Raw genomic sequence first — 57671 nt, 5'->3', positions numbered from 1 at the left:
TTTCTTCTGAGCTTCGCCATCCCACAAATGCTTAAGATCCCGATAATGCGCCGTGAATTTTGCCGCTAAAGGAGAATCAACAATAACATCGATGGTTTCCCAAGGGCTTTGCGTTTCTGTTTTCTCTTTATTCTTAGCGTTACTGCGCTTAGTAACACGATAAATAATCTCTTCTATTTCATATAGAAGCTCTTGAGTACGGCCGATACTAAAGGCGGGAATAAGCACCGTACCGCGATCTTTTAAGCAACGCTCAATAACTGACTTTAATAGCTGACGTCGGTTTTTTCGGCCTTCATGGAGTTTGTCACCATAAGTGCTTTCGATAACGACAATATCCGCTTTATACGGCGACTTAGGGGCCGGTAATAACGGAGAATAAGGCGCACCTAAATCACCCGAAAATAAAACCCGCTCACCTTGTGCGTCAAACTCAACATAGGCAGAGCCCATAATATGGCCGGCAACACGAAAGCGCCCACGTGTTTTAGGCAAGCCTTCTACATTAAACCACTCATCATAAGGGATAGGCGTTAGCAACTGCCGCAAACGCTGCAATACTTTATTGATTAAGTTTTTGTCCCGAGAGACACCAACCTTGATGGCATCCTCAATAACCAATGGCAACAAATGAGCGGTGGCTTGGGTAGCATAAATAGGCCCATTAAAACCTGCCGCCAATAAAAACGGAATGCGCCCTACATGATCAATATGACAATGCGTAACAACGAGCGCCTTAATATTATCAAGCGGAAAATCAATCTGCTTTTCGCCTAGTTCTCGGCCTGCAGATTCTGCCCCTTGAAACATACCGCAATCAACCAGCAATGCTTCGCCACTAGATAACGTCATTTGATGGCACGACCCAGTGACTCCTTGTACTGCGCCGTGATGCTGAATAGATACCATAAAACCTCCCTGTTACAACCACCAAAGGCGGTAAGCTAAAAACATGGATTAAGCTTTGTAGCCACTAGGGTTAGATGACTGCCAGCGCCAATGATCTTCTACCATCTGCTCTATCCCAAACTCAGCACGCCAATCCAGTTTATCCGCACTATAGGCAGGGTCGGCGTAACAAGTAGCGATATCACCGGCACGACGCCCCGCTATCAAATAAGGAACGCTACGGCCACTGGCTTTCTCGAATGCGCTAACAACCTGCAGCACAGAATAACCATTACCGGTTCCTAGGTTATAAACCTGGCAGCCATGTGTGAAAGAGCCTTCCGCGTCTGTTTTAGAAAGCGCAGCTAACGCCTTTAAATGCCCCGCGGCTAAATCCAAAACATGGATATAGTCACGTACACCCGTACCATCAACAGTAGGGTAATCACCACCAAATACATTGAGCTGCTCTAGCTTACCAATCGCTACTTGCGCAACATAAGGCATCAAATTATTGGGAATACCGTTTGGGTCTTCGCCAATCAAACCACTGGCATGCGCACCCACAGGGTTAAAATAACGAAGAATAGAGATCTGCCATTCAGGATCTGCCAACGCAATATCCCGAAGTACATTCTCGATCATCAACTTAGACTGCCCATAAGGGTTGGTTGCTGATAGTGGAAAATCTTCACGGATAGGAACAGAGGCAGGGTCACCATAAACCGTCGCTGAAGAGCTAAACACAATACGCTTACAGTTATGCTGAGCCATCGCTTCAAATAAATTAACAGAGCCCGCCACATTATTTTGGTAATACATAACAGGCTTAGCGACAGACTCACCAACAGCCTTTAGGCCTGCAAAATGAATGACAGCATCAATACTGTAATCAGTAAATACTTGATTCAGCACTGCTTTATCGAGAATATCTCCTTCAACAAACACCGGGCGCTTACCTGTGATTGTCTCAATGCGATTAAACACTTCAGGATCACTATTACAAAGATTATCCAGCACCACTACATCAAAGCCAGCTTCCAGTAATAAAATATCCGTATGGCTACCGATATAACCGGCTCCGCCTGTTACTAAAACAGCCATGAAAAACCCCTTATTTACTCATTACTCATTCGGTTAATATGTATTATGTAATTAGACTTTTACGCGCCCGTAACGGTCTTCAAAACGTACGATATCGTCTTCGCCTAAGTAAGCACCAGACTGCACTTCGATTAATTCCAAGTTAACTTTACCTGGGTTCTCTAACGCATGAACTGCAGTAATGGGTATGTAAACCGATTGGTTCTCGGTTACGTAGCGTTCGACATCGTCTACTGTTACTTTGGCGGTACCCGAAACAACAATCCAATGCTCGGCACGATGATGATGCATCTGCACCGACAACTTAGCGCCTGGCTTAACAGTGATACGTTTAACTTGGTAACGCTCACCTGTATCAATAGAGTCGTACTTACCCCACGGGCGATACACCTCACGGTGCTGAAAATGCTCTGAGCGGCCGCCGTCTTTAATCTCGGCTACAATCGCTTTTACATTCTGAATCTTATCTTTGTGTGCAACTAACAAAGCATCTTTGGTATCAACAATAATGAGGTCATCAATACCCAAAGTAGTGATCAAACGATCATCAGACATCACTAAAGAGCCGCGCGTATCGTGTGCAATCACATCACCCGACAGCACATTATTTTGCTCATCTTTAGGTTTTATATCCCATAGCGCAGACCAGCTACCCACATCACTCCAACCGGCATCCAATGGCACAACAGCCACAGAATCACCACCATCAACCGCACTTAATGGCTCCATTACAGCATAATCAATAGACTCATCTGGGCATGCTTTAAACGCATCAGCATCTACACGAATAAAATCAAAGTCAGCGACGGTGGTTTTCATAGCCGCTTGGCAGGCCGAAAGAATATCGGGGCGAAACTGACCTAGCTCTTCTAAATAGCGATCGGCACGGAACATAAACATGCCACTGTTCCAGTAATACTCACCTGATTCGACATATTGCACAGCGGTTTTCATATCAGGTTTTTCGACAAAACCCTCAACCTGAAAACCACCGGCTTGCGAATAGCTACCTCGCTTAATATAACCGTAGCCCGTTTCTGGTTGCGTTGGCACAATCCCAAAAGTAACAAACTTACCAGCAATAGCCAGAGGCTCGGCTAATGCAACCGCATCACGAAATGCATTCTCGTTTTCAATAACATGGTCAGCAGCCAATACTAACAATGGCTCTGCACCCTTACCTTTAGCAACAGCATCCAAGGCAGCCAAAGCAATAGCAGGAGCCGTATTACGCCCAACAGGCTCCAAAAAGACAGAACACGCCTGTGAAATCTGGCGCATTTGCTCTGCAGCCAAAAAGCGATGCTCTTCGTTGCAGATTACATTAACGGTATCGACTTTCTTTAAGCGTTTGACCGTTTCTTGCAACATGGTTAAATCAGAATTTAACGGTAAAAACTGCTTTGGATATTGAGTACGAGACAGTGGCCACAAGCGTGTACCAGAACCACCAGAGAGAATGATAGGGATCATTAGAAAATCCTAAATAAATCGAATTGAATCGTTTAAACGTTATTATGCTTAGTATCTTTCAAAAACCCTAACTTAGCCTGAACAAGTAACCAAGCAAACTGGGAATTAGTCACTAAGTAACGTTTCCACATACGCCTTGGCTCTTGAATAACGCGATACAACCATTCTAGCCCATAATTTTGCATCCATACGGGCGCCCTGCTCACCTTACCGGCAACCACATCAAAGGTACCGCCTACACCCATTACAAAATCAACCCCGAGCTCATCTTTCCAACGGTTGATAAAATTCTCTTTCTTAGGAGATGTGATCGCTACAAATAATAAACGTGCACCAGAAGCTTTAATTTGCTCAACCACCGCCTGCTCATCATCCCAAAAATAACCGTGATGTGTACCTGCAATAGTAAGTTGAGGATGCTGAGCCTGCATCACTTCGCCGGTTTTGGTGACAACATCTTCTTTTGCACCTAAATAAAACACCGGAAAATCTTCGCGCTCAGCCATAGCATTGAGTTCGGCAAAAAGATCAACGCCCGATACACGCTCGCCAACTTTGTGGCCTAAAAAACGAGCGCCCCAAACAACGCCCATACCATCAATATTAATGATATCGCATTCAGTGACAGACTTTGCGAGTTCAGCGTCTTTACGCATATTAACGAGCTTTGCAACATTAACGACTACATGCTGAGTGAACTGCTGGCTTGATATTCTGTCAGAAATCGCACTAACCGTATCCGACATGCTGCCGGAATCCATAGGGCTACCCAGAAAATTAATACGATTCATTACGCTTAGCCTGCATTTGATTAAAATATGAAAAAGAATAATAAACCCATGCTTGAGTCCATCGTGTGTAGTTAATCTTATTTACAAAGCGCTTTGTTTTTTGATACACAAATCGCTTTTTATCAGAAAGATAAAGCTCATTAATAGACCAGTTAATAACCTTTTCTGCTAGATCAAAATCTTCTTGAGTACCTCCCACTTTTAATAGCGTGATAACAGCTTGGGCAACAGAGTGCATATCAAGCGGGTAGCGGTTGTTGTTGTAATATTTAGCCGTGCCATCTTCATCAAAGAAATGGGTTTTGTAATACGTTAACCCTTTTTCGATGGATTCATCGAACTCAGTAACATCAAGTGTTTTACGAATCAGATCAAGCGCTTCGAGGTTATACCCCGTATGGAAGCCATCTATAAACTGGTGATGATGGCGCGCGCCATACACCCACGATCCATCTTCTGATTGCTCACTAGCAGATTGGCGTGCAACCTTTAAAGCCATATCACAATAAAGCGTGTTTTGAGTGTAACGGCCAACAACACTCACCCAAGCAGCAGCCCAAAGGCTAGCGTTATGAACAAAGGCCGATTCACCTGGAATATAAGCAAAGAAAGATCGACCGTCTGCTTCGGTGTAAAGCGTGTTAACGATAAAATTAGCGGAGTCTAACGCAGGTTCGCGAAACTTTTCTGCCTCACCTGAGCCTTGCTGCTCAAGGATATTCGCTAAGGCAAACAGAGCTTGAGACACATAAATAGTAGTAATAACGTTTGGCTTACCTTGTGGCACATAGAAAGCACGTGCCTTCCAATCAAAATGGTAGCCCCAACAAGCATGCTGCCACTTATCCTGATCACATTTCTGAGTCAGCAGCCAATCAGCAAGAGTGGTGGCTTCTTTCAGATAAGTCGTATCAGATGTTCGCTTATAATCTTCGATCAAACCAAGAATGAATAAGCCGATACCTTTAGGATTTCTCTTTTTAGGAACACCCAATAACGGACGAAGGTTAAGGGGCGATTGCTTAAATAATTGAATATAAGCAAGACCAAGAAAAGTATTTTTAAAAGAAGGAATAAAGTTAAACAATATACTATTTAAACCATCGAACGGATCATGACCTTTATAGCTACATGATTTTGAAAATATTAAAATTTTTGAATTAACGTCAATAAGATTCATAATATAGAACCCGTAATTAGATATATGTCCTTATCAACTGTTTTCAAAACTTTTCCCGGTATTCCTCCCACAACAGAATTACTAGGCACATCATGAATAACTACTGAATTAGCACCAATAATACAGTTATCGCCAATAGTAATATTTCCAAGTATTCTCGATCCTGCAGCAATATAAACATTGTTGCCAATTTTAGGGGCTCCATTACATAACTTTCTTCCAATAGTTATCCCTTGCCCAATTGCAACATTCTCACCTATTACTGCATTTTTATGGATAACGACACCAATTCCACCATACATAAACCTAGAACCTTTACCAATCGAACAACTAGCTGGGACAACGGAATTGAAAACAAAAAAAGTAAAATATTTTATAATCAAAGGAAGTAATGGTATATTTTTTTTATAAAAGAAATTTGCCAGACGGTAAAAAACAATTGCATTCATAAAACATCCTCATAAACAGCTATCAATTTATTTGTAACTTTATCAGAAAGAAAATTATTATTAGCAAAATCACTATTGTAATTAGAAATTTTTGTTAAGTTGTCTCGTTCGAAGAAAAACTTAATAGCTGTAACTAAAGGATCAATACTTTTAACTGGAACAGTTATTCCAACGTTATCTGTCACTAAATCCTTTAATGCACCAACAGGAGTGCTAATGATAGGTAGTCCAAAGCACATAGCCTCAAGCACCGCGTTAGGCATACCTTCTGTATATGAGGGGAGACAAAAAACATCACTACACTTCAAGAGATTAGATTTGTCATCTAACTCAACAAAACCAACAAACTCAATAAACTCATTAATATTTAATTCAGAAACTTTGTTTTTTAAAACATCTAATTCACCGCCGTTCCCAGCTATAGTTAAAGAAACAGAATAACCGCTTTCATTAAGTATCTTAACTGCGGATACAAGTTCATAAATTCCTTTTTGTTTTTCTACTCTTGAAAGAAAAAGCAGTTTCAATTTATCAATACGATCAGGAAAGCATTTACTAATATTTGGCTCGTCTTGCTTAAACAAAGATTTATCAACTACTGTAGTTTGTTTAAAAATTTTACCTTTAACGCCCCAACCAGAAATTTTTTTATAAATGTGATCAGATAGAACACAAAAACCGTTACTACTTTTATAACAAAGCCTAAAATAGAACTGAAAAACAAACCCCTCAGTAACTTTATCAGACAAAGACCACCCTCGAAAAAAAACTAAACGTTTACATGAAAACACTCTTGCTATTAATAAAAATAAGCCATCACGCAAAAAGCTCTTCCAACCTAAAGAAGTATTAACATGAACCATATCTGGCCTAAAAGCGAATAGTGTTTTTATAAAAAATAAAATATCAAAAATAGATCCACGCCCTGTAGAACTACCGATAGAGAAATATTCAACATCAAGCCTATCATTCAATTTTAACAAAGGGAAAACTATTGAATAATATAGGGCAACTCCACCTTTAGCTTCTAATGAAGGCCCAACTATTAAAACTCTTTTGTTAATCACGAAACCTTCCTGAATTCTATAGTATTTTTTAATGAAAAAAGTATATTCCTGAAAAAAACACGACCTTTTATTTCAACACTTTCTTTAACAACATAAGCAATAAAAACAACAACAAAAATAGTAATTAATATAGAAAGTTCAATCATGATATATTCACTCAAAAAACCAATAAGATAGTACCCAAATAATTGATGAATAAGATACAAACTATAAGAAATACTTCCCATAAAGAGGAAAAATTTATTATTAAGAAATTTCATACGTTCATTTAAAACCAAAAAAACAATAATATCAATCAGCAATAATACAATAGTATATTTAATGGAATCATTTACATAAACAACTAATAGGCACAACAAAATAACAAACAATGAATAACGAAAACCAACTTCATTTTTATAATAGTAGAATGCAATGCCCGAAAGAAAGAATGGTGTAAATTGGAGCATAAATAGTCTATCAAAAACCTTAAATAGAGGAAAAGAGTTATAAATTTCATATGTATTATTTATAAAAGGTATTACCAAAGAAGCTAACAACCAAACAATCAAAATAAACTTAAAGTTATTTTTAGTCAGAAAAAAATAAAAAATAGAAACCCAAAAATAAAAAGTCAACTCAACTCGTAGAGTCCAATAAACTCCATCAATATCATCTATAGAAAAGAAATATTGAAACATAGTTAAATTCATCAAAAAATCTGTAAGCTCCAAATACTTACCACTCAAAATAACAACCAATGATGAAAAACACACTGCAAACCAATATGGTGGATATAATCTTGAAAATCTTGATATATAAAAATAAAATATATCTTTTGAATGATGTAAAGATACGAGAATAACAAATCCACTTATAATAAAGAATAACTGTACACCCAATCCCCCATAAGTGAATAAAGTTGTAATCGGCTCACCGCCATCTATTATATTAAAATACTGATATGTATAGTGAAATAAAACTACAAGTAAAGCAGCTATACCTCTTAGTGAATCAAACTCTATTAATCGATTCAAAATTCACCCCTTCCTTTTTCAATGTCTGCTGATACAATTCCAACGAACAAACCAAACAAAAATGTGTTTGGTGTAAAAAACTGACCCGAATAAATATTAACGCATACCATGGCGCCAAAAGAAAAAGCTATAATTTTGGCTAAATATAAATCAACTTTCAAAGACGCAAATAATAAATAAATTATAGTAAAGTAAAAATATAGTAATAGTAGTATACCTAACAAACCATAATCATGAGTTAATTGTAACCAATCTGAATGAGCTACCAAGCCTTCTGTACCAAAATAGTAAGCCGTATAGGAGACAACCGATAAGCTTCCAAAACCAAAAACAAAGTTTACAAGTTCAGAAGTAACCCAATTTTGATATAAAATCGAATAAAAAATATCTCTCTGTGTTGGGTCTTCAAAAAATCTTTGATATAACGTTTCGCGAAACCAATATACAAAGAGAATAAGGGACAGCACCAAAAAAAACAAAGATATTATATAACTTAATTTTTCTTTTATATTATTTCTTGAAAAATAATCTACTATTAAGTATAGAGCTCCCCCAACTGAGAATGATATAATAGCTCCACGTTTTAGAATCAAAAGCAGTGAAATCAAAACTATAGTTATCATTATATTTCTAATGAAAATTGATTTAGAAGAACTAACAAACAAAAGAGGAACAAGCCATATTAAGCCATAAGCTCCTACATTTTGTGATGTACGCAAATCACCAAAAAATTTAGTATACAAACTTGAAGCGCACCCTATTATAATTGATACACAAATAAGCCTGAACATAAATTCGTTATTTAAACGCCCGAACAGTCTTAATCGATAAGAACACACAGCAGCTAGCGTCCACAACATTGCTTTACTAAGCATTACTAAAGAAGTGTTAAGCGATGGAGAATAAACTGAATAAAGTAAAACAATAAAAATAAATAAATAAACAAAGCGCCCAAAAAAGAATTTATACTTAGTTAGATTAACTCCAGTAAATACTATATAGGAAGACATTGTAGCCAACATAATGATACGTAAATTCTTATTTATTCCAACTTCATACAGGTCATAAATTCTATCTGAAGGACCTAAAAAAATTATTGACATCGAAATAATAACAATAACAAATCTACTTAATAGTTTAATATTTATTATCATAGTTCATTATCGCATTGCAAAATATTGTTTATTACAAATTTAACTCGCTCATTACATAAGTTATTTGAACAAAAAGAACCGGCTTCAAACTCCCATCCTTTAGCACCCTCAATGAAACGCCCCGCTTTATTATCAACAACGCACATTTCAGATTTATATGCCATACCAAAATAAACTTGAACTTCATTTATATAAGTTTTACCTGTGGATATAAAATAATCAATTGCTACACTATACAATTTATTATCATCACTAATTCTCTTACAATCATTTAAAAGCTCTATAGGTGGCGCTGCATATTCCCATTGAGAGGACCCACTATGCAAACCATTAACAGCCAATTTTTTATAACCGAAAAAAGAATCACCGACACGCATAATACGCCATTCATCTGCACGTTCTAGGTATTCCTGAAGAAAAATATTACCCCATTCATTATCTAGTTTATGTCGATCGTTAGTTAGAAAACCTTTTCTGAAATAGCTTCTAATAAAAGAATTAAGCAATGTACGACTTTTAAATATTCTTACTCCTCTTCCACCTGAACCCGATTCGCTTTTAAACACAATAGGCAGCTTACATGTCTTTGAAAATACCAATGCAGCTTTACACGAGTTAAACATCCAAGTTTTAGGAGTTATATAGCCATGTATATTTAACCAATCTGTCATACGATGCTTACTTTCCCAAAACCATAGACCATCTAAAGAAGGAAATACCGGCACGCACATAACATCAGAAATTAATTTAAGTCTAGTATCAAATATACTTTTATCTACAGACGTAACTACAGTAGGCCAAGCTAAAATGGCATCCGGCTGATACTTCTCAATTTCATCATTCCAAGAGTTAGATGTAATATCAACAACTTTGTAATTAACGTTAAGATCCTGACATGCTAGTACATAGTAGCGATGCATAAACCACAAATCTTTCGCTATGAGAATACGAGCACCATCATTATAGATTTCTTGCTCAGGCCCAGTTTTATGCTCATACTTATCAGTTATGCGTTTAGTTCTATAATCTATATTATTTCCAAATATATTATAGAGACCGAAAACAATATTCTTAATTTTTTTATTCATAAGATAGGACCAACTTTCTTACTATTATGATCGTTTGCAATCAGCTCACCTAGCTCACAACTAGTTATAAATTCAACATCTGGCCATTTATTAACAATACTAGATAAAAACATTTCTAACTCTTTTAGTGAGTGATCTCTGTTTTCAGGTTTAATTTTACCTACATAATTTACTCGATGAGTACTGACAATCGCAGGTTGATCATTATTAAATGCTTTATTAACTTCAAAAAATGCTTGTTCATGATTAAATTTAATTCCTTTTGCTGGTTCAAAAGTACAGTTTCTTACAAGATATAACATTCCTTTATTATTACTTTGGCCTAAATAGTGATAGAGGAATTTTTTAGATTCAATATTGTCTATTATCTGAACTTTACCACCTTGAATAAATTTAATTCCACACTCTTCCCATATACTTTCTGTTTCTGATGTCCAACCAACATTTGGAGCAACAACACTAGAAGGCCTAAAACCAAATATTCTCTCAAATATCTCAAATGCAGGCTTAATTAAAGCAGCTGATGATAAAGATTTTTTCTTTAGATAGTCTTCTTTAATATATGGTGTTCTAAAAAAACTGGTCTTATTCTTACTTGTAGATACTGGTAAGCCACACATACCGAGATGAAACGTAGTTAATGTTTCATCGCAATTATTTGATAACTTATCCATCCATTCCCAAAACCTTAAATGTTCTCTACAGTGGAGTTGAGGAAAAAAAACATTCTCGTTGAAGCCTTGTTTCCAAAGTTCTACTACATTCTCACTTCCGCTTGTATTCAAGCATGTATTGATAACACTTTCATAACCGTAGTTTTTATAACCACTGTCTTTAATTATTTGAAAATCAGGATTGGCCGTTACTATATTTGCGGTAAAACATACTGGGCGATTATTAATGTCTTTATATTTATTTAAAACATTATAAAGCGCTTCTAAATCTTCATTGGTCTCTAATGAATCTAAGTTATAACATGATGATGTCATATCATAACCAAGAATCGACAATCTATCGTAAGCCTCTTTGCTTGATGTTCGAATAGCCCCCCAATCATCACTTTCAATAACAAGCAGTTTGCGTTTAGTTTTCCAGCCAAACACTTTGTTAGTAGCTATCGATTTAATAGCTTGAATTTTACGATTCATTAATCAACAACCCATCTTTAATAGTATTACAAAGTTCAATGTTTTTATTCATCGACACCTTATATTTAACAAACTTGCTTAATATAACTATTTGCTTGATTTCCATATCAGTACTTAAACCAATTTTATTCCAATTATGTAAAGCAGGATTATTTTCTTTCATTACAAAAACACAACAATTATCAGATGTATTTAAATCTAAAATTCTAGACTGATTTAATTTTTGCGCTATCGACTTCCCTCGAAACCTTGAATCAACAAATAGATTATTAAAAATCAAACATTTTTTCGGTATTGATAATCTACCTCTAGGCCCAAAACTATAAATCCCTTCGTACTGTACAGCTGCATATCCGGCAATAGTCTCATCAATAACAAACAAATATACTTTATTATTTCGTTTAATCAAATTCAGTAATCTTTTTTTAATTAACTCATCTGTAAACGCCAAATCCATTAGCCGTTTTTTTAGATATGAAAATTCTATGAAACTTTCTATATTTTCACTACGTGAATAATTTGAGTGTTCTATGAAAAATACAACTTGTTGATCTATACGTACTATTGACTTAAAAAGCAACGCAACTACTTGATGTAAAGATGTAATAATACCAAACTGTGATACTCGTTCTGTCCATTTTTTTTCATATAGTAGTTTAAGCCTATCTAATAACATAACTTTTTAACCTTTTTAATTTTGGCCGAAGTATTATTTGATACTGCTTTAATATTAACCCAGTTACACTTTTATCGAAAAAAAAGCATTTTGAATTAATAGATGTCAACTCTTTTGTCGCCCATCTCTGTTTATAGACGTAATCTCCAGCCATAAAGTTATGAGCTGTTCTACCATTTTTCATGTGCTTTTTTAAAACCATCCATGTCATCAAATCACCAAGTGAATATTTATTAAATTCAGATTTGTGACATGACTTCCATTCAAAATATACATTTTTAAAGGTATAACCAAAACGAAAAGCTACAATTTCGTTATCTACTTTTAAATAAAAGAATGTAAAACAACCACTACCATGAATACCTTTTAAAGATTCAAGTCTGCGATTATAAGCCTCATCAGAAAGATCAACACCTCTCCTTGAAACAACAATATTTCTAAACTCAGGAACTAGTTCTATATATTTATCAATACAACTTGACTCTAAAATTTCAATTTTATGAAAACTTTCTAACTTACGTAACTTTAAGTTAATGCTAGCTTTCATTTTTTTTGATAAATTACCTAAGAGGCCCTCTTCCGTTTGATCTTTAAGCCAAACAGAATAAACAGAACAATTAATCATTTTAATAAAGTTCTGCTTTTCTGTTAGATCATTTAACAAAGAGAACGAGTTCACTTGATCAATGATAATCTGATTTGCCTTAAGTGCTTTCAAACTATTGATGATAATGTTTCCAACAATAATTTTTTCATAATCATCTCTGATTATAAAATCATAAAAATCACCATAATGGGTTGGTATACTCTTAATAAATGAAATCCCAAATTTTAAACTTTTCTTAAAATAAGCAATTCCTATGAGTTCTCCATTGTCTCTGACCACCACAACATGCAGTTCAGTGGATTTTATGTTTTTCTTAATCCAAGGCATTACCCAATCTAACCGGCACTGTGGGAATACGTTTGATTCTTTCTCTAGGCCCCTTATCTCTGTCTCAAGTAACTTTGTAATTATATTTTCCGATGAAACATCATACTTTTTATTTTTTTCACTACCATTTACAGAAAATATTTTTTCATAGAGCATTTTATCTACAGAACAAATATTACTTTTTTCTGTTGTCGGTTTAATATTTTCAACATCAGATTTAAACAATTTTTCTAATTTCTTTATTTCTATAGATAATTTCTTTAATTCTAATATTTCCTCTGATGCATCCTCGCCCTTGGATTTAATCTCAGCTACTTTTTTCGAGCCAATGTTTCGCTTTTTCCTCAGCTCTTCAATATCATTCATTGATACTTTCATTTATTATTTCCGTTACAATCAAGATAAAAATAATTACTTTAGCTAAAATCTCATATTTCTATTAATCAAACTGAAGGATCTCGACTATATAAAATGTAAAAAAATGTTATACATGATGCAGAAACGGAGCCTACTAGCAGCCCCAATGCAACAGACACAGTTCCGAATTCTGATATATATGCTAAAGATATAGCACATGTAATGATTCCATTTGCACCATTAGCCATCAAATTAGCAGCCCTAATGCCTTTAGCTATTGCTACATGTTCTAGGCCCGCAAGAATGGCATTTGCCAGTATTAAAAAGCCTAAAATTCGTAGTATATTTGCGCCTTTTATATATTCAGTATCGAACAAAGTGCTCAAAACCCATTCTGACCAAAACACACTAAGGTAGGCAATCGGGCATACGCTTAAAAGTATTAGTGAAATATAAATTATTGAAGCGATTCTAAAATCATAAGAATCTTTTTTTAGAACCTTTATTAGCTCACGTTTACCTACTCTAGATACCTGTTTAACAACTATTGCTGCAACACTTACAAACTGAAAACAAACTCCATAAACACCCAAAGCGGCCAAATCCAATTCAGAAACTATAATTACTTGTGAAAGGCTAGTGTAACCAACAACTAAAAATGATGAGACTGCAAATATCCAATTTCTGTAGATTAGAGATTTTATTTCACTAATATCTAATCTATAACTCTCTATGGTTATAAGACTTGAAACTCCATAGGCCTGTAACAGTAGAAATAAAACTACAGATAGCAGTACAAAAATTGCAGGAATTGCATTAGAGAAAAACTCTGGGTATGCGATTAAAAAAAACCAAACCCCTATAAAGTAAAAAACCCTATGAATGAGAAAGAATTTAGCATGCCTAGTTATTTTCTTTTTATAATCGTACATCGATTGCATTTGAAAGCCGCTAATAACAACACTGAATGCTACACAGAGCGTGGCTGTACTAACAGTAAAAACGCCAAAAATTTGTACCCAAGAGATAATACCTAGAAGTATTATTCCAAGAAGAACTAGTTTCAACCAATTTACAGCTATAAATATTTTAGATACATCATTAGGTTGGTAAACATAATCTCTAACTAAAGTTTTATCTGTTCCAAACCTCAATATCACACAATAAACTCCTCCCAAAGCAAACCCATAAACTATCTCGCCGTAATGAGCAGGCCCAAGTTCATTTGCTATTTTTATAGTGGTTATTAATCCGAGAATCGCATTTATAGATGTGACAGACAGAAGTGCTAAAATGGCCTTTAAGTAATAACGAATTTTAGTTTTATCTTTCAACATAGCATTTCACATAAACTCAAATATTTTAAATAACTCTAACTCATTAGTATTAGTGGTTATTAAATTAACAAACATTAAATTTATTTAATTATAACTTTCAAACCCATGAATATTTTTATGGGTTAAGTGAAATGCTATTAAAGTCGCAAATCTGATACTGATTTTGGAAGGACATATTTAAGATCATAAATAACAGATTCTTTTCTAAGTAATTTATTAAAAGTACTTTTATCGAATACTTTAAATTGATCATGTCCAACCGCTAAAACAACCGCATCATAGTATTCATCCTTAGGGGCAACTACTAGATCAATACCATATTCGTGCATTGCTAACTTAGGGCACGCCCAAGGATCATATACATCAACATTAACACTGTAATCTTGCAGCTCAGAAACAATATCCACTACTTTCGTATTCCTAATATCTGGACAATTTTCTTTAAACGTTAATCCAAGCACTAATACGTTTGCTCCATCCACATGAATACGCTTTTTAAGCATGGCCTTTACAAGCTCGGATACAACATATTTCCCCATATTGTCATTGATGCGACGGCCAGCTAGAATCATTTGTGGATGATATCCAATAGCTTCAGCTTTGTGAGTTAGGTAATAGGGATCAACACCTATACAATGGCCTCCTACTAGACCTGGGCGAAACGGCAGAAAATTCCATTTTGTTCCTGCTGCTTCTAATACATCAAGAGTGTCTATATCCATCTCATTAAAAATTAGAGCTAACTCATTAATTAGCGCAATATTCACATCTCGCTGGGTGTTCTCTATAACCTTGGCTGCTTCAGCTACACGTATAGACGTAGCTTTAAAAGTACCTGCAATAATAATTTCACGATATAATTGATCGACAATTTCTGAAATTTCTGGAGTTGATCCAGATGTCACTTTTAGAATATTTGTAACCCGATGCTCTTTGTCGCCGGGGTTTATCCGTTCAGGACTATAACCTGCAAAAAAATCACGGTTAAATTTCAAGCCTGATACACTTTCAACCACTGGTATACAATCTTCCTCCGTTGCTCCTGGGTATACAGTCGATTCATAAATTACAATATCACCTTTATTTATTACACTACCCAACATTTCACTTGCTTTAATTAGCGGTGTTAAGTTAGGCTTCTTATGCTGATCAATTGGAGTCGGTACAGTAACAATATAAATATTTGCTTGCTTCAGTGCATTGACATCATCTGAAAATTTTAAAAAGGTAGCTTCTGCTAACAACTCAGCCTCTACTTCTAATGTACGATCTTTACCCTGCTTAAGTTCAGCAACTCTAACTTTATCTATATCAAAACCAATTACAGGTCGTTTTTTACCAAACTCAACTGCTAAAGGAAGGCCCACATAACCCAGACCAATAATTGCAATTTCTTGCATTGTATTATTTGTGATCATTCATATATCCCTATTAGTACTTCTCAATACACGTGGCAATGTTTTATGTCTAAGTAATTAGCATTTTTAAAATACTTAAAAATATGAATTACAAAAAATTATTGAAAGGTTTAATTAATTTAAAGACTAAAATTAGTTACAATTTCATTGCATGCCTTAGCGAAACAAGCATATAAAGTTTTTTACAATCCCTGCTACCTACCGAGCTAATTTAAACATTCTTACTTATTTATACCCTTGTAATAGGGCATGCAGATCATAATATTTCTAAAAGCTTTAACTCTATGTAATCTAAAAAATATTTTTAGAAAACAAGCTTAGTGGAGTCTTGATTAATATTTGGATATCCAACAACAACGTCCAATTATTGATATATGCTAAATCGAACTCTACTCGTTTTTGCATTTTATCCAGCGTTTCAGTTTCGCCACGGTAACCTTTCACTTGTGCTAAACCCGTAATACCCGGTTTAATGCGGTGGCGGGCTAGATAAGCATTGATTTTGTCAGAGTAATAATCGTTATGTGATACAGCATGGGGGCGAGGCCCAACAAGCGACATTGTCCCATTTAATACGTTAAATAACTGTGGTAATTCATCTATAGAACTCTTACGGATAAACTTACCTATTTTGGTAACACGCGGATCGCCTTTAGTGGCTTGCTGTACTACATCTGAGTCGGCATGTAGCTTCATACTGCGGAATTTATATATCTCTATAATTTTGCCATCAAAACCATGCCGCTGCTGTTTAAAAAACACCGGCCCTGGTGATGAGCGCTTAACTGCTATAGCAATACCAACCAGTAACGGAGACAACGCAACCAAAGCAATAACAGCGATAACCCTGTCCATTATGCCCTTAAGCACAATAGGTACACGCGATGAAGTAAGCGGGCTCTCATTCAGCGATATAAGCGGCACACCAGCCACTTCTCTTACTGAGTGATTAAGCAGATTGAGGGCAAAAATATCGGGCACCCAGATTACATCTACGTTCATATCAAGCAAATCAATATGCAAATTTTCAATTTGCTGCGACGCACCTAACGGCAGTGCAACATAAATGCGCCTAATTCCGCGTTCTTTAATGATGGATCTTAGTTCGATGAGCGTGCCAAGTACGGGGGCAGGCATAGCGGCTACCGATGCTGCATCGGCCTTTACTTCATTCGCTACTATCATGCCAGTCACACGGTCTGGTAACCAACGATTTTGAAGCAAGCTTTTAGCTAGGTGCTGTGCAATATCACCATCGCCAATAATTAAAACCGGCAACTGCTGTTTTGCTCTGTCATTGTAATGTTTAATCGCTTTATTTAAGCAAAGGTGGTTAACCAGCTGCAATCCTAAAGCCAGAGGAGCCCATAATATTAATACTTGGCGCGAGAACATATCGGTTGTTTTTGTCATAAAACCTAATAGCAGCAGTACCAATAACAACAAACACCACGCTGTTGTTACACGCCCCATCAGGCGCCACTGGCTGCATGAGCGCCGATACACGCCACGTGCAGAGTAAATAGCAAACAGGGCTAGCATAGTAATAATGGCTAAAAAACGGTAATGCGCAGGGATGCTCTGCAGCTTGATAAACGTAAGTACAGCTAACGAACCTGTAACTACAAACAGATCTGCAAACAGCTGTATCCAAAACATAAGTGTTTGGTGATTACGCAATAAACGACGGCCACGCTGCATAGAAGGCGCTGGCGAATGATGTAGACTAAAATCCATCGTTTTCATCCCTAAAAACTTTAATATATCCATTATGAACGAGCAGCATTACAGCACTGTTTCAACGAAACAAAGCAGGCATTATTTGTTACTTGCTTAATTACAACTCACCAGATTAAACATATGTTTGTATCTTGAGTGACAATCTTAATGCACTCTGTTACTGCTGTGCAACATTTGATCGATTTTTCTTTGCATATGTGGAGTAAGATTGTTAGCATCCTAATCGTAGAACTATGGCTGCTCTCAGTTACAGTTAATTAACAAGCAAGGAACATACAATGCGCCGACTATTATTAGGTGTTGTGATAGGGATATTACCGTTTACTTCTGCCTTTGCTGCCACACCAGCAGAGCAAGCGGCTACTAGAGCAACCACTGTACAGCAAGCTCCTAGCCGAGCCAGCCAAGCACCTCGAGCATTATCAAGAGTTGCACCTACCCCACGTACGCGGGCTCGAGGCTTAAGCGCCTTACCCACTAACGCCAGAGCTGCTGGTCGACGTATGAGCCCTCCTCCTTTCGGCTCCAATAATGGTGGCGGCGGTGGCGGTAATGCCAGCCCAAGCTGATAAATTTACGTTATAAATAAGGCATCTTTGAGATGCCTTTTTTATATTGGCACATATTCTTTGTTTATCTCTTAAGCGCTTAAGTGTTTATGGCTCATACTTTTACTGTAAAATTTCCCGCTGCAGACTCTCCTCTATTTTATGGATTTTTAGGGCTTTTAGTTTGGGCTCCCCTACCCATGGGCAGCAATCGTCTTTGGTCATTATCACTGCTATCTATTATTAGCTTATTATTGCTTAGTGCTTGGTGTGCGCTCTATTTACAACAGCGCGTAAAAACTACCCGCCCATTACGTAAGGCCTGGCCTTTTGTCGGTTTGCTATTTTTTTCAACCCTATGGAGCGGCTTACAATCCATACCTGCGTTGTCACTTTCTCTTGAGCCCTTTCAATCTCAACAACAAACGTTACTCAGCTGTGGTTTATTAGCTTTTTTTATTCTCTCTTTAGCTTTACTCAATAGCCAATCCAGAATAAAACTGACCGTATATACTCTTATTGCTTGCGGTTTATTCCAGGCAGCCTTTGGCAGCTTAATGACACTAAGCAATACCGAGTATGGTTTTTTTATACCTAAAGATTCATACACTGGCGTGGCTACCGGCACTTTTGTTAACCGTAACCATTTAGCGGGTTATCTGGTTATCTGCCTATCCATCGGCCTAGGCATGATGATTGCCACACTTAAAACAACACCATCAGGTAACTGGCGCAACCGTTTACGCCGCTGGATGACGGCATTACTCAGTAAAAAAATCCTGCTGCGTATTACGCTCGTCATGATGGTTATCGGCTTAGTTTTAACCCACTCCCGAATGGGCAACACTTCTTTTTTCGCAGCCATGATGATTACAGGGGCTCTGGCCTTACTATTAGGCCGCCGCGCTTCGCGCTCTACTATCATTCTGCTAACCAGCCTACTTGTTATTGATGTTTTTATTGTTGGTACATTTTTTGGTATCGAAAAAGTTGTTGATCGGCTGGAGCAAACAACAGCAACAAGAGAGAGCCGCGATGAAGTTGATCTTTATAGCCTTGAGATTTTTAATCAAAATCTATTAACAGGAACAGGCACGGGGACTTTTTATACTGCCTTTCCTGAAGTACGCCAAAAAGATATCAGGATTTTTTATGATCACGCCCACAATGACTATTTAGAGTTTATTACTGAGCGCGGGCTCATTGGGTTTGCACCGCTACTTATCGCGGTTATATTAACCTTTATAATTGCCCTTAAAGCCCAATGGATGCGTAAAAACCCACTTATGCGGGGGCTCTCATTTGGCTGCTTAATGTCGATGATAGCCATGGGGCTACATGCAACCGTCGACTTTAATTTGCAAGTACCCGCCAACGCTGCGTCGTTCATGTTGATATTAGCTTTTGGCTGGATCTCTTTATATTTTAAGCCGCAAAAACAATCTAGTACTCTCGTTAATCGCTAAAAAGCATCCGTTATGTTTTTTCGGTATAATCATTTTATTTTTCAGGAATAGTCTTGCATGAAGATTACAGTATTTGGTACTGGCTACGTGGGCTTGGTAACTGGTACATGTTTGGCTGATGTAGGCCATGATGTACTTTGTGTCGATATTGATGAAGGCAAAATTGAAGGGCTTAAAAACGGCATTATCCCCATCTACGAGCCGGGTCTTGAGCCAATGGTTGTGCGCAACCATAAAGAAGGCCGCCTTAACTTTACAACCGATGCAGAAACAGCCGTTAAACACGGCACGCTACAGTTTATTGCCGTAGGCACTCCTCCTGATGAAGACGGTTCTGCCGATTTACAATACGTTTTAGCGGTTGCCAAAACTATTGGCCAATACATGGATGGCTATAAAGTCATTATTGATAAGTCTACCGTGCCTGTTGGCACTGCCGATAAAGTTAATATCGCTATTGCGGGTGTTTTAGCAGAACGCGGTTACCAAACAGACTACGCCGTTTGCTCTAACCCCGAGTTTTTAAAAGAAGGCGCTGCCATTGAAGATTTCAGCAAACCTTCACGCATCGTTGTGGGCACCGATTCCGAACAAGTATGTGAGTTAATGCGCGAATGCTATAGCCCATACAACCGTAATCACGATAAGTTAATTTTCATGGATGTTCGTGCTGCCGAGCTAACCAAGTATGCCGCTAACGCCATGCTGGCTACAAAAATCAGCTTTATGAATGAGATGTCTCAATTAGCTGAGCATCTTAACGTTGATGTTGAGCAGGTGCGTTTAGGTATTGGTTCTGACCCACGTATTGGTTATCAGTTTATTTACCCTGGCTGCGGCTATGGTGGCTCGTGCTTTCCTAAAGATGTACAAGCGCTAGCGCGTACCGCCGACTCTGTTGGTTACGATGCTCAATTACTTAAAGCCGTTGAAGCGGTAAACTACCGCCAGAAAGAAACCTTATTTGCAAAACTGCAGCGCGCTTTTGATGGCGACCTTGCAGGCAAAACCATTGCTCTGTGGGGTTTATCATTTAAACCCAATACCGACGATATGCGCGCAGCACCTAGCCGCGTATTAATGGAGTCACTGTGGGAAGCAGGCGCCAACGTTGTTGCCTACGATCCAGAAGCCATGAATGAAACCCACAGAATCTACGGCAAGCGTGATGATTTAACCTTAGTGGGCACACGCGAGATTGCTGCTGAAGGCGCTGACGCGCTAGTGATTTGCACCGAGTGGAAAGCTTTTCGTGCGGTTGATTTCAACTGGCTAAAAGAGAAGCTTAACTTCCCTGTTATTGTTGATGGACGCAACCTATATAACCCAGAAGAGGTTAAGAAAGCAGGTTTGATGTATTACGCCGTTGGCCGTGCTGATTCATTAAGAAGCTGTATTTAAACGCCCTTAGTCACACCCAATAAAAAAGCCTGAATATCAATTCAGGCTTTTTTTATTTCTAGCTGTAAGTGTGTTGCGGGTATTTAAGCCGCCGCTTTTGCAGCTTTACGCTTACCGGCAACCACTCCCAAAACACCTAGCGATAACAGAAAAACACTAGAAGGCTCAGGCACATCAAAAGTAACACTGTTTGAGTAGTTACCTTCAAAATAAGTGTCTGCTATCCAGTTACCTGCTGCAGGCTTATAAGCATCAGTCCAGTAGGCTAGAGCCTCAAAACCGCTTGCTTGCCATGAAGTGATATCAGCCCAGCTAACTTCATAGAAACTATCGAAAACATGAGTTGCTAGAGGGTCTAGAGTGTCGTACCAAAATACTGACCACTCAAACGTATTTGCATCACCATAAGTCTCATCAGTTGCTTGAGCTAATGCCTGCAAATCAACCATTTCAGCAATGCTAACATCTTCACCCGCTGTAAATTGAGTTCTAACAGCTGGCGGATTAGATGCAGGATCATTGAAAGGCGTAGGCCAAGCACTTGCAGTCGTTGGGTTATAAGCAGCTATTCCCGGTGCAACATCAGGATTCTGAGTATAAGGCACGATTGAAGCCATAGCGCTACTGCCATATACGAACGCGGTTACCAGAGTTATTTTAACAAGCGAATGAACCATTACCAATCTCCCTTTGAATAGGTGTTGTATAAAAACTGAACAGAATATAAAGGATAGACTTACAAAAGGATAGTGATATTTGTGTGACAAGTCTAAATACCAGAAAAAAGCAAATATTTTACAGAGTTTACTTAAAAACCCTGCAAAACAAGCGCTTAACTACTCAATCATTAACCGATAATTCCACGCGTATCTATCACTACTTTAGTGGCAAACTGAGTTTTATCTGCTGATTTAAACTCTTTATGATCCACTAAAATAACAATTACATTGGCTTTATCCAGTGCGTTTTCAAGACTAGATAGTTCGATTTCTGATTCAGCCAATTTAGCAGGCAAAGTACCGATGTTAGGCTCAACTGCAATGATTTCACCTACATTACGCTTAACCAACTCCTCTACAATATGTAGCGCTGGGCTTTCACGTAGGTCATCAATATCCGCTTTAAATGCTAAACCGAGGCATGCAATCACTGGGCGTTTGAACTCATCGGCAGCTTTAGTGATTTGGTCGATCACATAATGCGGCTTAGCATCGTTCGTTAAACGTGCCTGCTTGATGATTTTTGCTTCTTCTGGGCAGCTATCTACAATAAACCATGGATCAACAGCAATGCAATGTCCGCCAACGCCTGGCCCTGGGTTAAGGATATTTACACGGGGATGGCGGTTAGCCAACTTGACCAACTCCCACACATTAATTTTTAACTTATCACAGATAACGGAAAGCTCATTAGCGAAGGCAATGTTCACATCACGGAATGAGTTCTCTGTCAGTTTAGCCATTTCAGCTGTACGCGCATTTGTTACGATACATTCGCCACGTACAAATGTTTTGTAAAGCTCTACTGCTCTATCGCTACACGCTTTAGACATGCCGCCAATAACACGGTCGTTTGATACAAGTTCTTGTAATACGTAACCCGGTAAAACACGCTCCGGGCAATGCGCTACTTTAATATCTGCGGCGCTGCCTTTATCCTGCGGGAAGGTCAGGTCTGGGCGAGCTTCTGCCAACCACGCCGACATCTTCTCTGTTGTACCTACAGGCGAGGTAGACTCAAGCACCACTAAGTTACCTTTTTCTAACACCGGTGCTATACGCTTTACTGCAGATTCAATATAAGAGAGATCCGGCTTATGCTCACCGTCATTACTTGCAATAAAAGGTGTTGGCACTGCTACCATAAATACATCAGCAGGCTCTGGTGTCGTTGTTGCGCGTAAATTACCTGTTGTTACTACACTGCGTACCACAATATCCAAGTCAGGTTCTACAATATGAATCTTACCCGCGTTAATGGTATCAACTGCCGACTGCACAACATCCACACCAATAACGTTAATGCCACGCGATGCGATAATTGCCGCTGTTGGTAACCCGATATAACCTAAACCGATAACCGATACTGTTTCAAAACTCATTGCTTTTACCTGTTTAAAAATGAAATTCGCTATTGATACCAAGCTTAATAAAAAGATGCTTTAGACATACTTAATTCGGCTATTTATTTTTGCTTAAGCGTATCTACAATTTTCTGGCATGCCGTACCATCACCATAAGGATTTATGGCTCTAGCCATAGAATCATACTTTTCTTGCGATTCCATTAACTCAACAACACCTGCGACTATTCTTTCGTAGTCAGTACCCACTAACTCAACGGTTCCTGCATCGACTGCTTCAGGGCGCTCTGTGTTATCTCGCATGACCAATACCGGCTTACCTAGCGAGGGTGCTTCTTCTTGAATACCACCAGAGTCAGTCAATATGAGGTAACTACGATTCATCAGGTAAACAAATGGTAAGTAATCTTGCGGGTCGATTAGGTGGATATTATCAACACCCTTTAAAAGCCGGTTAACAGGCTCTTGTACGTTAGGGTTTAAGTGAACGGGGTAAACAATTTGTGACTCTGGGTAACGCTTGGCGATATCAGCCAATGCTTCACAAATACGCTCAAAGCCACCGCCAAAAGACTCACGTCGGTGGCCAGTCACGAGAATGAGTTTTTTGCTCTCATCCAGAAAAAGAAAACGCGACGATAACGTTGATTCAAGCGAACTATCGGTGGCTATTTTATCAACAACCCAGTGCAACGCATCAATAACCGTATTACCGGTAATCGACAGGTATTCTGCTGGTACTTTTTCATCAACGAGATTTTGATACGATAGCTGCGTAGGCGCAAAGTGCCACTTGGTCAGCGTTGCCGTCAGCTTTCTGTTGGCCTCTTCTGGCCATGGCGAGTAAATATCACCGGTTCTTAGTCCTGCTTCAACATGCCCAACAGGAATTTGCTCGTAAAATGCAGCCAAAGCGGTAGAAAAAGTAGTGCTGGTGTCACCGTGTACTAAAACAACATCAGGCTTAAACTCACGCAAAACTTCGCGAATACCCAACAATATACGTGAGGTAACATCAAAAAGATCTTGGCCGGGCTTCATAATGTTTAGGTCATAATCAGGCTTTATTTCAAAAAGCCCCAAAACCTGATCTAACATTTCACGATGCTGGGCGGTCACACAAACGCGACTTTCTAGCTCATTCTCTTTTGCCAGCGCTTTTACGAGAGGGGCCATTTTAATCGCTTCGGGACGCGTTCCGAAAACCGTCAATATCTTTTTCATAGTATCCTTACAGAGTAAAAATTTAATCTCAGCTAAATTAACTTTTTAAGCCAAATGTTGCAAGGCACAACATTGCCTCAGCAGAGTTCCAGACAAAAAAAACGGGGTTCCTAAAAGGAACCCCGTAAGCTAAGCCAAGGGACTTGCTAAAACGTTACATGGCATCACATCATCAAGCGACGAATATCACTCAGTAAGCTGTTCAGATAAGTAAGGAAGCGGCCTGCATCACCGCCATTAATGGCACGATGATCGTATGACAAGCACAATGGCAACATCATACGTGGCTCAAATTCTTTACCGTTCCAACGCGGCTTGATATCTGCTTTAGAGACACCCAAGATTCCCACTTCAGGTGCATTAACGATTGGCGTAAAGCCAGTTCCGCCAATACCGCCCAAGCTAGAAATTGTGAAGCATGCACCCTGCATTTCGTTTGGCTTGAGCTTGCGATTTTTCGCTTTACCCGCCAATTCGTTTGCTTCCAAAGACAACTCATAAATTGATTTTTTATCCGCATCTTTGATCACTGGCACCATCAAGCCATTTGGCGTATCAACAGCCAAACCAACATTGATGTATTTTTTGTAGACGATGTGTTCACCGTCAGCATCCAATGACGCATTGAATTTTGGATTTTCAGCTAATGCTTTAGCAACCGCTTTGATCATGAAAGGCAACGGCGTTAATTTAACACCTGCTTTTAGTGCTTCTTCTTTCATGCCTTTACGGAATGCTTCTAGCTCAGTGATATCGGCATCATCAAACTGAGTTACATGCGGAATGTTCAACCAGCAGCGAGACATATTTGCTGCGGTTAATTTACCGATTTTGCTCAGTTTAACTTTTTCTATTTCACCAAACTTACTGAAATCAACAGCTGGGATTGCCGGAATACCCGAACCACCTGTTACTGCTGCCGCTGCTGGTTTTTCTTTCAGCTGCTTCAGTGCACTTTTCACATACGCTTGAACATCTTCTTTAAGGACTCGACCATTACGGCCATTCCCTTTTACTTCACTCAGATCAACGCCGTACTCACGCGCCACTGCTCGAACAGCAGGCCCTGCATTGATTTTGCGATTCTTCTTCTCAAGGTCAGCCTGATTAACTGCCGGTGCTTGCGCTGCAGGAGAAGCAGCTGACACTGGTGCAGCAGGAGCTGATGCAGGCGCGGCCGCAACTGGCGCAGGTGCAGATACTGGAGCAGCACTCCCTGCAATTTCCAGAACGATAAGCACATCACCTTCGTTACAGGTACTACCTTCAGTGATCTTAACTTCTTTAACTGTACCGCCTTTAGGCGCTGGTACTTCCATTGATGCTTTATCAGTTTCTAGCGCGATCAGGCTATCGCCCTCTGCGATCACATCCCCTGGCTTAACCATCACTTCGATAACATCAACGTCGGCAGCACCACTCAAGTCAGGCACTAATACGTCTTCAACACCACCAGCAACTGGAGCAGCAGGAGCGGCAACCGGAGCAGGAGCTACTGGAGCTGCTGTTGGCGCTGCTGTTGGCGCTGCAGTATTGCCCACCTCAAGCAGAACCAATAGATCGCCTTCACTACAAGTGCCACCTTCAGAAATTTTCACTTCAACAACTTTACCGCCCATTGGAGCAGGTACTTCCATTGATGCTTTGTCGGTTTCCAGTGCAATCAGGCTATCGCCCTCTTCGATCACATCCCCTGGCTTAACCATCACTTCGATAACATCTACATCTGCGGCACCACTCAAGTCAGGCACTAAAACCTGCTCGACTGATGTCGCTGCAGGTGCTGCAACAGCAGCAGGCACTGCGGCAACCGGAGCCGCTTCAACAGGGTCAGCTACAGGCACGGCAACTTCTGCTGCACCTGTGCTTAGCGTTAAGATAACGTCGCCTTCGTTGCAACTAGCGCCTTCTTTCATCATTACTTCTACGACTGTGCCCGCTTGTTCTGCAGGTACTTCCATCGATGCTTTATCCGTTTCCAAAGCAATTAAGCTATCGCCTTCAGCGACAACGTCACCGGCCTTAACCAATACTTCGATAACATCAACGTCTTCTGCGCCGCTTAAATCTGGAACTGTAATTGTGATTGTGCTCACGATAATGTCCTCTGTTCTTTTTTCGCCATTGCGTTCAATTCAACTTGTAAAATCAGCAGGCCTGAGCAAGCACTCAGGCATTCATCGGGACTTACACAGTCCACGGCGCTGGTTTATCTGGGTTGAGATTGAATTTCTGCATGGCTTTAGCGACGACTGAAGCTTCTACCTTGCCATCTTCTTGCAGTGCTTTTAGCGCTGCAACCACTACGTAATAACGGTTAACTTCAAAGAATTCACGTAGTTTTGCACGCGTATCAGAACGACCGTAACCATCTGTACCCAACACTTTATAACGTGCAGGGATATATTCACGTAGCTGATCAGCATACAAACGAATGTAATCTGTAGCAGCAATCACTGGACCCTGACGATCTTTCAAGCACTCAGTCACATAAGCTACTTGCGGCTCTGCTTCTGGGTGCAGTAGGTTATAACGTTCAACACCCTGCGCATCACGACGCAATTCGTTGATAGACGTTGTGCTCCATACGTCAGACTCAATACCGTATTCTTCACGCAAGATCACACCGGCTTCTTCCACTTCACGCAAGATAGTACCGCAGCCCATCAACTGAACTTTTAGCTCAGCATCTTTGCCTTCTTTGAGCATGTACATACCTTTAATGATGCCTTCTTCAGCGCCAGTAGGCATCTCAGGATGTGAGTAGTTCTCGTTCATGGTAGTGATGTAGTAGAAGCGATTCTCGCCTTCGTGGTACATACGACGAATACCGTCTTGAACAATAACGGTTAGCTCGTAACCATAAGTAGGGTCATAAGATACGCAGTTAGGAATCATCTGCGCCATCAAGTGACTGTGGCCATCCTGATGCTGCAAACCTTCACCGTTCAACGTTGTACGACCTGCAGTAGCACCGATCAAGAATCCGCGAGCCTGCATATCACCCGCAGCCCAGATCAAGTCCATTACGCGCTGGAAACCAAACATTGAATAGAAGATGTAAAACGGGATCATCGGGCAGTTGTTGTTTGCATAAGATGTTGCACATGCAATCCAAGCAGACGTTGCACCGGCTTCGTTAATACCTTCTTCAAGAATCTGACCTGTTTTAGATTCTTTGTAGAACATGATTTGGTCGCTATCATGCGGCACATAACGCTGCCCTTCCGAGGTATAAATACCTAACTGACGGAACATACCTTCCATACCGAAAGTACGTGCTTCGTCTGGAATAATCGGAACAATGCGCTCACCGATATTTTTATCTTTAACCAATGTATTCAATACACGGTTCAAAGACATCTGCGTTGAAAGTTCACGCTCACCACTACCCTTAAGGTTGTTAGAGAATGCTTCTAGTGCAGGTGTTTCAAGCTGTTGTACTTCGTTGCGACGTACTGGGTAGAAACCACCCAACTTTTTACGACGCTCTAACATGTACTTCATTTCTGGTGATTCAGCTGAAGGGCGGTAGTAAGGCACTTCTTTCAACTGATCATCATTCAACGGAATAGAGAAACGATCACGGAAATCTTTAAGATCGTCGATCGCTACCTTCTTCATTGAGTGAGTGTCGTTTTTCGCTTCGCCCGACTTACCTGTACCGTAACCCTTAACAGTTTGCGCTAAGATTACTGTAGGACGCCCCGTGCTGTTCATTGCCTGCTGATAAGCTGCATAAACTTTATACGGGTCATGACCACCACGGTTAAGGTTCATGATCTCGTCATCTGACATATCCTTAACCATTTCTAGTAGTTCAGGATATTTTCCGAAGAAATGCTCACGCGTGTATGCGCCGCCGTTGGCTTTAAAGTTTTGCAATTCACCATCGCACACTTCATCCATACGTTTTTGCAATAAACCGTGCTCATCTTTTTCAAATAGTGGATCCCAATGACGGCCCCACAAGCACTTAATAACATTCCAACCAGCACCGCGGAATACACCTTCGAGCTCTTGGACAATTTTACCGTTACCACGAACTGGCCCATCAAGACGCTGCAGATTACAGTTAATGACGAATACGAGGTTCTCTAACTGCTCACGGCCAGCCAATGCAATAGCACCCAAAGACTCTGGCTCATCACACTCACCATCACCCAAAAATGCCCATACTTTACGATCGCCACGGTTAATTAGGCTACGTGCAGATAAGTAACGCATAACATGCGCTTGGTAGATTGCTTGAATCGGACCAAGACCCATAGATACCGTTGGGAACTGCCAGAAATCAGGCATCAACCATGGATGCGGATATGAAGAAAGACCGTGACCATCTACTTCGCGACGGAAGTTATCTAGCTGGTCTTCAGTTAAACGGCCTTCAAGATAAGCACGCGCATAAATACCTGGGGATATATGGCCTTGGAAAAACACCATATCTGAATCTTGCCCACCTTCATTACCACGGAAGAAGTAGTTGAAGCCAATGTCATATAACGTTGCTGAAGATGAGAAACTAGAAATATGGCCACCAAGGCCATCTTTGTTATCGTTAGCTCGCATAACCATTGCCATTGCATTCCAACGAATGAATGAACGGATGCGACGCTCCATAAACAGATCACCCGGCATGCGGATTTCATCTTTAGAGGAAATGGTATTACGGTATGGGGTAGTAACAGAACCTAAGCTATCAACACCCATATCAGACGCTTTGCGCCCCAGTTGCGCTAATAGAAATCGAGCACGGTCATCGCCATCATTATTTGCGACTGACTCAAGTGCTTCTAACCATTCAGTTGTTTCAATTGGATCGATGTCATCAGTATATTTGTCTTGCACGTTGCCTTCTCCACGTATGCTTTAAGCACTTATCCCTTGTAGTTATAAACAGCAGGCTTCTTTTTATTGCTTTTAGTGCAAACCGAGCCTGTTCTTTATCTTGAGAAGCTTTCAATGCTGCACTGCAACACTTGCTTCTTTCTTTTGATTTGTAGTAATACTACAAGATTTTCAAAAACTTGTCTACGAAACGTACTAATTCAGGTCGAAAAATGCCTTTCCTGTAGTATTTATACACAAATGTATTAATAGCCTAAAGTCTAAGCTCAACTATGAGTAGAGCGGCGCAACGCCCTTTCCACTCGGGTATTTTCTTTGCCTTGCTCTAATAGAGACTCTTCTACATAAGCTAAGTGATCATGCGCTGCTTTTTGTGCAAGGTCAGGCTCACCGGAGAAAATAGCTTCCATCAGCTTAAAGTGTTGGTCATGTATTTTTTGTCGGTAACCGGGTTTGGGATAGACGTTCTCTAAGTTATCTCCGATATGCTGTCGCAGTAAGCTAAACAGAGCACGCATCATATGAAGAAGCACCATATTGTGTGTGGATGCGGCGATGGTCAGATGAAAATCAACATCGGCCGCTACTTCTTTTTCAAAGTCTTTATTTGCATGGTGTACTTGTAGTGCGTCGTAGCTGGTTTTTATTGCTTTTTTATCAGCCGGCGTACTACGCAATGCTGCGTAATATGCAGTCACCCCTTCTAATGCATGCCTGAACTCAAGCAAGTCATATTGTGCTTCGGGGTGACTTTTAAAGAGTTCTAGTAGCGGATCCATAAAGGAGCCACCTAAATCCTCTGAAACATATGTACCCCCTCCTTGGCGACTAACCAATAAGCCTTTAGCCGTAAGTTTCTGTATTGCTTCACGCAACGAGGGCCTAGATACTTCAAATTGAGTCGATAACTCCCTTTCCGGCAACAGCTTTTGCCCAGGCTTTAAAGTTCCTTCTAATATCATCTCCTCCATTCTATCAACGATGACATCTGATATTTTCGGCTGCCTGACCTTTTGATACGCCATGTTTTTATTCTTCCAACCAATTACTCGATTAAAAATTTTTCAGCACAGATCAACTGTCACATAGTCTTTCTACACTCACCCTTACTCAGTATTACTACTTAGACACTTATAAAACTAACGTCTACAAAGGCCTCAATTACGCACCTGCACAATTGGTCTTACCATTAATTAAATATTAACTTAAGTGTGAAACTAGCGCGTATCAACAACAAAACCAATATATATTTAGTTTATAAAAATCGTTGACAAGCACTGGTTAAAAAAAATACAGTAGCAATCTAGAACATGGTAAATTGGTAATACCAATTTATCAAGCACGATTTTTAACACTGTTATAACAACGAATCTGTTGTATATTCAGTACCGAGTATAAAAAAAAAATAATATCGTTATTGAGGATGAGACATGAAAAAGTTTACCAAGTCTGTGATCTCTGCTGCTGTTCTGGCAGGTGTTGCCGCTACTGCTATTATGCCTGCTCAAGCAGCTGATAAAATGTTACTGAAAACCCCGATTGCTTTTGGCTCACACTTGCCAGCACTCGGTACTCCTATTGTTTGGGTTGCTGACCAGCTAAAACTGGTTACTGATGGCAAAATCAAGATGAAAATCTATGAGCCAGGTAAATTGGTTAGCCCTCCAGAAATTCTTGATGCGGTATCTTCGGGTAAAGTGAACTCAGGTTACGCTACAGCAGGTTACTGGCAGGGTAAAATGCCAGCCGCTGCTATCTTCTCTGCAGTACCTTTTGGTCCTGAAGCTGGCGAATACATGGCTTGGATGTACTATGGTAACGGCCTAAAACTTTATCAGGAAATGTACGATACAAGCGGCTTCAACGTTAAAGTTATTCCTTGTGCGATTATTTCTCCAGAGACATCAGGCTGGTTCAACAAAGAAATTAATACCCCAGCTGACCTTAAAGGCCTGAACATGCGCTTCTTCGGCCTTGGCGCTTCAGTCATGGAAAAAATGGGTGTTTCTACATCACAGCTACCTGGCGGTGAAATCTTCGGTGCTCTTGAGAAAGGTGCAATTGATGCATCTGAGTTCTCTCAACCCGCTATCGATCAGCGTCTTGGCTTCCACAAAATCATGAAGTACAACTACTTCCCTGGTTGGCATCAGCAAGCCACTATCTTTGAGTTGTTAGTTAACAAAGATGCGTGGGGCAAAATGTCTGCAGGACAACAAGCCACTGTTGAAAACACTTGTAAAGCATCTATGACTAACGCGATTGCTGAAGGTGAAGCAATGCAGTTCCCTGTTATGGCTAAAGCTAAAGAGAACGGTGTTGAAATCCGCTACTGGAATGACACTATGCTTGCTGCCTTTGAAGAGAAATGGGACGAAGTTGTTGTTGAGAAATCTGCAGCTGACCCGTTCTTCAAGAAAGTATGGGATGATCTGAATACATTCCGCACAGGTTATAACTTGTGGGAATCAAACGCATTCCTACCACGTAGTCGTTAATAGCTCTATTAACAACAACACGTAAGCTCAGGCAGACAGTGACTCACTGTCTGCCTTATTTTCATACAATAATAATCGATGTAGGTACCTTCCTGTGACTGAGAACGATACTCTCCCCTCAGTACCTTTAGCCGATAAGATCGATCGCTTTATCCAGCGTATCGGTATGTCAGTTGCTTGGTGCTACGTCCTGCTGGTTCTTGTAATCATTTTGCAGGTCGTGCTTCGAAAAGGATTTTCAAACGGTTTAATCGTATTAGAAGAGCTTCAATGGCATCTTTATGCTGTTGGCGTCATGTTTGGCCTTTCTTATGCGCAAACCACTAATTCACATATTCGTGTAGATCTATTTTATTCTCACTTTCGAGCACGCACGAAGCACATCATCGAAATTCTGGGCATCTTGATTTTGGTTTTACCTTTCATTTTTATTATTTTTGCACATAGTCTCGATTTCTTTTACGACTCTTATCGTATCAATGAAAGCTCTCAATCCCCATCTGGCTTACCTTATCGCTGGATTATAAAAGGGGTTATTCCTGTGAGCTTTGCTTTACTCGGCCTAGCCGTTCTGTCACGTCTATATCGTGATATTGTTTTACTGATACGTGGAGAATGATGATGGACGCCAATGAAATTATGGTCATTGCGATGTTCTTATCATTCATCGCACTTCTTTTTACCGGTATTCCTGTTGCTTGGGTTCTAGGCGGCGTCGGTATTATTTTTGCTTTTATCGGCCAATTTGCCGATGCTAATTTAGACACCATGACCGGACTTGATTACACCACGCTTGGCTTGGTCGTGAATCGTCTGTGGAAAATCATGGACAATTGGATTCTGGTCGCATTACCTATGTTTATTTTCATGGGTATTATGCTTGATAAGTCCGGTGTCGCTGAAAAACTAATGCATTCAATGCAAGAGCTGTTTGGGCGTGTACGTGGTGGCTTAGCCGTTACTGTAACAGCCATCGGTATTATCTTGGCTGCATCAACTGGCATCATCGGTGCTTCAGTTGTATTACTTGCTGTTATGTCTTTGCCATCGATGACCAAGCAAGGTTATTCAATGCCATTGGCGTTAGGTACGATTGCTTCAGCAGGTACACTGGGTATTCTGATACCACCAAGCATCATGCTGGTTATCATGGCAGACCAGCTAGGCTTATCAGTTGGTGATCTGTTCATGGGCGCGGTATTCCCTGGGTTAATGCTAGGCGGCATGTATATCACTTACATTCTAATTTACTCCTATGTAAAACCAAATGCGGCACCGGTTCCTAAAGATGCTAAAGCGGTTACTTGGCCTGTTGTCGCTAATGTACTGAAAGCTGTTTTGCCTACGCTATTACTAATATTTGTGGTGTTGGGTTCTATCTTTGGTGGCTTTGCGACACCAACAGAAGCTTCTGGTGTAGGTGCAATGGGTGCAACCTTACTAGCGATCTATAACCGTCGCTTCAGCATTCCGGTACTAAGAGAAGTTATGGGTGGAACACTCAATACTACGGCATACATTTTCGCTATCTTTATTGGTGCAACTTGTTTCGCTTTGGTATTACGTGAACTCGGTGGTGATGAGCTTATTGAGTCATTCTTAACCGGCCTTCCATTTGGCCCTTACGGCATCATCTTCTTTATTCTTGGCGTGATTTTCTTGCTAGGTTTCTTCCTAGACTGGATCGAAATCACACTGATTATTCTACCGCTGTTAGCACCGGTCATATCGGCCTTGGGTTTAGATATAAACGGTTACGGTGTGGTAGATAATCCAGAACTGGTGTGGTTCGTAATGTTAGTCGCCATGGCATTACAGACATCCTTCCTAACACCACCGGTCGGCTTTGCCCTTTTCTATCTAAAAGGTGTATGCCCTCCAAACGTCAAGCTAAAAGATATTTACAGGGGTGTTATGCCATTTATCGGCCTACAGTTAATTGCCTTGTTCATACTTGTTTTCTGGCCACAAATCGTACTTTGGCTACCGGCAATCGCCTACGCTAAATAATACGCTCTAACGCATGACGTACACCCGCGGCATCCCTGCTGATGCCGCGGCTTATAAAGCCGTGCCCGCTCTCTACGCACGCTCCATTCAACAAATCCACCTAAGTGGCCTCAGTGAATAATATGAAACAGACACATCAAAATTTTCTGGCTGAACTTCAGCAATTTATTCCTGAAGAACGCTTAATTACCGACCCATTGCGTACATTGGCATACGGTACAGATGCGAGTTTTTATCGCCTAATTCCCCAAATAGTTGTGAGAACACAAAGCGAACAAGAAGTTGCACGCATCGTTACCCTCGCTGATAAAACTCAAGTCCCTGTCACGTTTAGAGCAGCCGGCACCAGCTTGTCTGGACAAGCCATTACTGACTCGGTTTTGATTCAGCTAGGCGATGGCTGGAAAGGCTACCATATCAACAATGACGCGACTGAGATTAGCCTTCAGCCCGGCGTTATCGGAGGCCAGGCAAATAGCTACCTTGCCCCCTTCAATAAAAAAATAGGACCCGACCCTGCCTCTATTAATGCGGCAATGATTGGCGGAATTGCCGCCAATAATGCTAGCGGTATGTGCTGTGGTACAGCACAAAACAGCTATCGAACACTCAAAAGCATGAAACTTGTACTGGCCGATGGTGCGCAGCTAGATACCGGCAATCCTGATTCAGTAAAGCAGTTTAGACAATCTCATAAGCCGTTATTAGATGCTCTAGAAGCGCTCAGCCTACAAACGCGAGCTAACCAAGCGCTTCATGATCGTATTCATCATAAGTACCGCCTAAAAAACACCACCGGTTACGCGCTAAACTCGCTGGTAGATTACACCGACCCAATCGATATACTGCAGCACCTAATGATTGGATCTGAAGGTACGCTTGGTTTTATGTCTGAGATAACCTACCGAACAGTAGACGAGCACCCTAACAAAGCCTCTGCTTTAATATTTTTTAACACAGTGCGTACTACCTGTGATGCAGTCGCCATTCTTAAGAAAACACCGGTGTCAGCCGTAGAGCTCATGGATCGTGCAGGTTTACGCTCTGTCGAAGACAAGCCCGGCATGCCAGATTTTATCAAAGACTTGCCTGAAGATGCGGCTGCACTATTGGTTGAGACCCGCTCACCAGACCCCGACGCTCTGGCCAAACAAGTTGAAGAGATAAAAGCATCCATTGCTAGCCTAGAAACAGCACGCCCTATTGAGTTCACTAACAAACCGGAAGAGTACGCCAAGTTTTGGGCGATACGTAAAGGCCTGTTTCCAGCGGTAGGCGCTATTCGCCTTACCGGTACAACGGTCATCATTGAAGATGTTGCGTTTCCTGTTGAGCAGCTCGCCGATGCCGTTAATGACCTCCACCAGCTATTCAAGAAATGGCACTACGATGAAGCGCTCATTTTTGGCCACGCACTAGAGGGCAACTTACATTTTGTGTTCACTCAGGCTTTTGATACTCAAGCAGAAATAGAGCGCTACGATGGCTTAATGGCTGATGTCGCTCATATGGTAGTGGGCACCTATGATGGATCCCTTAAAGCAGAACATGGCACTGGCCGTAATATGGCTCCTTTCGTTGAGCTAGAGTGGGGAAAAGACGCCTATCAGCTAATGTGGGAACTAAAAGAACTTTTAGATCCAAAAAATATTTTGAACCCTGGTGTATTACTCAACAAAAACAGCCATGTTCATCTTGAAAACCTTAAGCCTTTGCCCGCTGCCGATCCATTAGTAGACAAATGCATTGAGTGCGGTTTTTGCGAGCCAACCTGCCCTTCTCGTGCACTCACTCTAACACCTAGACAACGCATCGTTATTTGGCGTGAAATTGCTCGCCTTGAAGCAGCCAGCGACACCCCAAATGCAGACCCCGAACGACTTGCCGAATTACGCCAAGAATATAAATATCAAGGCACCGAGACATGCGCAGCCTGTGGCTTGTGCTCAACCACCTGCCCTGTCGGTATCAATACTGGCGATTTAACACGCTCTATCCGCAGCCAAAACAACGAAAAACACTCCAAACTGGCTCAATGGCTAGCGGACCATTACGGAACATTAGCAAAAGCTAGCCGGTTTACCTTTGCAGCAGCCGATGCAACTCATGGCTTAATCGGCACCAAGGCGATGTCGGCTATTACTGGCGCATCTCGTAAGCTATCAGGCGGGCGTATCCAGCAATGGACACCGTCAATGCCTACTGGCGCACCTAAAATCAAACCAAAATCAGCAACGCAGCTTACCCAAACACCTAGCGATGCGCCAAAAGTGGTTTATCTTCCCAGTTGCGCTAGCCGGACAATGGGGCCAGCAAGAGGTGATGCCGACCAAACACCATTGGCAGATAAAACTGAAGCATTGCTACGCAAAGCGGGTTTTGACGTCATCTATCCTCCTGATATGGATAATCTATGTTGTGGTATGCCGTTCCAGTCCAAAGGTATGTTCGCAGCCGCTGATTCAAAATCGTCTGAAATTGAAAAAGTATTGCTTAAGATCACAGAAAACGGGGTGCTTCCTGTGTATTCTGACACCAGCCCTTGTAGCCTACTACTAAAGGATAAAATTGACTCACGTATCAAACTCTACGATACCGTCGATTTCATTGATGAGTTCCTGATGGATCGCTTGCTGTTTACCGCTGGTAATGAGCCCGTTGCACTGCATATTACTTGTAGCGCAACCCGTATGGGACAAGCAGAAAAACTCAAACGTATCATGTCAGCATGCTCAACAAAGGTTGTTATTCCTGATCAGATAACCTGCTGTGGTTTTGCTGGCGACAAAGGCTTTTCAACCCCTGAACTGAATACATCAGCACTGCGTACGCTAAAAGGTGCCGTACAAAGTTGTGATGTCGGCTATTCGACCAGTCGCACCTGCGAAATTGGTTTAAGTCACCATAGTGGGATTGATTATAAATCTATTATTTACCTGGTGGATCGCTGTACGCAGTCTAAACTGAGTGACGAACCATCAACTGAAGAAAACAATCGTATTCAGGCTCGCAAGGCCTGAACGAATACTCAAACACAACGTTGTGAGGATACCAACATGGCTTTACCTGATATCAATACCATTCTTTACACTACATCTCTTGGTAAGCATACGCGTCCGGTTTTTCGCCATGCAGTGAAACTAGCCGGTGCACTTAATGCTAAGATTGTTATCTTGCACGTGGTGGAGCCTATCGGAGAAATGGGCTCTGCGCTTATCAAAAATTATCTGCCTGATGATGTTGTGAAGAAAATGCATGATGAAGGGATTAATACCATCCATCAAGAAATGCATGACAGAGTCAAAAAATTCTGCGTTGAAGAGATGAACAGCCTACCTGAAGAAACCAACGTGGAGATGGAATATGCCATCGTTGAAGGTAATCACACTGACTCCATTCTCAATGAAGCCAAAAAACGCAATGTACAGATGATAGTTATGGGCGCTGAGAACACTTTCGGCCGTCATAGCCATACTACAGCGCAAGTTGTTAAACATGCTAAGTTACCTGTCGTTATTGTACCTACTGGTAAAAAATACGACTAACACAACGGATAAAGCACACCTATGGATAGCACCACACTAGCACTACTCGAGCGGATCTTTTTAACCGTTTTTCCGCTTGTTGCAATTGTTAGTGTGGGCTTTTTTTATGCTCGTAAACGCCATACGGATATGTCGACTGCGAACACTATTAATATTGATGTGTTTGTACCAGCACTGATCTTTTCAGTGCTCTCTGCCAAATCATTTGATTTACCCCAATTTCAAATGCTAGCAATTGGAGCAGCCATTGTTGTACTAGGCTCAGGCTTATTACTCTTACCCGTATGTAAGTTATTAGGTGTTAGCCCTAAAACATTCCTCCCTCCAATGATGTTCAGCAATAGCGGCAATCTAGGATTACCTTTAGCTGTGCTGGCCTTTGGAGAACATGCATTACCTGCTGCCGTCGTACTTTTTTTGGTCGAGAATCTGCTCCACTTCACCGTGGGCTTATATATTCTTGATCATAAAACCAACCCGATCAATGTACTCAAAATGCCCATGATTATCGCTACAATAGCAGGGTTAATCTGGAGCACTTTTGACTTACATGTTCCTGTTGGCGCTGCTACTTTTATTGAAATGCTTGGGCAAATTTCTATTCCTCTTATGCTGTTTGCATTAGGCGTACGCATGACCAATGTCGACCTTACCCATTGGAAAATTGGTATTTGGGGCGCTATTTTATGCCCTCTTAGCGGCCTTGTTATTGCGCTTGCTCTACAGCCCTTACTGCAACTTGAACCAGCCCACTTTACCTACTTGGTCTTGTTTGGCGCTATGCCACCTGCTGTGCTCAATTACATGGTTTCAGAACGCTACCAGCAGGAACCTCATCAAGTCGCTTCTATTGTGTTATTGGGTAATATTGGAAGTTTAATTATTATCCCAGCGACTCTATTTTTTATTCTTTAATCACTTAGCTTTATTCTCTGAAGCGTTAGATCTATTCTAAACAGCATACTTCATCACTGTGAATAACCATGCGCATTGGGATAGATCTTGGCGGTACAAAAATAGAGATCGCTGCTCTTAACGACAAAGTTCAACAACACGACTCAGGCATACCTAATAACGGTGATATTCTCTATCGTCGACGCATAGCAACACCACAAAATGATTATCAAGCCACTCTTCGCGCCATCACTGGCCTGATTATAGATACTGAAATACACCTTGGGGAACGCGCTACTATTGGCATCGGTATTCCTGGAGCAGCCTCTTCACCTACACAGTTGATTAAAAACGCGAACTCTACCTGCCTTATTGGAATGCCTCTACAGCAGGATCTAGAAAGCGCCCTTAATCGCCCAGTGCGTTTAAGCAATGATGCAAACTGCTTTGCACTCTCTGAAGCTATCGATGGCGCAGGAAAAGGCCACGCTGTTGTTTTCGGTGTTATTTTAGGAACAGGCGTAGGCGCTGGTATTGTTGTGAATCAACAAGTCATTAATGGCGCAAACTCAATAGCGGGCGAGTGGGGGCATAACCCTCTACCCTTTCCACAGTACGATGAATTATCTGGCCAAGAATGCTACTGCAAAAAGCAGGGCTGCATTGAGACTTACCTGTCAGGACCCGGCGCTACACAACTCTACAATGCAGAGGTTCTTAAAGAAACTCAGGTTAACAACTCTACTCTCCCTTTAAGCTTAGTAACAAGGCCTGACCTGATTTGGCAAAGAGCTGATAAAGGCTGCACGCTCTCTCAAGCTTATTGCCGTATTTACATCGATAGGCTTGCCCGTAGCCTTGCGGGTGTTATTAATATACTAGACCCTAATATCATTGTATTAGGTGGAGGACTATCAAATATAAGCAGCCTCTATGAAGAGCTACCCAAGGTGTGGGGGCAGTATATCTTTTCAGATACCGTAAACACTCAATTAGCTAAGGCAGTCCACAGGGACTCAAGCGGCGTTAGAGGCGCCGCTTGGTTATGGCCTGCTTCGTATGAGTAATCAACTAGATAAACGCAGCAATCTCTTTCTCTATCAACTCTAGCGCAAGTAACGGTTTTTCAGCCTGAGTAATTGGCCGTCCAATGACAAGATATGTGCTGCCAGCTTGTAATGCTTCAGAAGGCGTCATAATGCGACGCTGATCACCTGCAACACTGTCCGCAGGGCGAATACCCGGCGTGACCAAGCTAAACTCTGGTGAAATGATTGTTCTTAATGGTGTTACTTCTTGGGCAGAACATACTACGCCATCTAACCCGCAAGACTCTGTCAGCGCCGCTAAACGTTTTACATGATCAAGAGGGTCAAGATCCAAGCCTACTTCTTGTAAATCCTCACGCTCCATACTCGTCAGAACGGTTACTGCAATTAATAAGGTTTTATTGTTCTTTACTTGACTCAATTCGTTACGAGCGGCTTCCATCATGCGTCGTCCACCAGTGGCGTGAACATTAACCATCCACACTCCTAACTCACCAGCGGCTCTTACTGCTTTTGCTGTTGTATTAGGAATATCATGAAATTTCAGATCAAGAAAAACCTCAAAGCCTTTACGCTGTAATTGCTCAACTATTGTAGGGCCGCCACGAGTAAATAGTTCTTTACCCACTTTCAGCCTGCAACGCATAGGGTCAAGTTGATCGGCCATAACAAGGGCCTGCTCAACAGTCGGGTAATCCAATGCAACAATGATGCGTTTCTTATCAAGGGTCACTTTAATCTGCTCTCTCTCACTATTAACTGACTTTTGTAGTACAAAACCACAACTGTTTACTCGCCCTCCAAACCTTGAATAGGTTTGGTTGTACTCCAACTTTTACAAGATGGACACTGCCATACCAGCGCCCGTCCAGAGAACCCACATTGCTGGCACAAGTAACGCGGCTTACTCGTTTCTAATGTACCAATCAAGCTACGCAACACCTTTAAACTGTCTCTGGCATTTTCGCTTCCATGCTCAATATGCATCGCTATTAATCGATTAAAACCTTTGATTGATGGGCGGTGTTTTAATTCGTCGGTAATAAATGAACCCGCAGCATATACCCCGCGGTCGTCCTTGATCACCTCAGCTAATGCCAAAATCACTGTTGCCGACGGTGCACTTGACAAACAGTGCAGCAAGTAGGCTTCATACTCTGTACGATTTTGTAGCGCAGAGTAACAACGCTCTAGATCTTTAATCGTTTCAGATACAAATTTTACATTTTGCTTTTCAACATTACGTAAAGCTCGTATCGCCGTTTTCCATTGTTGCTGCTCTATCGCAATACGTGATTGCAACAGTGAGCCACGTACCGATAGAGGGTCTAACTGCAGCCCCTGCTTTGTAAAATCAGCGGCTTCTTTATACTGCTGTTCTTTTAAGCTTTTTTCAGCCAACTCGCAATAGTAGTGCGCGCATTCATGACGGATATCGAGCGTTTCATCAGGATTAAGCTTTTGCGCTGTTTTCAACGCATCGTGCCATTCCTGTTCTTTTTCATACAGTTTAGTTAGCACAGTCAACGCTTTACGACGTGTTTCACGCGGGGGGTTCTGCTTAACGATATCTTTAAGAAGGCTTTCTGTGCGATCTAGTAAACCGACAGCATCATAGTCTAATGCAAGCGCCATCTGCACTCTGAGTGAATCTTGACGTGACAAATCTGGCCGAGCTAAGAGGTTTTGATGAATATTAATAGCACGCTCAACATCGCCTTTACGCCGGAATAATTTAGCTAAAGCTAAATGAGCAGGAATAGTTTCACTGTTCACTTCGAGCGCGCGAATAAAGCTTTCTATTGCTGCATCTGTTTTTTCGTTTAAAAGGTGATCAAGCCCTATAAAATAATCGCGGCCCAAAACACCTTCAGATGCAGGTTTCATTTCTTGACTAAAGCTTTTTCGTCCGAGTAACCAACCAATAAAAATAGCGATAACTAAGGGTACGATAAGCCATATATTTTGCACGTTATGCAGCGTCTTTAAGTGTAGCCGTCCTCAATTTATTAAGCTCTTTGTTAGTCGCATTAACTTTACGACGACTTCCCATCAAACGAGCCTTAAGAGAAACAACAGCAACACTGCTCAGCAAGATTCCAGATATTCCGCCTACAACAAAAGCAGCTATCAACCAAAGCGACAAGCTCGCTTCAGGCAATGTAATAAACACCAAATCAATCGATACTTTTTCAGTGTTATGTATCGTGAACATAATGCCCACCATCAAAATAACAGCTGATAGTAGGAATACTATTAAGATTTTTAACCAACGCACTATGTAACCTCCAAATACTACTTTATAACGGTCTTAACACCGCTTAAAAGCCTTGTTCAATACTCTCATTAACCTGCTCTCGCAATTCCTTTCCTGGTTTAAAGTGAGGAACATATTTAGCCGTTAGCGATACAGAGTCACCCGTTTTAGGATTCCTCCCTATACGAGGTGCTCGAAAATGAAGAGAAAAACTACCAAAACCGCGAATTTCTATGCGGTCACCATTGGCCAGTGATTCTGTCATATGGTCAAGCATTGCTTTAACTGCTAGCTCTACATCTTTTACAGAAAGTTCAGGATGCCGATCAATCAGATGCTCTATCAATTCTGATTTTGTCATTATACTCCCTCCGCTGCCTCATACACTATCATATCCCCCAACATGCCCTGTAAATTAGAAAGGCGCCTATAGCGCCTCAGGGTTCAGGAGTCCTTTTTACTCATCTGCTGCTTTATCAGATCACCAATAGTGGTAGGCCCTGCAGCCTCAACTACTTGCTGCTGTACTGATTGCAACGCTTCTTTCTCTTGCTGCAGTTCTTTCTGTTTTATAGAAAGACTGATTATTCTATTCTTGCTGTCAATGGCCGAAATAAACGCTGATAACGGGCTCCCAACGCTGAGATGCTCAGAAAGGTCATTAATGCGATCTCGCGAGTAATCTGCAACTTTCAAAACAGCTTCAACACCGTCTGCTAATTGCACGCTAGCTCTTTGCTTATCAACAGCCGTTACCGTGCCGCTTACTTCTTGCCCTTTCCCTTTCGTTAATACAAATTCACTAAAAGGGTCGCTTTCTAGTTGCTTAATACTCAAGGCTATACGGGAACGTTCAATGTCGATTGATACAACGACGGCCTCAACTTCTTCGCCTTTATGGTATTGCTTAACAGCCTCATCTCCTGGCAAGTCCCAAGACAAGTCTGAAAGATGAATCAGCCCGTCAATATTGCCATCAAGACCAAGGAAAACGCCAAAGTCGGTAATAGATTTAATGCGGCCGGTTAACTTATCACCCTTCTTATACTTCTCTGCAAAAGCATCCCACGGATTCTGCTGACATTGCTTTATTCCCAACGAGATACGGCGTCTCTCTTTGTCGATTGCTAACACCATTACATCGACTTCTTGTCCGACGTGCACCACCTTGGAAGGATGGATGTTTTTATTCGCCCAATCCATTTCAGACACATGCACTAACCCTTCAATGCCATCCGCTATCTGAGCAAAACAACCATACTCGGTCAGATTGGTTACACGGGCACTTTTCCTATCACCCACATTAATCGTAGCGATGGTTTCTTCCCACGGATCAGCCATTAACTGCTTGATACCTAAAGATACGCGTGTCCGCTCTGGGTCATATTTCAGTACTTTAACGTTAATTTCATCGCCAACCGTTAATACTTCACTTGGGTGTTTGACACGCTTCCAAGCAATATCAGTAATATGCAACAAGCCGTCAACGCCACCTAAATCTATAAATGCACCATAGTCTGTTAGGTTCTTAACAATACCTGTTAACTCAATGCCTTCCGCTAGCGTTGCAATCAACTGTTCACGATCAGCACTGTTTAACTCTTCAAGAACAGCACGGCGAGAAACAACAATGTTATTACGTTTTGCATCGAGCTTAACCAGCTTAAACTCAAGTTCTTTACCTTCGAGATGAGTACTGTCTCGTAGCGGTCGAATGTCTAACAATGAACCTGGCAAAAAAGCATCGACACTACCAACAGTTACCGTGAAACCACCACGAACCTTGCCGGTAATAGTCCCATTAATGGTTTCGCCTTTCTCGAAGGCTTGCTCGAGCACAGCCCACGCTTCGGCATGTTTTGCTTTATCACGGGAAAGTTTTGTTGCGCCGTAACCATCTTCAACACTTTCTAGTGCAACTTGGACTTCATCACCAACAACGACGGTAAGCTCGCCTTTATCGTTGTGAAATTGTGCTCGCGGTATTACACCTTCAGATTTAAGTCCTGCATGAACAACAACGAAATCATTCTCTATCGCTATTACTGTGCCGGTCACAATGGACCCAGGCGCCATATTCAGCCCTTGCAGACTCTCTTCGAAGAGATCAGCAAAACTTTCACTCATCTAAATACCCTCACAACGTTCGCTGCTGGTTATCAAATCCGTTTTTAAGGCTCTAGCGCAACCCCTTGTGACGTACTTCTTCTAGGACCGCACTCAGAACTTCTTCAATACTCATACTGGTTGAATCCAGTATCATCGCATCACTTGCAGGCTTTAATGGTGCAACACTTCTGTTCATATCACGCGTGTCACGTTCTTGCAAGTCTTCCAATATCACTTCAAGGCTAGCATCGAGCCCCTTATTTATCAACTGGTTATATCGTCTACTTGCTCTTTCTTGCACACTCGCATCTAAATATACTTTTAAGGTAGCAGTTGGGAAGACAACCGTTCCCATGTCTCGTCCATCTGCAATCAAGCCAGGCAATTCTGCAAAAGCACGCTGTCTTTCAAGTAGAGCCTGTCTTACCGGACCTATAGCCGCAATTTTAGAGGCATCATTTCCGATATTTTCATTACGAATAGCTTGAGTAACTTCCTCACCTTCAAGCACAATTTGAACACCGTCGTCACGAGTAGAAAACTGCACATCCAAATGAGCCGCTAATACCACTAAAGCCTCTACATCATCAATTGATACACCATGGTGACTGGCTGCCAGAGCTGTTAATCGATATAGCGCACCACTATCCAACAGTCTCCATTCTAATTTTTCTGCCAGCAACCTACACACAGTTCCCTTACCAGAACCACTAGGTCCATCAACGGTAATAACGGGCACACTCGTGTTAACTTGAGACATTCGTCTCCTCCTTATGAATGCGTATACCTGCTTTTTGAGCAATCTCAATAAACTCTGGAAATGAGGTTGCTACGTGACTGCAGGCTTCAATCGTTACTTCATCTTTAGCAATGGTACCTGCAACAGCAAATGCCATTGTTACTCTATGATCGTCATAACTACTAATATTTGCTCCCTGTAGTTTTCCGCCGGTGATAAGAATGTTATCGCTTTCAACAACAACATTTATTCCCATTCGCAACAGTCCTTGCTGCATTGCTTCAATACGATCACTTTCTTTATACCGTAGTTCTCCAACGCCTGTTAAACAGGTCACTCCAGTAGCTGCTGCTGCTGCAACAAAGATCACAGGAAACTCATCAATAGCAACCGACACTAACTCTTCAGGAATGGTAATCGCTTTCAATGGCGCATAACGCACATGCACATCAGCTACGGGTTCACCATTGAGTGTCATTGGGTTTTCTAGTGAAAGATCTGCCCCCATCATTTTCATGATTTCTAAAATACCCGAGCGGCTCGGATTAACCCCAACCTGCTCAATTACCAAATCAGAGCCTGGGTTAATAGCCGCCGCTACTATGAAAAAAGCAGCAGAAGAAATATCAGCAGGTATATCTAAATTTGTCGCTTTCAATATTTGCCCTGAAGCAATACTGACGACACTGTTCTGTGTGGTTAATTCAACTCCAAAGTTTTTCAACATCCGTTCGGTATGGTCACGCGTAATTGCGGGTTGCTTAATTTGCGTAACACCTTGAGCATACAACCCAGCCAGTAGCAGAGCTGATTTAACCTGGGCACTGGCTACTGGCATCTGATAATTAATACCTGATAATTGCTGACCACCTGATATGTAAACGGGCGCACCTCCATTTTCCGATGTATTAATAGAGGCACCCATTTCTCGTAAAGGTTCCGCGACTCTCTCCATCGGACGCTTTGACAAGGATTTGTCACCCAGTAACTCCGTATCAAATTGTTGCGCCGCTAACAAACCACTTAACAGTCGCATCGACGTACCTGAGTTACCTAAATACAAAGGCCCCGGAGGTGGATACAAACCATGAAGGCCAACGCCATAAATTTTTACAGCACCTTGATGAGGCCCTTCAATAACCACACCCATACTTCTAAAGGCTTGAACCGTTGCTAGACTGTCTTCACTTTCTAGAAAACCATTAATATTTGTCACGCCCTCTGCTAATGCACCCAAGACTACGGCCCGGTGAGACATTGATTTATCACCCGATACACTAATCCTACCTAGTAACGGTCCGGCGGAGCGAATGTGGAAGGTTACCTGCAAATTATGATGAGTTTGTGAATAAGCGGTACCCGTTAGCATTTTATTGAAATGCTCTCTGGCAGACTTAGCGCGCGTAAATACACCTAACATCGACTGACTGTCACCTTCAACAATAGCTCGGCGTAACGATGCCAAACCTTCGGTGAAGTTATCGATCTGATCCAATATTTGCTGCTTATTTGCTAAGCAAACGTCATGCCACATCGTCGGGTCTGAAGCCGCAATACGAGTAAAGTCTCGAAAGCCACCCGCGGCATAACGAAAGATCTCTGTACTGTCCTGCTCTTTAGCCAAGGTATCAACTAATGAAAACGCAAGAAGATGTGGTAGATGACTTGTTGCTGCAAGCACTTCGTCATGGCGTTCTATCGCCATTTGTAGCACTTCTGCCCCTGTGCTTTGCCACATACGAGCAATCAAGTGTGTTGCTCTTTTATCCGATTCAGGCAACGGAGTCAGTATGACCTTATGCTTTACAAATAACGTATCGTCAGCCGCCGCAACACCACTCTTCTCTGAACCCGCAATAGGATGCCCAGGAATAAAATTACGGGGAACTGAGCCAAATACATTTTGTGCTGCAACAATGACATTGCCCTTAGTACTACCCACATCAGTAATGACAGTATGAGGCTGAAGGTAAGGCTTTAAATCAAATAAGACAGCTTCAGTTGCTTTTACAGGAACGGCTAAAACAATAATATCAGCCGCCTTTACAGCGCTAGCAAAGTCATTACATCCTTCGTCGATTATACCGAGGTCAATACCTTGCTGAAGCTCATCCAGGTTACGATCGCAACCTACTACAACATTTGCAAAATGTTTCTTTTTAAGTGCTTTAGCTAAAGACCCGCCAATCAGGCCCAGACCTATAATTAATACACGATTGGCCATAAAGCTCACTCGGTTATGCTCCACTGCAGCCTAACGACTAGAAAAACTGGCTTCATATGCGCTCTTTATAATTTTTATAATACCGCTTTAGGGTAGGAACCCAACAGCTTCAACTCTACAGAGCTAGACTCTAACTCTGAAAGCACGCTCTGCACTTTTTCTTCTTCTACATGACCTTCAAAATCTATATAAAACATATAACTCCAACCACCCTGTTTAGCCGGCCGTGTTTCTATTCGGGTAAGGCTAATACCATGGCGGTGGAAAGGCTCTAAGAGTGTATAAAGAACACCTGGTGTGTCATGTGCTGACATTAATATTGATGTCTTATCATCGCCACTTGGGCCAATATCTTGATCGCCAATAATGAGAAAACGTGTTGTGTTATCAGACTGGTCTTCGATATTACGCTCTAGGATCTGTAAACCATATAACTCAACAGCCATATCACCAGCAATCGCAGCCGTACCGACTTCTTGAGCGGCCAGTCTTGCCCCTTCAGCATTAGAGCTAACCGTTATACGCTCTGCTTGTGGGTAATTCGTATCCAGCCAGCTTCGACACTGAGCAAACGATTCCTGGTGAGCATAGATACGATTTATGAGTTCTGGATCCGTATTTTCTTGCGCCAGTAAATGATGGTGAATTTTCAACTCCAACTCACCACAAATACGCAAATTAAAACGCTTAAACAGATCTAATGTATGAGTAGCCATACCCTCAGATGAGTTCTCAATTGGCACAACACCATAATGAGCAGCACCGGCCTCTACTTCTCTAAAAACCTGATCCAATGTGGCCATGGGTGCACTTTCAGCGGAAAGACCAAAATGCTTGAGTGCAGCTTGCTGAGTAAAAGTCCCTTCAGGCCCAAGAAACGAAATTCGCATGGGCTTTTCAAGCGCGAGGCAAACAGACATGATTTCGCGAAATAAACGCGCCACTTCTTTATCAGCTAGTGGGCCTTCGTTTCGCTCCATTACCCGCTTAAGCACCTGCGCTTCTCGTTCTGGGCGGTAAAAAACAGCAATCTCTTCACCTTGATACTGCTCTTTCACTTCAGCTACATTTTGCGCACACATAGCTCGCTGATTCAGCAGCACATGGATTTGCTTATCGATCGAATCAATCTGGTCGCGCAGTACTTTGAGCGCCTGTTCTTGTTCAGTCATCCAAAGATCCTATTTCAACAGATTAACTATGTTTACGTTCAAACTCAGCCATAAATGCTATCAAAGCATCCACAGCGGATTCAGGTACTGCGTTATAAATACTGGCACGCATACCACCTACAGAGCGATGCCCTTTCAAATTAAGTAGCCCTGCTTGATCAGCTTCCTCAATAAAACGCTTATCTAGGTCCGCATCTGTAAGCGTAAAAGGAACATTCATCCAAGAGCGATTAGCAACCGCTATAGGATTGGCATAGAAAGTACTTTGATCAATAGCTGCATAGAGTTTTTCTGCTTTACGCTGATTGATAACCTGCATCCCTTCAACGCCACCTTGACGTTTAAGCCATTGAAAAATCAAACCCGCTAAATACCAGCCGAAAGTTGGCGGAGTGTTATTCATTGAATCCGCTGCAGCATGTACTGAATAATCAAACATAGTCGGAGCACTAGGTAGCATTTGACCAATCAAATCATCACGCACAATAACAACGGTCAAACCAGCAGGGCCAATATTTTTTTGCGCGCCGGCATAGATCAAACCAAAGCGAGACACGTCGATAGATCGCGACAGAATACTGGATGACATATCCGCCACTAATGGCACATCACCGGTCTCAGGAATATAGTCGAACTCAACACCCCCAATCGTTTCATTCGGCGTGTAATGTACATAAGCCGCTTCAGGATTTAGTTCAAGCTCATTCTGAGAGGGCGCTGATGTAAAGTTATTATGCTCAGTTGTTGCAGCAATATTCACTTCACAATAGCGCTTAGCCTCAGCGATAGCCTTTTTAGACCATACGCCGGTATTTATATAATCAGCTGTCTTTTTATCGCGTAAGAGGTTCAGTGGAATCATCGAGAACTGAGTAGTAGCACCACCTTGCAAGAACAACACTTTATAGTTGTCTGGTATCTGCATGAGCTCACGAAGATCTTGCTCTGCTTGCTCGGCAACTGAAACATACTCTTTGCTACGATGGCTCATTTCCATAATGGAGAGCCCATGCCCATGCCAATCGAGCATCTCTTCCTGTGCCTGCTTTAAAACCTCTTCGGGTAGAGCTGCAGGCCCTGCACTGAAATTCAACTTACGGATCATTTCTACTTTTTCTCTTAAATTTACCAAGCATAAATAATAAGCGCGGCCTCAGCCGCGCTTATTAACTTACTCTGCGTCGGGTTCTGCTTCGCTTTCATCATCAGAAGGTATTACAGCATCTTGTGCTGCTGTTACCTCTTCAGCACCTTCAACTACGCTACCTTCAACAACATTACCTTCGGCATCCAAAACAACGCCTTCGCCATCCAGATCACCTTCATCTGGCACTTCAGGCTCTTCAATTCGCGCCAAACTCACCAGATTTTCATCTCCGGCAACACGAATTAACATCACACCTTGTGTGTTACGGCCCAAGACAGATATCTCAGAAGTGCGTGTGCGAACCATGGTTCCCTGATCACTGATCAGCATCACATCATCGCCTTCAAAGACCTGTACTGCACCAGCCAAGTTACCGTTACGATCAGTACACTGCATACCAATCACACCTTGGTTACCACGCCCTTTACAAGGGAAGTCTTCAACCGCTGTCTGCTTACCAAAACCTCGCTCAGACGCTGTTAATACCTTGCCACCTTCCTGAGGAATAATCAGAGAGATCACACGTGCAGCACCTTTCATCTTAACACCGCGTACACCACGCGCTGTACGCCCCATCGCACGGACTTCACCTTCATGGAAACGCGCTACTTTACCGGCATCTGTTACCAGCAGAATATCGTCATCTCCTTCAGTGATAGCAGCACCAATTAGCGCATCATCGTCGAGTAGATCAACAGCGATTAAACCAGATGATCTTGGGCGTGAGAAGTTGACCAAAGAGGTCTTCTTAACAGTACCACTCGCTGTTGCCATAAAGACAAAACGGTCTTCACTGTATTCATTTACCGGAAGAATAGTCGATATACGCTCACCTTCATCCAGTGGCAAAATATTTACAATTGGTCGACCACGAGCAGCACGACTCGCTGGCGGTATCTCAAATACCTTCAACCAGTAAACCTTACCTTTATTGGTAAAACACAAAATAGTGGCATGTGTACTTGCGATAAGAAGATGCTCAACAAAATCTTCATCTTTTACTGCAGTTACTGATTTACCTTTACCGCCACGGCGCTGTGACTGGTAGTCAGTTAGCGGTTGCGTCTTCGCATAACCACCATGAGAGATGGTTACCACCATATCTTCTTCTGTGATTAGGTCAGCAACGGTCAAATCACGTCGAGACGCAATAATCTCAGTACGACGTTCATCACCAAACTCGGCCACAATCGCTTCTAGCTCTTCGCGAATCACTTCCATCAAACGCGTATAAGAACCCAAGATTTCAAGTAGCTCAGCAATTTTAACCAGCAGTTCTTGGTATTCGTTAATCAGTTTCTCATGTTCGAGGCCAGTCAAACGATGTAGTCGAAGATCCAGAATAGCCTGTGCCTGTACTGGAGAAAGGTAATATTTGCCTTCGCGCATACCGAACTGCGGATCTAGATCATCAGGGCGGCAAGCATTCTCACCAGCGCGCTCAAGCATATCAACAACAGAACCAGGCGCCCACGCCATCTCTGTCAGTCGCTCCTTAGCTTCTGAGGGTGTTGGAGACTGCTTGATTAGCTGGATAACTTCATCAATATTAGCTAATGCAATAGCTAAACCTTCTAGAACATGACCTCGCTCACGCGCTTTGCGTAGCAAGTAAACAGTACGACGCGTCACGACTTCTCGGCGATGGCGGATAAAGTTTTCGATCAGTTCTTTTAGGTTCAGAATTTTTGGCTGACCATCAACCAATGCCACCACATTTATACCAAACACACCTTCCATCTGTGTTTGTGCAAACAGGTTATTAGCAATGACTTCTGGCATTTCGCCACGTTTTAATTCGATATAGATTCGCATACCATCTTTATCGGATTCATCGCGTAGCTCACTGATACCTTCTAGTTTTTTCTCTTTTACTAGCTCCGCGATTTTCTCAATCAAGCGGGCTTTATTTAATTGATAAGGTATTTCAGTCACAATAATGGCACTACGGCCTTTACTGTTTTCTTCTACATGGTACTTGGAGCGAATATAGATACGGCCACGGCCGGTACGATACGCCTCAAGAATACCTGCGCGCCCGTTAATAATAGCGCCCGTTGGGAAGTCAGGACCTGGAATATATTCCATTAACTCATCAACGGTGAGTTCTGAGTTTTCTATAAGTGCAAGGCAACCGCTGACAACTTCGCGCAAGTTATGCGGCGGGATATTAGTCGCCATACCTACTGCAATACCAGAAGATCCATTGACCAATAGGTTAGGAACACGCGAAGGCAACACTTCTGGAATAAACTCTGTGCCATCGTAGTTAGGTACGAAGTCGACAGTTTCTTTATCTAAGTCAGATAGCAGCTCATGGGAGATTTTATCCATGCGAATTTCGGTATATCGCATTGCTGCTGCTGAATCGCCATCGACGGAACCGAAGTTACCTTGTCCATCTACCAGCGTATACCGCATCGAAAAATCCTGCGCCATACGTACAATGGTGTCATAAACAGCACTATCACCATGCGGGTGATACTTACCAATTACATCACCCACCACACGTGCAGATTTTTTATACGGTTTATTCCAGTCATTGCTAAGCTCACTCATCGCAAACAAAACACGACGGTGAACAGGCTTTAAGCCATCACGGACATCAGGCAAGGCCCGGCCAACGATAACACTCATGGCATAATCGAGATAAGACTGTTTCATCTCATCTTCGATATTTACCGGCAAAATTTCTTTGGTTAAATCACCCATGCGTTTCAGCTTTCCTTGATTCGGTCTGCTAATCTTGATTCGTTCTAGTCAATCAAGCCCAGAAAAACAGGACCTGTTTTTAACCGAACGAGTATACCACAAGATTTCAAAAAGATTCCCGCAAAATGAATATGTTGCGCTAGCTGTTTAAGAGCACTAGCCAGTGTTAGAATAGAGCCATTCGAAATACTATTCAGATACCATTCCCTATGACCGATCAAACTTATTCTGCAAACATTGACCCTTCTGAAATTGCCAAATTTGAAGAATTGGCTAGCCGGTGGTGGGACAAAGACAGTGAGTTCAAACCACTTCATGATATCAACCCATTACGTGTTGGCTATATCGACCGCATTGCATCACTTGCTGGAAAAAAAGTACTAGATGTAGGCTGCGGCGGTGGGATTCTATCTGAATCCATGGCTGTACGTGGCGCAGAAGTGTCTGGTATAGATATGGGGGCAGCACCACTTAAAATAGCCAAGTTGCACGGCTTAGAAAGCGGCGTATCGGTTAAGTACCAACAAATCACCGCAGAAGAGATGGCAGAAGCTAACCCAGCAACATTTGATGTTGTCACCTGCATGGAAATGCTAGAGCACGTTCCTGACCCATCCTCTATTGTTCAGGCATGTGCCAAAATGGTAAAGCCAGGCGGACATGTATTTTTCTCAACGCTGAACCGCAACCCAAAGAGCTACCTATTTGCCATATTAGGTGCAGAACATGTGCTAAAGCTCGTTCCACAAGGCACTCATGACTTTAAAAAATTCATTCGCCCATCAGAACTAGCTACGTGGATTCGCCAATCAAAACTTAAAGCTAACGACATTACGGGCATGACGTACAACCCGTTCACCAAGCAGTATCGCCTAGACACTACTGATGTCGACGTCAACTTTATCATTGCGACCACTCGCCCTGAGCTATAAACGTGAAAATAAGTAAAACAAAAAAACCGGAAGCCGTTCTGTTCGACCTTGATGGAACGCTTCTTGATACTGCACCTGACTTTCACTGGGTTATCAACCAGCTGCTGACCAAGAACAATCTGCCAGAACAACCTTACGTAGAATTACGCAAGCACGTTTCTAATGGCGCAAACGCCATGCTAAAAGCAGCATTCAGGCTCAGCGATGACGATAGCAAACTACCGAGGCTGAATCAGCAGATGCTCAGTCTTTATGCTCAACACCTAGCCAGCGACAGCAAATTATTTCCTGGTATTGAATTACTACTGGCCACATTAGAAGAAAAACAAATCCCCTGGGGCATTGTCACCAACAAGCCTGAACGCTTCACCACACCTATTTTAGATACTTTAAAACTAAGCATACGAAGCGCAAGTACCATCTGCCCAGACCATGTAACCAAAACCAAACCTGATCCTGAACCACTATTTTTGGCTTGCCAGCAAATACAGGCAGCTCCACAAAATTGTATTTATATTGGTGACCATATACGTGATATAGACGCCGGAAATCGCGCAGACATGTTCACAATTGGCGCATTATATGGCTATATTAACGAATCGGAGAACTCTGATAGCTGGAATGCTAACGCCTATGTTAAGCATGCAGATCAGATTCTATCTGTAATAGACGCGCATTTTTGAGAGCCGTCGTAACGAATAAGGACGCTTTCGATGTTTGAATACAACGCTCCCAACAACCTTCTTGAAAACAAAGTAATCCTTGTCACAGGCGCTGGCGACGGCATCGGACGCGCTGCTGCATTAACATATGCCGCACATGGCGCCACTGTCATACTCGTAGGCAAAACAACCGAAAAGCTGGAAAACGTTTACGACGAAATAGAAGCCGCAGGCGGCCCCAAGCCCGCCATAGTACCGCTCAACTTAGAAACAGCGACTGAGCATGACTATATTGATCTAACTAACATCTTAGACAATGAGTTTGGACATATTGACGGATTACTACACAACGCCTCACTACTTGGTGTAAGAACGCCCATAGAGTCATATGACCCTATCATTTGGCAACAGGTCATGCAGGTAAACATCAACGCTCCGTTTATCCTAACGCAAACGCTTATGCCTCTATTACACCGCTCTGAGAATGCATCCATCATCTTCACCTCCTCAGGAGTAGGAAGAAAAGGGCGTGCATACTGGGGTGCTTATAGCGTTTCAAAGTTTGCTACTGAGGGCCTTATGCAGGTCATGGCAGACGAAGTGGAAAACACCGCCAACATTAGAGTTAACTGCATTAACCCTGGCGCTACACGCACTAAAATGCGTGCCTACGCATACCCTGGCGAACAACCAGAAACCAATCCAGAACCAGCCAGCATTATGCCGCTATACCTGTATCTAATGGGTAGCGATAGCAATGATTTGAACGGCCAATCGCTAAACGCTCAATAATCTATCGCCTCGTCGCATTATGAAAGCCATAAAAAACGCAGCCTTTTGGCTGCGTTTTTATTGTAACTTTTACTTTAAAAAGATTAGTCCTTACGGTGCTTAGGCCCAACAGAATGACGTATCTGTTGATGCTTATAGCGACGCTCAAGCTTTTCTTTTTCTGCCGGCTTCATTCGCACAGGTTTTTTCTGATCAATACCCAGCTTGCTAGCCAACACTTTAATATCTTTTGAGGTAAGCTCTTTCCAGGTTCCTGCCTTAACATCACTAGGCAAAAATAGTGAACCGTAGCGCACACGCTTTAGACGACTCACTTGCAAGCCCTGCGACTCCCACAAGCGACGTACCTCACGGTTTCGCCCTTCCATTACCACACAGTGATACCACTTATTAGCGCCATCACCATCAAAGAAACGAACATCTGTAAATTTAGCCATTCCATCTTCAAGTAAAACACCTTCTTTAAGACGCGTTAGCATCTCTTCAGGCACATTACCCAAAACACGCACAGCATATTCGCGATCAATATTAGCAGATGGGTGCATCATCATATGCGCCAACTCGCCATCGGTTGTAAACACCAGTAAACCACTGGTATTCAAATCCAAACGCCCTATAGCAATCCAACGCCCTGTTCTTAACGGGGGAAGGTGATCATAAACAGTAGGACGCCCTTCTGGGTCGTGCCGAGTAGACACTTCACCAACAGGCTTATTATAAATTAGTACTCGACGAGGGCTTTCAGCTTCAGAAACAATATTTGCTGCCCGCCCATTTACTTGAATCTGGTCGCGATGACTAACCCGATCCCCCAATGTTGCAGTGCGTCCATTTACGGACACCCGCCCCTCACCTATCCAGCGCTCCATCTCACGACGTGAGCCATATCCAGAGCGCGCCAACACTTTTTGTAACTTTTCATCTGACATGTGACGCTCCTACGCAGAAAACAAAAAAGCTCTTCAGCAAAAACCGAAGAGCTTATAATAACAAATCACAAACGATAGAATTACTTAATTAAGCAAGCATCTTTAGTAACACCATGCGTATCAAAGTATTCTTGGAAAGCCAATGGCGTTCTACCACGACCAGACCATTCATGCGTATCGCCATTTGCATCTATAATACGGTATTTAGCTTCTACTTTTTTCTTAGGAGAAGTTGCTACCAAGTCTTTAATATCATCAAAGCCTATACCCGCTTCTTGCATCGTTTTGCGAATCATATCGATTTTCGCATTTTTCTCACGATCAGCTTCTGCACGCTCTAATTCAAATGCTTCTTTTTCTTTCAGTATATCTGAAAGATCAACGATTATTTTTTCAATGTCCGTTATTGATAAGTCCTGACACTGCTTACGCAGAGAATTCTTCCTTGTTAAGATTTTTACGATATCAGTCATTATTCAACTCAATAAATATTAATTAGCTTGCAAGGCATTATCGTCAAATAAAATATTAATTCAAGAAATTAACATTTTATTACATAATATAATTAACAATAATAGCGTATTTATTCAAAATCGGAAATATCACCCGCTCCTTCTCTGATAACTTCAGGTTGATCATCCATTAAACCAATAACCGTTGTAGCCGCTACCCCGCAATAACCACCGTCAATAACCAAGTCTATTTCATGCTGTAATAAGTCACGAATATCATAAGGATCTGAAAGCGGCTCCTCATCTCCTGGCATAATTAAAGAGGTGCTCATAATAGGCTCACCCAGTGCTTCTAGTAGCGCCTGAGCTATTTTATTATCCGGAATTCGTAAGCCAATCGCTCTCCTTTTAGGATGCAGTAAGCGCCTAGGAACTTCTGTTGTCGCTTTTAATATAAAAGTATAGGCGCCCGGAGTATGCGCTTTTAAAAGCCTATACATCTGATTATCTACTTTTGCATAGGTTCCGATTTCACTTAAATCACGACAAACCAATGTAAAATTATGCTTATCATCCAACTTGCGAATACGCTTTATTTTATCAAGCGCTGACTTATCACCTAAATGACATCCTAGCGCATAAGCACAATCCGTTGGGTATACAATAACCCCACCCTTATTAATAATATCCACCGCCTGCTGAATTAGCCTTTTTTGCGGATTTTCTGTGTGTATCTGAAAAAACTGGCTCACAATATAACCCCAAAGTTAATATCCACTAACGAATCGCATCTAATACATGCGGTAGATGCTCTGGTACTCTCGGAAAACGCCCCAACCCTGTCCAATGATAATCAGGGTTATGAAAATCACTCCCACCAGAGGCCATTAACTGATGCTTCTCAACCAAAATAGATAGCGACTTTTGATGATCCGCCGTCACTGCCGGATAACCAACTTCTAATGCATCGCCACCCAACTCACTAAACTGCGCCACTAAATAGCGAACTTTATTCAAGGTTAAATTATATTTCGTAGGGTGAGCCAATATGCTTACACCACCCGCCTCATGAATAATTTCAATAATTGAAGCAAGCTGCGGCCACTCAACCTTAACATCACCTTTTTTACCCGCTCCTAAGTATTTTTTAAATGCTTGTTGCTGATCGCTTACCAAACCCATATTTAAGAGCGCTTGCGCAAAATGAGGCCGCCCTATTTGCCCTCCACCTGAGCACTCAATGGCTGCCTCGAGCAAGTCAGGTAAACCCGCTTTATGTAAGCGTAATGCTATCGCTTTGGCCCGCTCCATACGTAATCGGTCAAGCCCCAGCAAATGGGCATATAATCGTTCGTTGGCTGCATCAAGATTTAAACCAACCACATGAACCACCTGTTTATCTAATCGACAGGTTAACTCCACACCAGAAATCAGCTCTATATCAGCGCTAAACCCTGAACTGATCAATGCTTGATAACCGCTCATGGAGTCATGATCTGTCAACGCCATCAGCTTTACACCCGCCTCGCTCGCTTTTTCTATCAGCACTTGCGGCGCTAAAGTCCCGTCCGACGCGGTCGAGTGAGTATGAAAGTCATAAGAATGTGCCAGCATATCAATTCCGGGTTTATAAGCAGGAGACAGCTCTATATACTTTAGAGCCCTTTAACTAATTATACGACTATGAAACTACTTCTCGACTTTTTCCCAATAATTATTTTTTTCGGCGTGTACAAGTACACGGATGATATCATCATGGCAACTGCCGTACTGATTCCAGCAACCCTGATTCAGATGCTTTACACATGGTTCAAAGAGCACAAAATCGAAAAAATGCAGTTAGTCACTCTAGTGCTTGTCATAATAATGGGCGGCGCTACTGTTATATTTCAAGACAAGACCTTCATTCAATGGAAACCTACTGTCGTCAACTGGTTGTTTGGAATCGCTTTCCTAGGAAGCCAATTCATCGGTACTAAAACCATTATTGAAAGGATCATGTCTGGTAATATCGAATTACCTCAACATGCGTGGAAAACACTTAATATAGCCTGGGTTGCCTTCTTCCTTGCCATGGGTGTGATCAACTTGGCTGTTGCCTATAATTTTTCCGAAGAAACATGGGTCAACTTTAAGCTATTTGGCATGCTAGGGCTCAC

The 57671-nt window shown here is 41.7% G+C and carries 50 protein-coding genes (2 of these 50 cut by a window edge); 14 read left to right on the top strand and 36 right to left on the bottom strand.

The features are described from left to right. From G511_RS0111650 to G511_RS0111575, 16 genes are all read right to left on the bottom strand, one after another. Positions 1-909: the 5' portion of an MBL fold metallo-hydrolase gene (locus G511_RS0111650; protein WP_028469774.1), read on the bottom strand. The gene continues 492 nt to the left of window position 1, outside the view; the window shows 909 of its 1401 coding nt (coding positions 1-909); it begins with the start codon at positions 907-909; its stop codon lies off the left edge, out of view. A 48-nt stretch (positions 910-957) separates the two neighbouring features. After that, positions 958-1992 (bottom strand): UDP-glucose 4-epimerase GalE, encoded by a 1035-nt coding sequence (gene galE / locus G511_RS0111645; RefSeq protein ID WP_028469773.1) that lies wholly within the window; start codon positions 1990-1992, stop codon positions 958-960. 51 nt (positions 1993-2043) lie between these two features. Beyond that, on the bottom strand, positions 2044-3465 hold the full coding sequence (locus tag G511_RS0111640; protein ID WP_028469772.1) for a mannose-1-phosphate guanylyltransferase/mannose-6-phosphate isomerase: 1422 nt from the start codon (positions 3463-3465) through the stop codon (positions 2044-2046). Positions 3466-3497: 32 nt separating this feature from the next. Continuing rightward, positions 3498-4256 carry a WecB/TagA/CpsF family glycosyltransferase gene (locus G511_RS0111635; RefSeq protein ID WP_028469771.1) on the bottom strand — a complete coding sequence of 253 codons (759 nt, stop codon included), beginning with the start codon at positions 4254-4256 and terminating at the stop codon, positions 3498-3500. Next, entirely contained in the window at positions 4243-5436 is a 1194-nt protein-coding gene (locus tag G511_RS0111630; protein ID WP_051221948.1) for an aspartate-semialdehyde dehydrogenase, read from the bottom strand. The genes G511_RS0111635 and G511_RS0111630 overlap by 14 nt, the downstream gene beginning before the upstream one ends. Beyond that, complete coding sequence (locus G511_RS0111625; protein WP_028469769.1) at positions 5433-5885, bottom strand: serine O-acetyltransferase; 453 nt, start codon at positions 5883-5885, stop codon at positions 5433-5435. The genes G511_RS0111630 and G511_RS0111625 overlap by 4 nt, the downstream gene beginning before the upstream one ends. Next, positions 5882-6952 carry a glycosyltransferase gene (locus tag G511_RS0111620; RefSeq protein WP_028469768.1) on the bottom strand — a complete coding sequence of 357 codons (1071 nt, stop codon included), beginning with the start codon at positions 6950-6952 and terminating at the stop codon, positions 5882-5884. The genes G511_RS0111625 and G511_RS0111620 overlap by 4 nt, the downstream gene beginning before the upstream one ends. After that, a complete protein-coding gene (locus G511_RS0111615) occupies positions 6949-7968 on the bottom strand; it encodes an acyltransferase family protein (protein ID WP_028469767.1) in 1020 nt (339 codons plus the stop codon). Before G511_RS0111615 ends, G511_RS0111620 begins: the two co-directional genes overlap by 4 nt. Beyond that, positions 7965-9071 (bottom strand): hypothetical protein, encoded by a 1107-nt coding sequence (locus G511_RS0111610; RefSeq protein WP_156905205.1) that lies wholly within the window; start codon positions 9069-9071, stop codon positions 7965-7967. Before G511_RS0111610 ends, G511_RS0111615 begins: the two co-directional genes overlap by 4 nt. Before the next feature lie 47 nt (positions 9072-9118). Beyond that, entirely contained in the window at positions 9119-10210 is a 1092-nt protein-coding gene (locus G511_RS0111605; protein WP_028469765.1) for an ATP-grasp domain-containing protein, read from the bottom strand. Then, positions 10207-11358: a hypothetical protein gene (locus G511_RS22705; protein ID WP_051221946.1), complete on the bottom strand. Its 1152-nt coding sequence runs from the start codon at positions 11356-11358 to the stop codon at positions 10207-10209. The genes G511_RS0111605 and G511_RS22705 overlap by 4 nt, the downstream gene beginning before the upstream one ends. Beyond that, entirely contained in the window at positions 11348-12034 is a 687-nt protein-coding gene (locus G511_RS0111595; RefSeq protein ID WP_028469764.1) for a hypothetical protein, read from the bottom strand. The genes G511_RS22705 and G511_RS0111595 overlap by 11 nt, the downstream gene beginning before the upstream one ends. Beyond that, positions 12021-13346 carry a GNAT family N-acetyltransferase gene (locus G511_RS0111590; RefSeq protein ID WP_028469763.1) on the bottom strand — a complete coding sequence of 442 codons (1326 nt, stop codon included), beginning with the start codon at positions 13344-13346 and terminating at the stop codon, positions 12021-12023. The genes G511_RS0111595 and G511_RS0111590 overlap by 14 nt, the downstream gene beginning before the upstream one ends. Positions 13347-13411: 65 nt before the next feature. Then, positions 13412-14662, bottom strand: coding sequence for an oligosaccharide flippase family protein (locus G511_RS0111585; RefSeq protein WP_028469762.1), 1251 nt, complete (start codon positions 14660-14662; stop codon positions 13412-13414). Between the two features lie 137 nt (positions 14663-14799). Then, positions 14800-16080 carry a Vi polysaccharide biosynthesis UDP-N-acetylglucosamine C-6 dehydrogenase TviB gene (gene tviB / locus G511_RS0111580; RefSeq protein ID WP_028469761.1) on the bottom strand — a complete coding sequence of 427 codons (1281 nt, stop codon included), beginning with the start codon at positions 16078-16080 and terminating at the stop codon, positions 14800-14802. Between the two features lie 291 nt (positions 16081-16371). Next, positions 16372-17817 carry an undecaprenyl-phosphate glucose phosphotransferase gene (locus G511_RS0111575; RefSeq protein WP_051221944.1) on the bottom strand — a complete coding sequence of 482 codons (1446 nt, stop codon included), beginning with the start codon at positions 17815-17817 and terminating at the stop codon, positions 16372-16374. Positions 17818-18098: 281 nt separating this feature from the next. Here G511_RS0111575 and G511_RS0111570 point away from each other — a divergent pair, with 281 nt between their 5' ends. The 3 genes from G511_RS0111570 to G511_RS0111560 all read left to right on the top strand — a co-directional run bounded on the left by G511_RS0111570 (position 18099) and on the right by G511_RS0111560 (position 21235). Further along, the gene (locus tag G511_RS0111570; RefSeq protein WP_028469759.1) at positions 18099-18389 is read left to right on the top strand and encodes a hypothetical protein; all 291 of its coding nucleotides are present in this window, start codon (positions 18099-18101) and stop codon (positions 18387-18389) included. A 179-nt stretch (positions 18390-18568) separates the two neighbouring features. Beyond that, complete coding sequence (locus G511_RS0111565; protein WP_245573971.1) at positions 18569-19834, top strand: O-antigen ligase family protein; 1266 nt, start codon at positions 18569-18571, stop codon at positions 19832-19834. A 57-nt stretch (positions 19835-19891) separates the two neighbouring features. After that, a complete protein-coding gene (locus G511_RS0111560) occupies positions 19892-21235 on the top strand; it encodes a UDP-glucose dehydrogenase family protein (protein WP_028469757.1) in 1344 nt (447 codons plus the stop codon). An 83-nt stretch (positions 21236-21318) separates the two neighbouring features. Here the strand turns inward: G511_RS0111560 and G511_RS0111555 are convergent, their stop codons facing one another. The 6 genes from G511_RS0111555 to pdhR all read right to left on the bottom strand — a co-directional run bounded on the left by G511_RS0111555 (position 21319) and on the right by pdhR (position 30414). Beyond that, positions 21319-21912: a PEP-CTERM sorting domain-containing protein gene (locus tag G511_RS0111555; protein WP_028469756.1), complete on the bottom strand. Its 594-nt coding sequence runs from the start codon at positions 21910-21912 to the stop codon at positions 21319-21321. Between the two features lie 170 nt (positions 21913-22082). Next, positions 22083-23336, bottom strand: coding sequence for a UDP-N-acetyl-D-mannosamine dehydrogenase (gene wecC / locus G511_RS0111550; RefSeq protein WP_028469755.1), 1254 nt, complete (start codon positions 23334-23336; stop codon positions 22083-22085). Positions 23337-23419: 83 nt separating this feature from the next. Beyond that, positions 23420-24541, bottom strand: coding sequence for a non-hydrolyzing UDP-N-acetylglucosamine 2-epimerase (wecB, locus tag G511_RS0111545; protein WP_036551927.1), 1122 nt, complete (start codon positions 24539-24541; stop codon positions 23420-23422). Positions 24542-24705: 164 nt separating this feature from the next. Further along, on the bottom strand, positions 24706-26637 hold the full coding sequence (gene aceF, locus G511_RS0111540; protein ID WP_028469753.1) for a pyruvate dehydrogenase complex dihydrolipoyllysine-residue acetyltransferase: 1932 nt from the start codon (positions 26635-26637) through the stop codon (positions 24706-24708). A 91-nt stretch (positions 26638-26728) separates the two neighbouring features. Then, complete coding sequence (gene aceE, locus G511_RS0111535; RefSeq protein WP_028469752.1) at positions 26729-29389, bottom strand: pyruvate dehydrogenase (acetyl-transferring), homodimeric type; 2661 nt, start codon at positions 29387-29389, stop codon at positions 26729-26731. A 266-nt stretch (positions 29390-29655) separates the two neighbouring features. Further along, the gene (gene pdhR / locus G511_RS0111530) at positions 29656-30414 is read right to left on the bottom strand and encodes a pyruvate dehydrogenase complex transcriptional repressor PdhR (RefSeq protein WP_028469751.1); all 759 of its coding nucleotides are present in this window, start codon (positions 30412-30414) and stop codon (positions 29656-29658) included. 405 nt (positions 30415-30819) lie between these two features. Between pdhR and G511_RS0111525 the strand changes: the two genes are divergently transcribed. The 7 genes from G511_RS0111525 to G511_RS0111495 all read left to right on the top strand — a co-directional run bounded on the left by G511_RS0111525 (position 30820) and on the right by G511_RS0111495 (position 39403). Beyond that, positions 30820-31887, top strand: a complete 1068-nt coding sequence (locus G511_RS0111525; protein ID WP_028469750.1) for a TRAP transporter substrate-binding protein — start codon at positions 30820-30822, stop codon at positions 31885-31887. Between the two features lie 94 nt (positions 31888-31981). Continuing rightward, positions 31982-32506, top strand: a complete 525-nt coding sequence (locus tag G511_RS0111520; RefSeq protein ID WP_028469749.1) for a TRAP transporter small permease subunit — start codon at positions 31982-31984, stop codon at positions 32504-32506. 2 nt (positions 32507-32508) lie between these two features. Beyond that, complete coding sequence (locus G511_RS0111515) at positions 32509-33897, top strand: TRAP transporter large permease (protein ID WP_028469748.1); 1389 nt, start codon at positions 32509-32511, stop codon at positions 33895-33897. A gap of 122 nt (positions 33898-34019) precedes the next feature. Further along, positions 34020-36917 carry an FAD-binding and (Fe-S)-binding domain-containing protein gene (locus G511_RS0111510; protein WP_028469747.1) on the top strand — a complete coding sequence of 966 codons (2898 nt, stop codon included), beginning with the start codon at positions 34020-34022 and terminating at the stop codon, positions 36915-36917. Positions 36918-36953: 36 nt separating this feature from the next. Then, on the top strand, positions 36954-37442 hold the full coding sequence (locus G511_RS0111505) for a universal stress protein (RefSeq protein ID WP_028469746.1): 489 nt from the start codon (positions 36954-36956) through the stop codon (positions 37440-37442). A gap of 21 nt (positions 37443-37463) precedes the next feature. Beyond that, the gene (locus G511_RS0111500; RefSeq protein ID WP_028469745.1) at positions 37464-38357 is read left to right on the top strand and encodes an AEC family transporter; all 894 of its coding nucleotides are present in this window, start codon (positions 37464-37466) and stop codon (positions 38355-38357) included. A gap of 68 nt (positions 38358-38425) precedes the next feature. Further along, a complete protein-coding gene (locus tag G511_RS0111495; RefSeq protein ID WP_028469744.1) occupies positions 38426-39403 on the top strand; it encodes an ROK family protein in 978 nt (325 codons plus the stop codon). Positions 39404-39407: 4 nt separating this feature from the next. On the opposite strand, the gene pyrF is transcribed toward G511_RS0111495, so the two are convergent. The 10 genes from pyrF to gyrA form a co-directional block, all read right to left on the bottom strand. Further along, complete coding sequence (gene pyrF, locus G511_RS0111490; protein ID WP_051221940.1) at positions 39408-40118, bottom strand: orotidine-5'-phosphate decarboxylase; 711 nt, start codon at positions 40116-40118, stop codon at positions 39408-39410. A 56-nt stretch (positions 40119-40174) separates the two neighbouring features. Then, a complete protein-coding gene (lapB, locus tag G511_RS0111485; protein ID WP_028469742.1) occupies positions 40175-41356 on the bottom strand; it encodes a lipopolysaccharide assembly protein LapB in 1182 nt (393 codons plus the stop codon). A gap of 1 nt (position 41357) precedes the next feature. Next, positions 41358-41600 carry a LapA family protein gene (locus G511_RS0111480; protein ID WP_245573969.1) on the bottom strand — a complete coding sequence of 81 codons (243 nt, stop codon included), beginning with the start codon at positions 41598-41600 and terminating at the stop codon, positions 41358-41360. A gap of 106 nt (positions 41601-41706) precedes the next feature. Next, positions 41707-42003, bottom strand: coding sequence for an integration host factor subunit beta (locus tag G511_RS0111475; RefSeq protein ID WP_028469740.1), 297 nt, complete (start codon positions 42001-42003; stop codon positions 41707-41709). An 83-nt stretch (positions 42004-42086) separates the two neighbouring features. Continuing rightward, positions 42087-43769: a 30S ribosomal protein S1 gene (gene rpsA, locus G511_RS0111470; RefSeq protein ID WP_028469739.1), complete on the bottom strand. Its 1683-nt coding sequence runs from the start codon at positions 43767-43769 to the stop codon at positions 42087-42089. A 52-nt stretch (positions 43770-43821) separates the two neighbouring features. Beyond that, positions 43822-44511, bottom strand: coding sequence for a (d)CMP kinase (cmk, locus tag G511_RS0111465; RefSeq protein WP_028469738.1), 690 nt, complete (start codon positions 44509-44511; stop codon positions 43822-43824). After that, positions 44498-46714: a bifunctional prephenate dehydrogenase/3-phosphoshikimate 1-carboxyvinyltransferase gene (locus G511_RS0111460; RefSeq protein ID WP_036551946.1), complete on the bottom strand. Its 2217-nt coding sequence runs from the start codon at positions 46712-46714 to the stop codon at positions 44498-44500. The genes cmk and G511_RS0111460 overlap by 14 nt, the downstream gene beginning before the upstream one ends. 74 nt (positions 46715-46788) lie before the next feature. After that, positions 46789-47886 (bottom strand): prephenate dehydratase, encoded by a 1098-nt coding sequence (gene pheA, locus G511_RS0111455; protein ID WP_028469736.1) that lies wholly within the window; start codon positions 47884-47886, stop codon positions 46789-46791. Positions 47887-47908: 22 nt separating this feature from the next. After that, positions 47909-48991: a 3-phosphoserine/phosphohydroxythreonine transaminase gene (gene serC, locus G511_RS0111450; protein WP_028469735.1), complete on the bottom strand. Its 1083-nt coding sequence runs from the start codon at positions 48989-48991 to the stop codon at positions 47909-47911. A 66-nt stretch (positions 48992-49057) separates the two neighbouring features. Then, entirely contained in the window at positions 49058-51745 is a 2688-nt protein-coding gene (gyrA, locus tag G511_RS0111445) for a DNA gyrase subunit A (RefSeq protein WP_028469734.1), read from the bottom strand. 209 nt (positions 51746-51954) lie between these two features. Between gyrA and ubiG the strand changes: the two genes are divergently transcribed. The 3 genes from ubiG to G511_RS0111430 are packed head-to-tail and all read left to right on the top strand — an operon-like array spanning position 51955 to position 54131. Continuing rightward, positions 51955-52677, top strand: a complete 723-nt coding sequence (gene ubiG, locus G511_RS0111440) for a bifunctional 2-polyprenyl-6-hydroxyphenol methylase/3-demethylubiquinol 3-O-methyltransferase UbiG (RefSeq protein WP_028469733.1) — start codon at positions 51955-51957, stop codon at positions 52675-52677. 2 nt (positions 52678-52679) lie between these two features. Next, on the top strand, positions 52680-53360 hold the full coding sequence (locus G511_RS0111435; RefSeq protein ID WP_028469732.1) for an HAD family hydrolase: 681 nt from the start codon (positions 52680-52682) through the stop codon (positions 53358-53360). Between the two features lie 30 nt (positions 53361-53390). Then, positions 53391-54131, top strand: coding sequence for a YciK family oxidoreductase (locus G511_RS0111430; protein WP_028469731.1), 741 nt, complete (start codon positions 53391-53393; stop codon positions 54129-54131). Positions 54132-54214: 83 nt separating this feature from the next. Here G511_RS0111430 and rluB read toward each other — a convergent pair whose 3' ends face one another. The 4 genes from rluB to G511_RS0111410 all read right to left on the bottom strand — a co-directional run bounded on the left by rluB (position 54215) and on the right by G511_RS0111410 (position 57126). Then, positions 54215-55060 carry a 23S rRNA pseudouridine(2605) synthase RluB gene (rluB, locus tag G511_RS0111425; protein ID WP_028469730.1) on the bottom strand — a complete coding sequence of 282 codons (846 nt, stop codon included), beginning with the start codon at positions 55058-55060 and terminating at the stop codon, positions 54215-54217. 80 nt (positions 55061-55140) lie between these two features. Then, entirely contained in the window at positions 55141-55533 is a 393-nt protein-coding gene (locus G511_RS0111420) for an H-NS histone family protein (protein ID WP_028469729.1), read from the bottom strand. 110 nt (positions 55534-55643) lie between these two features. Next, positions 55644-56264, bottom strand: coding sequence for an L-threonylcarbamoyladenylate synthase (locus tag G511_RS0111415; RefSeq protein WP_028469728.1), 621 nt, complete (start codon positions 56262-56264; stop codon positions 55644-55646). A 25-nt stretch (positions 56265-56289) separates the two neighbouring features. Further along, the gene (locus tag G511_RS0111410; RefSeq protein WP_036551924.1) at positions 56290-57126 is read right to left on the bottom strand and encodes a PHP domain-containing protein; all 837 of its coding nucleotides are present in this window, start codon (positions 57124-57126) and stop codon (positions 56290-56292) included. A gap of 69 nt (positions 57127-57195) precedes the next feature. Between G511_RS0111410 and G511_RS0111405 the strand changes: the two genes are divergently transcribed. Continuing rightward, a protein-coding gene (locus G511_RS0111405) for a septation protein A (protein WP_028469726.1) crosses the window boundary here: on the top strand, positions 57196-57671 show its 5' portion. The gene runs 61 nt beyond the window's last position; 476 of the gene's 537 nt are visible here — the first part of the coding sequence; the start codon lies at positions 57196-57198; its stop codon lies off the right edge, out of view.

It is taken from the genome of Neptunomonas japonica DSM 18939, assembly GCF_000422765.1.
In the GTDB taxonomy this organism is placed as follows: Bacteria; Pseudomonadota; Gammaproteobacteria; order Pseudomonadales; family Balneatricaceae; genus Neptunomonas; species Neptunomonas japonica.
This window is presented reverse-complemented; position numbering and strand designations above follow the sequence as displayed.

Excerpts from the sequence above, each read along its gene's own strand:
- G511_RS0111610 (WP_156905205.1), bottom strand. The coding sequence starts at position 9,071 with ATGTCAATAATTTTTTTAGGTCCTTCAGATAGAATTTATGACCTGTAT.
- pheA (WP_028469736.1), bottom strand. The coding sequence starts at position 47,886 with ATGACTGAACAAGAACAGGCGCTCAAAGTACTGCGCGACCAGATTGAT.
- ubiG (WP_028469733.1), top strand. The coding sequence starts at position 51,955 with ATGACCGATCAAACTTATTCTGCAAACATTGACCCTTCTGAAATTGCC.
- G511_RS0111555 (WP_028469756.1), bottom strand. The coding sequence starts at position 21,912 with ATGGTTCATTCGCTTGTTAAAATAACTCTGGTAACCGCGTTCGTATAT.
- G511_RS0111630 (WP_051221948.1), bottom strand. The coding sequence starts at position 5,436 with ATGAATCTTATTGACGTTAATTCAAAAATTTTAATATTTTCAAAATCA.
- G511_RS0111480 (WP_245573969.1), bottom strand. The coding sequence starts at position 41,600 with ATGTTCACGATACATAACACTGAAAAAGTATCGATTGATTTGGTGTTT.
- G511_RS0111635 (WP_028469771.1), bottom strand. The coding sequence starts at position 4,256 with ATGAATCGTATTAATTTTCTGGGTAGCCCTATGGATTCCGGCAGCATG.
- gyrA (WP_028469734.1), bottom strand. The coding sequence starts at position 51,745 with ATGGGTGATTTAACCAAAGAAATTTTGCCGGTAAATATCGAAGATGAG.
- G511_RS0111495 (WP_028469744.1), top strand. The coding sequence starts at position 38,426 with ATGCGCATTGGGATAGATCTTGGCGGTACAAAAATAGAGATCGCTGCT.
- G511_RS0111505 (WP_028469746.1), top strand. The coding sequence starts at position 36,954 with ATGGCTTTACCTGATATCAATACCATTCTTTACACTACATCTCTTGGT.
- serC (WP_028469735.1), bottom strand. The coding sequence starts at position 48,991 with ATGATCCGTAAGTTGAATTTCAGTGCAGGGCCTGCAGCTCTACCCGAA.
- cmk (WP_028469738.1), bottom strand. The coding sequence starts at position 44,511 with ATGTCTCAAGTTAACACGAGTGTGCCCGTTATTACCGTTGATGGACCT.
- G511_RS0111565 (WP_245573971.1), top strand. The coding sequence starts at position 18,569 with ATGGGCAGCAATCGTCTTTGGTCATTATCACTGCTATCTATTATTAGC.
- galE (WP_028469773.1), bottom strand. The coding sequence starts at position 1,992 with ATGGCTGTTTTAGTAACAGGCGGAGCCGGTTATATCGGTAGCCATACG.
- G511_RS0111430 (WP_028469731.1), top strand. The coding sequence starts at position 53,391 with ATGTTTGAATACAACGCTCCCAACAACCTTCTTGAAAACAAAGTAATC.
- G511_RS0111625 (WP_028469769.1), bottom strand. The coding sequence starts at position 5,885 with ATGAATGCAATTGTTTTTTACCGTCTGGCAAATTTCTTTTATAAAAAA.
- G511_RS0111605 (WP_028469765.1), bottom strand. The coding sequence starts at position 10,210 with ATGAATAAAAAAATTAAGAATATTGTTTTCGGTCTCTATAATATATTT.
- G511_RS0111595 (WP_028469764.1), bottom strand. The coding sequence starts at position 12,034 with ATGTTATTAGATAGGCTTAAACTACTATATGAAAAAAAATGGACAGAA.
- G511_RS0111510 (WP_028469747.1), top strand. The coding sequence starts at position 34,020 with ATGAAACAGACACATCAAAATTTTCTGGCTGAACTTCAGCAATTTATT.
- G511_RS0111640 (WP_028469772.1), bottom strand. The coding sequence starts at position 3,465 with ATGATCCCTATCATTCTCTCTGGTGGTTCTGGTACACGCTTGTGGCCA.
- tviB (WP_028469761.1), bottom strand. The coding sequence starts at position 16,080 with ATGATCACAAATAATACAATGCAAGAAATTGCAATTATTGGTCTGGGT.
- G511_RS0111585 (WP_028469762.1), bottom strand. The coding sequence starts at position 14,662 with ATGTTGAAAGATAAAACTAAAATTCGTTATTACTTAAAGGCCATTTTA.
- G511_RS22705 (WP_051221946.1), bottom strand. The coding sequence starts at position 11,358 with ATGAATCGTAAAATTCAAGCTATTAAATCGATAGCTACTAACAAAGTG.
- pdhR (WP_028469751.1), bottom strand. The coding sequence starts at position 30,414 with ATGGCGTATCAAAAGGTCAGGCAGCCGAAAATATCAGATGTCATCGTT.
- G511_RS0111570 (WP_028469759.1), top strand. The coding sequence starts at position 18,099 with ATGCGCCGACTATTATTAGGTGTTGTGATAGGGATATTACCGTTTACT.
- G511_RS0111460 (WP_036551946.1), bottom strand. The coding sequence starts at position 46,714 with ATGGCCAATCGTGTATTAATTATAGGTCTGGGCCTGATTGGCGGGTCT.
- G511_RS0111475 (WP_028469740.1), bottom strand. The coding sequence starts at position 42,003 with ATGACAAAATCAGAATTGATAGAGCATCTGATTGATCGGCATCCTGAA.
- wecC (WP_028469755.1), bottom strand. The coding sequence starts at position 23,336 with ATGAGTTTTGAAACAGTATCGGTTATCGGTTTAGGTTATATCGGGTTA.
- G511_RS0111515 (WP_028469748.1), top strand. The coding sequence starts at position 32,509 with ATGGACGCCAATGAAATTATGGTCATTGCGATGTTCTTATCATTCATC.
- G511_RS0111420 (WP_028469729.1), bottom strand. The coding sequence starts at position 55,533 with ATGACTGATATCGTAAAAATCTTAACAAGGAAGAATTCTCTGCGTAAG.
- G511_RS0111590 (WP_028469763.1), bottom strand. The coding sequence starts at position 13,346 with ATGAAAGTATCAATGAATGATATTGAAGAGCTGAGGAAAAAGCGAAAC.
- wecB (WP_036551927.1), bottom strand. The coding sequence starts at position 24,541 with ATGAAAAAGATATTGACGGTTTTCGGAACGCGTCCCGAAGCGATTAAA.
- rluB (WP_028469730.1), bottom strand. The coding sequence starts at position 55,060 with ATGTCAGATGAAAAGTTACAAAAAGTGTTGGCGCGCTCTGGATATGGC.
- G511_RS0111575 (WP_051221944.1), bottom strand. The coding sequence starts at position 17,817 with ATGGATTTTAGTCTACATCATTCGCCAGCGCCTTCTATGCAGCGTGGC.
- G511_RS0111500 (WP_028469745.1), top strand. The coding sequence starts at position 37,464 with ATGGATAGCACCACACTAGCACTACTCGAGCGGATCTTTTTAACCGTT.
- G511_RS0111410 (WP_036551924.1), bottom strand. The coding sequence starts at position 57,126 with ATGCTGGCACATTCTTATGACTTTCATACTCACTCGACCGCGTCGGAC.
- rpsA (WP_028469739.1), bottom strand. The coding sequence starts at position 43,769 with ATGAGTGAAAGTTTTGCTGATCTCTTCGAAGAGAGTCTGCAAGGGCTG.
- G511_RS0111525 (WP_028469750.1), top strand. The coding sequence starts at position 30,820 with ATGAAAAAGTTTACCAAGTCTGTGATCTCTGCTGCTGTTCTGGCAGGT.
- G511_RS0111560 (WP_028469757.1), top strand. The coding sequence starts at position 19,892 with ATGAAGATTACAGTATTTGGTACTGGCTACGTGGGCTTGGTAACTGGT.